Here is a 56,357-nt window from a genome sequence, read left to right on the forward strand (position 1 = left end):
CTGGCGGTGTGCTGCCTGCGCGTGTCGGACTTCTGGTCGGCGTTCCTCGCCGCATCGCGCCACGAGCGCCTGCTGCTGGCCCTGCACCTGGCGGTGGCGATCGTCGGTTGCGGCGCATGGCTCGCATGGGCGGCGCGCTCCGGCCTGAAGGTCGACCCGCAGGCCATCGCCTGGCTCGCGCTGGTCCTGGGCACCGGCAGTTACGCTTCGGCGTTGATCGCCTCCGCCTGGATCCGCCGCGCCGCGCCGCCGGTGCCCGCTGTCGTCGCCCTGGATCCCTCCGCCCCATGAAGCAGGACCTCGTCTCCATCATCACCCCAGCCTACAAGGCGGCCGCAACCATCGGGCAGACCATCGCCTCGGTGCAGGCGCAGACCCACGGCCACTGGGAGATGCTGGTCGCCGACGACTGCTCTCCCGACGACACCCGCGCGGTGGTCGCGGAATGGGCCGCGCGCGATGCGCGCGTGCGGCTCATCCCGATGGCGAAGAACGGCGGCCCCGCCGCCGCCCGCAACGGCGCCCTCGCGCAGGCACAGGGACGCTGGATCGCCTTCCTGGACAGCGACGACCTGTGGCTGCCGCCCAAGCTCGAACACTCGATCGCGCATGCGCAGGCGAACGGCGCCGCGCTGGTCTTCACCGGGTTTCGCCGCATCAGCTTCGACGGCACGCGCACCGGCGAATACATCGGCGTGCCGCGCACCCTCACCTACCGCCAGCTGCTGGGGAACACGGCCATCGCGACGTCGACCGTGCTGCTCGATCGCGCGCAGTGCGGCGAAGTGCGCATGAAGCCGGTCTTCTACGACGACTTCGCCTGCTGGCTGGAGATCCTCAAGCGCGGCTTCGTCGCCCACGGGCTGGACGAAGACCTGATGCGCTACCGCGTGATGCCCGCTTCGGTGTCGCGCAACAAGAAGCGCTCGGCCCAGGAGGTATGGAAGGCCTACCGGCAGGTGGAACACCTCGGGCCGATTGCTTCCGCCTGGCACTTCACCGGCTATGCCTTGCGCGCCCTGCGCAAGTACCGGCAGTTCTGATGGCAGCGCGCCCCGGCCTCGACGCGGCGCCCGTGGCGGTCACGGGCGCGGGCGGCTTCGTCGGCCGCGCGCTGGTGCGCCACCTGCACGCGCAGGGCCGCAGCGTGACGGCCGTCGCCCGGCACGCCTGGGAAGCACCCGCCGGGGTGCGCCAGGTCACGGTGGCGAGCTACGAGGATGCGGCGGCGCTGGACGTCGCGCTGCGCGGCGCCGGCTGCATCGTGCATCTCGCCGCCCTCGCCCATCGCGCCGGCAGCGCGGCGGAATTCGATGCGAGCGTGCGTGCGGCGCAGGGCGTGGTCGCCGCGGCCAAGCGCTGCGGCGCGCAGCGGCTGGTGTTCCTCAGCTCCATCGGCGTCAACGGCCACCGCACGGAAGGACGGGCGTTCACCGAGGAAGACCCGCCGCAACCCGTGGAAGCCTATGCCCACAGCAAGCTGCAGGCGGAACAGGCAGTGATCGCCGCTTGCGCGGCCAGCACGCTGGACTACGTGATCGTGCGCCCTCCCCTCGTCTACGGCGCCGACGCGCCCGGCAACTTCGGCCGCCTGGTGCGGCTGGTGCGGCGCGGCTGGCCGCTGCCGCTGGGGGCGATCCGCAACGAGCGCAGCTTCATCGCGCTGGACAACCTCGTCGACCTGCTGGCCCTGTGCAGCCACCACCCGGCCGCCGCGAACCAGCTGCTGCTGGCGGCCGATGCCGAGGACCTCTCGACCCCCGACCTGGTGCGCGGCATCGCCGCGGGCCTGGGCCGCCCCGCGCGCCTGGTGCCGGTGCCGCCGGCGCTGCTGCGCCTCGGCGCGAAGCTCCTGCGCCGCGAGCGGCTGGCCGACAGCCTGTGCGCCTCGCTGCGGGTGGATGCCTCCAAGGCCCGCCGCCTGCTCGGTTGGCAGCCGAGGGTGCGCGCCATGGAGGGCGTGCGGCGCGCGGTCCTCGCAACGCACTCGCCATGATCAAGCGCCTGTTCGACATCCTCGTTGCCACGCTCGCCCTCCTGCTGCTGGCGCTGCCGATCGCGCTCGTCGCGCTGGCGGTCAAGCTCACTTCGCCGGGGCCGGTGCTGTACTGGTCCGACCGCGTGGGGCGCGACAACCGCATCTTCCGCATGCCCAAGTTCCGCAGCATGCGCATCGACACGCCCGTGCTCCCCACCCACCTGCTGACCTCGCCCGAGCGCTGGCTCAGCCCCATCGGCAGCCTCCTGCGCCGCACGAGCCTGGACGAACTGCCGCAACTGTGGAGCGTGCTCAAGGGCGACATGAGCCTGGTCGGCCCCCGCCCCGCCCTGTTCAACCAGGACGACCTGATCGAGCTGCGCACGCGGCGCGGCGTGCACGTGCTGCGCCCGGGCATCACCGGCTGGGCCCAGGTCAACGGGCGCGACGAGCTGCCGATCCCGGTGAAGGTGGACTTCGACGCCTGGTACCTGGAGCACCGTTCGCTGGCGCTGGACCTGCGCATCCTGGGGCTGACCGTGCTGAAAGTCGTGGGACAGCACGGGGTGGCCCACTGACCTTCGCGGCCCGACCTGCCCGTCCGAACTAAAATAGAGGGTTTTCCCCTCCAGCAGCGCCTTCGCGCGCCCGCCGCATGTCCGACGACCGCACCACCCCCATCGACGAAAACCAGCTGATCGCAGAACGCCGCGAGAAACTCAAGGCCCTGCGCGACGCGCAGCGTCAGGGCGGCGGCCCCGCCTTCCCGAACGACTTCAAGCCCGGCGACCAGAGCGCGGCCCTGCATGCCGCCCACGGTGCCAAGCCCGCCGAACAGCTCGAAGCCGAGGGGGCGACCGCGCGGGTGGCCGGCCGCATGATGCTCAAGCGGGTGATGGGCAAGGCGAGCTTCGCCACGCTGCAGGACGGCGGCGGCCGCATCCAGGTCTACGTCACGCGCGACGCGGTCGGCGAGGAGGCCTACGGCGAGTTCAAGCGCTGGGACCTCGGCGACATCGTCGGCGCCGAGGGCAAGGTGTTCAAGACGCGCACCGGCGAACTCTCGCTGCACGCCACCTCCATCCGCCTGCTCACCAAGAGCCTGCGGCCGATGCCGGACAAGTTCCACGGCGTCGCGGACCAGGAGGTGAAATACCGCCAGCGCTACGTCGACCTGATGATGGACGAAGAGGCGCGCAAGCGCTTCGTGGCGCGCAGCCGCGCGATGTCTTCCATCCGCGACTTCATGGTCCAGGCCGGTTTCCTGGAGGTCGAGACGCCGATGCTGCACCCGATCCCCGGCGGCGCCAACGCCAAGCCCTTCATCACCCACCACAACGCGCTGGACCAGGAGATGTACCTGCGCATCGCGCCCGAGCTCTATCTGAAGCGCCTGTTGGTGGGCGGTTTCGAGCGCGTGTTCGAGATCAACCGCAACTTCCGCAACGAAGGCATCTCGGTGAGGCACAACCCCGAGTTCACCATGATGGAGTTCTACGCGGCGTACTGGAACTACCGCGACTTGATGGACTTTACCGAGGCGCTGATCCGCGACGCGGCCACCAGGGCGGTGAATACGCTGCAGCTCTCGTACAGCGGCAAGGAAGTGGACCTCGCCAAGCCGTTCGCGCGCCTTACGATCCCCGAGGCCATCGTGCAGCACACCGATGCCGGCGACAACGTGGGCAACCGCGACTGGCTGATCCAGCAGCTGCGCAAGCTCGGAATGACCGAGGAGAAGCAGCGCCTGTCCGGCCGTTCGCTCGCCTCGCTGCAGGTGCTGTACTTCGAGGAGAAGGTGGAGGAGAAGCTGTGGCAGCCGACCTTCATCATGGAGCACCCGACCGAGATCTCCCCGCTGGCCCGCGCCAACGACGAACGGCCCGAGGTCACCGAGCGCTTCGAGCTGTACATCACCGGCCGCGAGATGGCCAACGGCTTCTCGGAACTCAACGACGCCGAGGACCAGGCCGCGCGCTTCATGGCGCAGGTGAGCGCCAAGGACGCGGGCGACGACGAAGCCATGTTCTACGACCACGACTTCGTGCGCGCGCTGGAGTACGGCATGCCGCCGGCCGGCGGCTGCGGCATCGGCATCGACCGCCTGATGATGCTGCTGACCGACAGCCCCAGCATCCGCGACGTGATCCTGTTCCCGGCGCTGCGCCGCGAGGGCTGATGGCGCGGACGCGGCGGAGCGAGCCCGCCGTCGGCATCGATTTCGGCACCTCGAATTCCGCCGTCTCCTTCATCGGCCCGGACGGCCTCGCCCGGCTGGTGCCGCTGGAGGGCAGCACGACGGCCATGCCGACGGCGGTGTTCTTCAACCAAGAGGACCACGCGACCTACTTCGGGCGCGAGGCGATCGCGCTGTACCTCGCGGGTGTCGAGGGCCGCTTGATGCGCTCGCTCAAGAGCCTGCTGGGAAGCAGCCTGCTGGACGAGGAGACGGCGGTCGGCACCGGCACGCTGAGCTTCCGCGCGATCATCACGCGCTTCCTGCGCGAGCTGCGTGCCCGTGCGGCCGCGCACCTGGGCCACGAACTGAAGCGCGTGGTGCTGGGACGGCCGGTGCACTTCGTCGACGACGACGCGGTGCGCGACGCCAGGGCCCAGGAGGCGCTGGCGCAAGCCGCGGCCGAGGCGGGCTTCACGCAGGTGGCCTTCGAGCTGGAGCCGATCGCCGCGGCGCTGGACTACGAGCGGCGCATGGACCGCGATGGCGCGGTGCTGATCGTCGACATCGGCGGCGGCACGTCCGACTTCACGGTGGCGCGCCTGGGGCCGGGGCGCTTCGCGCGCGCGGACCGGCGCCAGGACATCCTGGCAACGACCGGCGTGCACATCGGCGGCACCGACTACGACCAGAAGCTGAACCTGCGGCGAGTGATGCCGCTGCTCGGTTTCGGCCATGTCGGGCCCACGGGCCGCGAAGTGCCAAGTCCCACCTTCATCGATCTCGCCAGCTGGCACCTGATCCACCGCGTGTACGCGCCCAAGGTGATCCGGCACGTGCGCGAGCTGCGGGTGAACTACACCGACACGCGCCTGCACGATCGCCTGATGACGGTGCTGGAACACCATCTGGGGCACTTGCTGGCCAGCGAAGTGGAGCAGGCGAAGATCCACAGTTCCACGTCCGGGGAACTCGCGACGATGGACCTGTCCACCGTAGAGGGCGGTCTGTCGGCGTCGTTCGGGCCGGCGGAGATGGCGCAGGATCTTTCTTCCCTGCTGGAGCAGGTCGTGGACTGCGCCGCGGAGTGCGTGCAGCGCGCGGGGCTGGCTTCGGGGCAGGTGGATGCGATCTACCTCACCGGCGGGTCGTCGGCGTTGCGGCCGTTCCAGGTGTTGCTGCAGGAGCGGTTTGCGGGAACGCCCGTGATGGAGGGGGATTTGTTCGGAGGGGTCGCGTCGGGGTTGGCGTACGCGCCGCGTTGAGCGGCACCGCCACGCGCGGGGCGCGGTACGATGGCCGGGCTGTGAGCTTGGCTGCAATGCGTGTCCCTCGATGGCTTCCATGGGTTCTCGCGCCTGGCGTGCTGGCGGGAGGCGGACTCTGGGCGCTCCTGGCCTTCAATGACGACGTGTACGAGGTACGCGCGGAGTTGATGCCGGCAGGCGATCAGCGAGCCTCCGGTGTCATGAAGTTCGAAGTCGTTGTTCCGAAAAATGCGACTGGGGGCGTGCAGGAGGACGAATTCCAGACGCGCGTGAGCTACCGGTTTACCCATCTGCAGCCGGGAGAGAAGTACTCGATCTCATTCTGGGAAACGTCAGCCTGCGATCGGGATGCTCCCCCCCCTCGCCCGCTTGGCAACAAGCCTTGGGCAGAGCGAGCCCCAATGGAGACGGCGTCCATGTATTTCCTGGAGCCGCTGCCGGCTTTCGTCGCCGACCCCGATGGGACTTTGCAGGCCTCCATTGTCGTAAGGGGCCGGCCCGGCCGCGTGGAGCTTGTTCCGGCAATCACCACGCTCTCGATCGGCGCGGCGCCAATTTCCTACTCGCGCGACAGCATGGTGGCTTGTGGCCGGGTAGAAATGATGAAGTTGCGCAGTGGGTGGCATCTCATCCGCGTCCACTTCTGACGCGCACGGTGCGGCCGCTCAAGGGGTACCGATGAGAACATCAGTGACGCGGGGACGTCCGAAGCCGTCGCAACCGGCCCCGTCAGGCAGGTAGAAACTCAGTTTCGCACCAGTCGCTTGCGCCGTGAGCAGGATGGCGAGCGCCTGCTTCGGGTTGTCCGTTGCCAGAATGCCGTAGAACTCCGCCGTCGGACAGTTGTTCGGGTTCTGCACGGGTTCGTTCGTGACGAAGGTCACCGCTCCGGTCGCAGCGCTCGATCGCACATTCTTCACCGTCATCGAGAAGACCCAGCCCGCTTGAACTTGCGCGGCGAGAGCCATCGCACATGCGAAGACGAGTGCATGCCGTGTGCTCCCCTGCGGGGATCCTGGCGTGAGTGGCATTCCTTCCTCCAAGAAAGAGTGGACATTGCGCGTGCGGTCCCTGCGGCTTGCGTCGGCATCGACGGCCCGAGGCGGACCCGCGCGCCATGATGCCTCATGCGCCGGCCTGCACCACCGCATCCCGGGAGCACTGGTGCAGATGTCACAAGACTCGCACCCATGCGGCATCTAAAGTCTGGCTCGGTCGAAGCGGTCGACGTGACGCAGGCGTCCCGCTGCGCGTACGCAGTCACCCAACTCGGAGTCTCTCATGACAAAGCGATTGCGCGCACTGCTTGTCGTGCTCGTGTGCCTGACGATCTCCAACGTGGGCGCCTGTCCGTGGAGCGGCACGTCCTTGCATGCCTGGAATGCCGACACGAACGGCGACGGGCAGTTGGATGTCGTGCTGCAGGGTCGCCCGAAGATCGTGGTTCTCGATTCCGAAGACATGCTCCTTCTTCCGCTCCCCAGCAGCTTCACCCCGCTGCTCCTCGAATCCTCCCCGATCGGCTACCTCCCGCGCCCCCTTTCCCAGGCCGAGGCGCTCGCTCTTAATCCCGTGGAAGGCCAGTACACCGCCAACGTGCTTGCGGCAACGGGGGCAATGTGCGGTTCCCTGTTGCTGCGGTCCCTCGGCGCCGGCCCCAGCCTGATCGTCGGCTACGCGGATTCCGGCGCGGTGAGCGCGGTCGAAGTCCTGACCGCGAACCAGGTCGGCTTCCCTATTGAGCAGTATTCCCTGATTCCCGGTGACCTCAACGGCGACGGCGTGGCCGAGATCCGCGTGACCCAGGGCGCCGTGGTTCGCGGCGTGATGGTCCGCGCACCGGACGGCCGCTACAACCTCGATCCGAGCGCCTCGGCGATCGCGGCGTGGAACAGCTTCGTTGAGGCGCTGCGCACCGGCAACGCGGAGCTTGCGATCGCGCACCTGAGCACCGGTGCTTCCCAGGCCCTGGGCGGCCGCATCATGTCAGCAGGCCCGATGCTTCCCGCCATCGTCTCCGACATCGTAAACACGCATCTCGACTCCGTCACGCCGGATGAGGCGGTCGTCAATACCATCGTGCAGATTTCCGCGGACAGCCACCGTTTGTATCGATCGCGGATCGTCCGCGAGGGCGGCGTGTGGTTCGTGGATTCCATCTGAGGCATCCATGCTCTCCAATATCCTCAACCTGTTCGATGCACCCAAGGTGTGCGCCTGGTGCATTTCCAGGCGCCTGCTCGCACTCGCGTTGGCGGCGCCAGCCGTGGCGTTCGGCTATGAGGAGAGCACGCACGCAATGCTCACGGAAAAGGCTGCGGCGCGCTCGAAGGTGGTCCAGCGTGCCGGCTTCTTCCTGGCGTCGGGTCTGCGCTCCCCCAGCGATCTGGTCTACTCCGGGATCGGCAGCGGTGCGCCACTCCAGGTCGACGCCGTCAAGCTCATGAGCTTCGGGGCGACCTGGGAAGACGGGTTCTACCCGGCCATCGCCCGCAATCACTTCTTCGATCCGCAATTCCAGAACGGGATTGGGCGTGGCTTGCAGGTTGCCTTCCTCCGAGAGGGCCTGGCATCTCCAGACTGGGCCCTTGAAGACACCGGAGTCTTCACCGACCCGGACTCGCCCAACGTTGGGCAGGTGCATGGGTTTTCGCTCCGCGATGCAGGCGAGGCGTTCTATGTCGCGCTCAAGAGCCCCCTTCCCGGCGACCGCCTCGCAGCCCAGAGCCGGATGTGGCAAACGCTGGGTCATGTGGTGCACCACGTCCAGGACATGGCGCAGCCACAGCACGTACGCAACGAGCCGCACCTCCACACGGACATACTTGGCGTGACCGTCGTCGTTCCACCCAAGTCACGTTCGTTCTACGAGCTGTACACCCAGTCGTTGAACGTCCAGCTTTCCAGCTTCCTCGAGACACACTCGTATACGCTGGCGCCAGGGACGATCCGCACCGCGCGCCAGTTCTTCCGCACGCCCTCAGCGCCCTTCTCTCGCCGCGGCATGGCGGAGTTCACCGCGGAAAACTTCGTCACGACGACGACCTCGCCCGCGCTCACGACAGGTGGCGTTCCGGTCCCGTCTTCCGAGTTTCCGCTGCCAGGAAGCGCCGACATGTACTTCCGCCAAATGCCAGTCCTGCTACTCAAGTTCTTTCCGGGGCTGCACCAGAATTACCTGTATGGCCGCATCGTCGACGGTGTCAACAATGCGTACCTCGGGGACGCTTTGCTGGGAATCGAGTCGCTGTGGTTCCGTCTCGGCGGCGGATACGTGGACGACGACCCTGCCGTCGCCAACGACAGGCACAAGTTCCTGCTGCCTCGGGCCGTGGCGTTCTCTGCGGGGCTCATCGACCATTTTTTCCGCGGCTCCATGACGCTGGTGTCCGCCAGCAGCGACGGCAAGCAATGGACGCTGACCAACGGGGGCGAAGATCTCGAGGGCATTCTCGAGTTCTATGGCGAGCAAGCCGACGGGCAGCGGTCGCTGCTTTCCCAGCAGGGATTTTTCCTTGGCAGTGGCGTGTCGGCGGCTTTGGCCGTGCCGATCGCACCGTCGTACGCCCGCTTGCTTGCCGTCTTCAAGGGTCGCATAGGGGCGGAGGGGAATTCACTCGGCAGAGGCTATTACAGCGTCGCCGGTGCGATCGCGGCGGTGCCTGCAGCCCCCGTCGCCAGTTGCCCAGGCGATGTGCTGCTGGACAACAGCATGGGGACCAACTCGAATCTGGACATGACGTTCCAGCTTGTCGGTTCCGGAACCGTGCAAACGGCGATGGAGAACTACTCGATACCGGATTCGCTCACGATCAGCATCGCGAACTCCGTTGTCGTCAACACGGGGATGTTCGCGGGAGAGCAACGCCCCAGCTTCGAGTACCGGTCAGGGCAGTCCGTGCGAGTGCAGGTGCAGGCTACTTCGAGCGACTTGTGGAACCTTCGGCTCAGCTGCCCGGGGCAGGGCCTGCAGGGCGACGCCGTGCCGAAGAAGCTCGTTTCCATTACGGTGACGAACCCTACGGGCGCCTTCCTTTGCAGCGGCGCATTCTGGGACATCTGGATCGACGGATCGATTCACCTGACGGGAAGCGGCAGCAGCGGCTGGTTCGTGCGACTGTCGGCGGGCGGAGAGCCGCACTCTGTGCGTTCGTCGGGGTCATGCCCTTCGATCGGCGCCCTAAACCAGACCGCCGGCCAACTGAACGTCAACGGGCAGCCCCTGTCAAACGGCCCGTTCCTCGTGCGATAACGGTCAGGCGGAAAGCAATACCTTCTCAACCCAACTATCGATCCGGAGGAATCATGAGGTTCTATGCTCGATGGATCCTGGCAGCGGCCTTGGTCAGCCCCGGTCTTGCATACGCTGCCTGTTCAAGCTCTTTAGGTGATGCCGGCTATTGCGACCAGGTCTTGGTGAAGAGGGTCTACATGGACGCGACGTCAAACGCCTACGTCGAAGTAGACGGCAACACATCCGCACTTGGCTGTAAGCTGGATGGCCCCTGGATCATGCTTCCCATGAACCTGCAGAATTCGAAGGCGGTTTATGCCACGCTTCTTGCGGCGCAGGTGGCCGCCAGGCCTGTCCAAGTTAGGATGGTGCCAAGTGCCGCGGCGTGTACCGTTGCGTACGTTCTGATGTACTGATCTTCGGGAGACGCCGCCGTGTGGATTCCCGCCTGCGCGGGAGTGACGGAGAACGGGAGTGCGGTCTACGTGCTTCCCGAACCTACCTTCAGGGCAGCAACTGCAGCGCCCGCATGTACCGCGGCTCCGTCATCAACGAATCCCACGACACCGACGGACCGCAAGGCAGCAGCGCCAGGCGGCGCTGCTCGCTCACCTCATTGAAGCGCCATTCGCCCCGCGACTGCGCCCCGGACAGGCCGTCGAGCATCTCGTCGATCGACTTGCCACCGTCGCTGTGCACCGACTCGTTGCACAGCAGCACCATGTCGCAGCCCGCGCTCAAGGCCGCGACCGCCGCTTCGGTGAAGGTGACCGGGTGGCCCTCGATCTTGCGCGCCCCCTCCATGCTCAGGTCGTCGCTGAAGATCGCGCCCTGGAAGTGCAGCTTCTCGCGCAGGATCTCGTTGAGCCATTTCGGCGAGAAGCCGGCCGGCAGCGAATCCACCTTCGGGTAGATCACGTGCGCCGGCATCACGCTGGTCAGCGTGGCGCCGAGCCACTCGTACGGGATCGCGTCCTCCTCCAGGATCGCCTTGAGGCCGCGCGTGTCCACCGGCACCTCGAGGTGCGAGTCGGCCTTGACGAAGCCATGCCCCGGGAAATGCTTGCCGCAGTTGGCCACGCCCGCCTGCAGCAGGCCCTGCATCAGGCTGCGGGCCAGCAGCGTGACGACGCGCGGGTCGCGATGGAAGGAGCGGTCCCCGATCACCGAGCTTTCGCCGTAATCCAGGTCCAGCACCGGTGTGAAGCTGAAGTCGACACCGCAGGCCCGCAGCTCGGCGCCGAGCACGTACCCCGCCGCGGTGGCGGCCGCCATGGCACGCATGGCGCCCGAGCCTTCGCGGCCCTTCGCGTCCTTGAACCACAGGTCGCCGAAGCGGCGCATGGGGGGCAGGTGGGTGAAGCCGTCGCTGCGGAACCGCTGCACGCGCCCACCCTCGTGGTCGACGCAGACCAGCAGGTCTTCGCGGATCGACTTGATCTCGGCGCACAGGTTCGTGAGCTGCTCGCGGCTTTCCCAGTTGCGGCCGAACAGGATCATGCCGCCCACCAGCGGATGCGCGAGGCGGCGGCGGTCGTCGTCGCCCAGGGCCAGGCCCGCGACGTCCAGGATCACCGGGGCATGTTCACTCATGGTTCTTCTCTTTCTGTTCGATCACCACGAAGCTCGCGGCGTAGTCGCTCTCGTCGGTCACGCTCACCTGCGCCTGCAGGCCGCGCGCGTCGCACCAGGCCTTGAGCGTGCCGTGCAGCACGATCACCGGCTTGCCGCTGGCCAGCTTGCCCACCTCGCAGGCCCGCCAGGTCATGGGCATGCGCATGCCCATGCCGATGGCCTTGCTGAAGGCTTCCTTGGCGGAAAAGCGGGTGGCGAGGTAGCGCACGCCACGTTCCGGCCAGCGCGCGCTGCGCGCCTTCCAGGTGGCGAATTCGCCGTCGCTCAGGATCCTGCGGGCGAAACGGTCGCCGTGCTTGTCGAGCGAGGCGCGGATGCGGCGCACGTCGCAGATGTCGGTGCCGATGCCGTAGATCACTGGTCGTGCATCCGGCTGCCCCGCGACAAGGCGGCGAGATAGGCGCGCACGGTGGCCGCATAGCCCAGCTCCAGCGCATCGGCGATCAGGGCATGGCCGATCGAGACTTCCAGCAGGTTCGGCAGCGACTGCACGAAGTCCGGCAGGTTGTCGCGATTGAGGTCGTGGCCGGCGTTGACGCCCAGGCCCGCGGCGTGCGCGGCCTGCGCCGCGGCGGCAAAGCGCCGCAGCTGCTCGACGTGCTGCGTCGTCCCCCAGGCGGCCGCGTACGGCTCGGTGTAGAGCTCGACCCGGTCGGCGCCCACCATCCTGGCCAGCGGAATGCTGCGCGGCTCGGCGTCCATGAACAGGCTCACGCGCACGCCCAGCGATTTCGCTTCGGCGATCAGCGGCTTCACGCGCTCGCCGTCCTTCTCCAGGTCCCAGCCGTGGTCGCTGGTGAACTGGCCCTCGGCGTCGGGCACGAAGGTGCACTGGTGCGGCCGCACCTCGCGCACGAAGTCCATCAGGTTGTGGAAGGGGTTGCCCTCGATGTTGAATTCGGCCTCGGGCCAGGCCTTCAGCAGCGCGGCCAGCTCGCGCACGTCCTCGCCGCGGATGTGGCGCGCGTCCGGCCGCGGATGCACCGTGATGCCGTGGGCGCCGGCCTGCAGGCACAGGGTGGCCGCGCGCGTGACGCTGGGGATGCCCAGGTGGCGCGTGTTGCGCACCAGGGCGACCTTGTTGAGGTTGACCGACAGCGCGGTCCGTTGGGAAGTCATAGGGCCTGCAGGTCCATCATCAGTTGCCGCGTGCGCAGCGTCGATACGCCGCAATGGTAGTGCAGCAGCGCACGCAGCTGCGGCTTGAGCTCGCCCATCGCCGCCGCGGCGCGCAGGGTGGCCTCGAAGGGCGCCGGATCGTCCAGGGCCTGCTGCAGCGCCAGCCAGTGCGCGCCGGGCAGGCTGGCCCGCGGATCCTCCTCGTCGGCCTCCAGCAGCCCGCCTTCCGCGTGCAGGGCGTAGCGCGCCTGCGGTTCCAGCGCGGCGAGCGTCGCCGTCTGCAGGTCGAGCGAGGGCAGCAGCCCGATCTCGCGCAGCAGCAGCAGCTCGAAGGCGCGCAGGGCGGGTTGCAGCAACTGCGGCTGCTCGCCGGCCAGCACGCGCACCGTCGCGCCGTACACGTCGAACAGCGGCGGATGCGGGTCGTCCCGGGCCAGCAGCCGCAACAGCAATTCGTTGAGGTAGTAGCCGGAGAGCAAGGCGTCGCCGGTGGGCATCACCTGCCCGCCCTGCCACTCCGCCGACTTGAGCGTGCGGATCTCGCCGTCGCCGCCGAAGGCGACGTGCAGCGGCTGCAGGGGCAGCAGGACGGGGCGGAAATTGGAGCTGGGCTTCTTGGCCCCCTTGGCGACGACGGCGATGCGGCCGTGCTCGCGCGTCAGCAGTTCCAGGATCAGGCTGGATTCGCTCCAGTCGTAGCGGTGGAGCACGTAGGCCGGCTCGTTGGCGTAGCGCTTCATCAGGTGGACCGGACGATGTATTCCGCCAGCACCCCGGGCACCCCCATCTTGGCCTGGAACAGTCGCTCGTCGGTGTCGCGCAGCCGGCGGCTGACCTCGCGCCCCATGTTCATCTGGATCAGGGTGAACTGCTCCAGGTCCCGCTCGTACAGCTTCAGCAGGCTCGTGCCGGGCAGTTCGATGGCCCGGCACGCTTGCACGGCGATCACGGAGGCGCTGCGGTGGTGCAGGTCCATGAGCGACATCTCCCCGAAGCAATCCCCCGGCAGCAGGTGCATCAGCACGTACTGGCTGCCCTGCCAGCGCTTGAGGACCGCGCCTCTCCCCTCCTCCAGGACGTACATGGACTGCGCATCGTCGCCCTCGCGGAAGAAGAATTCGCCGGCTGCGACCGAGACCTCCGTGCACAGCCCGAGCAGGAAGGTCAGCGTGTCCTCGGCGATTCCGCCGAAGAGGGGCATGGCCTGCAGGAGTTCGATCCGCGCGTTCATGCGGCCGCAGGGTGGGTCACACCGGCGTCACTCGTAGCCGAAACTGCGCACCCGCGCCTCGTCGTCCGCCCAACCCGAGCGCACCTTCACGAACAGCTGCAGGAACACCTTCGCGTCGAACAGCGTCTCCAGCTCCTGGCGCGCCTCGGTGCCGATGCGCTTCAACTTCTCCCCGCCTTCGCCGATCACCATGGCCTTGTGGCTGTCGCGCTCCACGACCACGGTGGCGGCGATGCGCACCATGCGCTTGAATTTCGGGCTGGGCTCTTCCTCGAACTTCTCGACGACCACCGTGGAGGTGTAGGGCAGCTCCTCGCCGGTCAGGCGGAACAGCTTTTCGCGGATCATCTCGCCGGCCATGAAGCGCTCGCTCTTGTCCGTGAGCTCGTCATCGGCGTAGAACCAGGGCTGCTCGGGCAGGTACTTGCCGCACACCTGCAGCAGCCGCTCGACGTCCTTGGCGTTCTTGGCCGACACCGGCATGAACTCGGTGAAGGGATGGCGCGCCTGCATGTCGCGCAGCCAGGGGGCGAGGTCGCCGCGGCGGTGCACCAGGTCCAGCTTGTTGGCGACCAGGATCGCCGGGATGCCGGGCTTGAGCAGGGCCAGCACCTTGGCGTCGCCAAGCGTGAAGTTGCCCGCCTCCACCACGAACAGCACCACGTCCACGTCGCCGACCACGCCCGTGACGGCGCGATTGAGCGAGCGGTTCAGCGCCGAGCTGTGCTTCGTCTGGAAGCCCGGCGTGTCGACGAAGACGAACTGCGTGTTCCCCTCGGTGCGCACGCCCGTGATGCGGTGGCGCGTGGTCTGCGCCTTGCGCGAGGTGATGCTGATCTTCTGCCCGACCAGCGCGTTGAGCAGCGTGGACTTGCCCACGTTCGGCTTGCCCACGATGGCGACCAGGCCGCAACGCTGCCCAGCGCCGGCCGCGGCGGCTTCGCCTGGGGGTTCTCCTTCCCCTTCCGGGGGAAGGTCGGGATGGGGGCTCTGCGTCATTTCAACCTTGATTTCAGCACGTTCAGCATCGCCTGGGCGGCTTCCTGCTCGCCGGCACGGCGCGACGCACCGATGCCGCGCTCCACAAGGCCGAGCTCCGAGACCTCGCACTCGACCTCGAAGGTCTGCCGGTGCGCCGCGCCCAGCGTGCCGACGACGCGGTACACGGGCAGTTTCATCTTGCGCCCCTGCAGCACCTCCTGCAGTTCCGTCTTCGGGTCCCTGGCGGCCGCCGACATCCCGGGGTTGATCTCCACCTCTGCGAACAGGCGGTGCACCAGCGCCTCGGCCGCGGGGTAGCCGGCATCGAGGTGCACGGCCCCGATCAGCGCCTCCAGCGCATCGGCGAGGATGGAAGGCCTCTTGTGGCCGCCGGAACGCGCCTCGCCCTCGCCCAGCCGGATCAGCCCGGGCAGGCCCAGGCCGACGGCCAGGCGGTGCAGCGTGTCCTGCTTGACCAGGTTGGCGCGCACGCGCGAGAGATCGCCCTCCGGCAGCTCCTGCAGCCGCTGGTACAGCAGCGCGGCCACGGCAAGGTTCAGGACCGAGTCGCCCAGGAATTCCAGCCGCTCGTTGTGCTCGGCCGAGAAACTGCGGTGGGTGAGCGCCCGGGCCAGCAGGCGCGGGTCCTGGAAGCGGTGCTGCAGCCGCTGCTGCAGGCCCGCGAGCGGGTCGGTCACGGCCTTCGCGCTAGCGCCCGGGATGGGAGGTTCCCGCGTACTTGAGGGTCAGCCAGGCCGGGCCGAACAGCTGGAATTCCTTCTCGTACGCGAAGGACACCACGACCTTGTCGCCGTCCTTGGTGATTTCCAGGTCCTTGCTGGTGATCGAGGTGATGTTGTCGACCTGCGCGGCGCGGTCGAAGGCGTTGCGCACGCCGGCGACCGTGGCCTCGTCCTTCGCGCGGTTGATCGCCTTGAGCGCCGCCTGGTATTCGAGGATGGACGGGAAGGCGCGCATGCCCACCGCCCCGACGACGCCGATCACCGCGAGGAAGAAGATCAGCGTGAACAACGAAACCCCGCGCTGCCGCGACTTGCCTGCCATGGAACCCCTCCGACTCATGCCCTATTCGAATGACCCGACGCGCGACAGGTTGGCGAAGTTCATCCAGATCAGGAACGCCTTGCCGACGATGTTCTTGTCCGGGACGAACCCCCAGTAGCGCGAGTCGAGCGAATTATCGCGATTGTCGCCCATCATGAAATAGTGCCCCTCGGGCACCTTGCACACCACGCCTTCCACGCTGTAGCGGCAGTTCTCCTTGTACTGGAAATCGTCCACGCCGGCGACGAACGCCGGGCGCTCGTCGTCGTTCAGCAGGCGGTGCTTCTTGTCGCCGAGGCGCTCCTCGAACTGCTTGAAGTAGCGCATCGCGTCGGGGTCGAAGAAGTCCGGCAGCTTGTTCGTCTCGACCGGCCGGCCGTTGATGGTCAGCCTCTTGTTCAGGTACGCCACCTCGTCGCCCGGCACGCCCACCACGCGCTTGATGTAGTCCAGCGTCGGCTTGGGCGGGTAGCGGAACACCATCACGTCGCCCCGCTTGGGCGGCGTGCCGGCGGTGAGCTTGGTGTTCACCACCGGCAGGCGCAGCCCGTAGGTGAACTTGTTGACCAGGATGAGGTCGCCCACCAGCAGCGTGGGGATCATCGAGCCGGACGGGATCTTGAACGGCTCGAACAGGAACGAGCGCAGCACGAACACGGCCAGGATCACCGGGAACAGGCCGGCCGTCCAGTCCAGCCACCAGGGCTGCGCCAGGATCCGGTGCTTCGCCTCGGAGACGTCGTCCTGCACCGGCGCCACGCCCTGCGTGGCCAGGCGCGCGTTGCGCTCGTCGGCATGCGACTCGAGTTCGGCGGCGGCGCGCCGCCGCCGCGGCAGGTACCAGAGGCGCTCCGCGACCCAGTAGATCCCGGTGACCACGGTCGCCAGGAACAGCAGGAGCGCGAAGTTGCCTTCGACCATTTCGAAGTACCAGGCGCCGGCATAGCCGACGAAGGCCGCGAGGATCGCGGCCGTCAGGAAAGGCATCATCGTTTCTTGAGTTTTATTCTTCGACCTGGAGGATGGCGAGGAACGCTTCCTGCGGCACCTCCACGGAGCCGATCTGCTTCATGCGTTTCTTGCCGGCCTTCTGCTTTTCGAGCAGCTTGCGCTTGCGGGTGATGTCCCCACCGTAGCATTTTGCCAGCACGTTCTTGCGCAGCGCCTTGACCGTCTCGCGGGCGATCACGTTGGCGCCGATCGCCGCCTGGATCGCCACGTCGAACATCTGGCGGCTGATGATCTCACGCATCTTGGCCACCACGGCGCGGCCGCGGTATTGCGACTGCGAGCGGTGGACGATGATCGACAGGGCGTCGACCTTGTCGCCGTTCAGCAGGATGTCGACTTTCACGACGTCCGAGGCGCGGTATTCCTTGAACACGTAGTCCATGGAGGCGTAGCCGCGGCTGACGGACTTGAGCTTGTCGAAGAAGTCCAGCACGATCTCGCCCAGCGGCAGCTCGTACGTCAGCATCACCTGGCGGCCGTGGTAGGCCATGTTGATCTGCACGCCGCGCTTCTGGTTGGCCAGCGTCATCACCGAGCCGACGTACTCCTGCGGCATGTACAGGTGCACGGTCACGATCGGCTCGCGGATCTCCTGGATCTTGCCCTGCTCCGGCATCTTGGCCGGGTTCTCGACCATGACCACCTCGCCGTCGTTCTTCACCACCTGGTAGACGACGCTGGGGGCCGTGGTGATCAGGTCCTGGTCGAACTCGCGCTCCAGGCGCTCCTGCACGATGTCCATGTGCAGCAGGCCCAGGAAGCCGCAGCGGAAGCCGAAGCCCAGGGCCTGGCTCACTTCCGGCTCGTAGTGCAGCGAGGAGTCGTTCAGCTTGAGCTTCTCGAGGCTGTCGCGCAGCGAGTCGTACTGGTTCGCCTCCACCGGGTACAGGCCCGCGAACACCTGCGGCTGGATCTCCTTGAAGCCGGGCAGCGGCTCGGCGGCGGGTGCCACGTTGGTGTTGCCCGCGCGGGTGCGCGTCACGGTGTCGCCCACCTTGGCGGCCTGCAGTTCCTTGATGCCGCAGATCAGGTAACCCACCTCGCCCGCCTCCAGCGCCTCGCGCGAGACGTTGCTGGGGGTGAACACGCCGAGCTGGTCGGCGTCGTACTGGGAGTCGGTCGCCATCAGCTTGATGCGGTCGCCCTTGGCGATCCGGCCGTCGACCACGCGCACGAGCATCACGACGCCGACGTAGGTGTCGAACCAGCTGTCGATGATCATGGCGCGGGTGGGCGCGTCGGGGTTGCCGCGCGGCGCCGGGATGCGCTCGACGATCGCCTCGAGGATGTCGTCGATGCCCATGCCCGTCTTGGCGGAGCACGGGATCGCACGGCTCGCGTCGATGCCGATCACGTCCTCGACTTCCTCCTTCGCGCGCTCGGGGTCCGCCTGCGGCAGGTCCATCTTGTTCAGGACCGGCACCACCTCCACACCGAGATCGAGCGCGGTGTAGCAGTTCGCCACGGTCTGCGCTTCCACGCCCTGGCTCGCATCCACCACCAGCAGCGCGCCCTCGCATGCGGACAGCGAGCGACTGACCTCGTACGAGAAGTCGACGTGGCCCGGCGTGTCGATCAGATTGAGGTTGTAGACCTGTCCGTCGCGCGCCTTGTACGAGAGCGCAGCGGTCTGCGCCTTGATGGTTATCCCACGCTCCTTTTCGAGATCCATCGAGTCGAGCACTTGCTCTTCCATCTCGCGATCGGAGAGGCCGCCGCAACGCTGAATGAGTCGGTCAGCGAGTGTCGATTTGCCGTGATCGATGTGCGCGATGATCGAGAAGTTTCTGATGTGGTTCATCAACGGGAACGTACAAGTGATTGATTCGCAAGGGCGCGCACAAGAAAAAAGGGCGCGTCATGAAGGTGACGCGCCCTGAACCAACAATCTATGGCAACTGCGATAGTTGGAACTTCATTGTAGGCAAAACGGGCCGGGCGTACAGCCGGCAGGTCACCCCGACTCGGCCGTTGCAGGCCTGCAACTGGAATGTTGTTCACAGCTTCTCCACAATTCCGGTGGGCATTCGCGAGGACAACATGTGGGCTAGATGTGGATCGGCGGTGAATGCCTGCCGGGCATCTCGCATGGTGGTGGACCGGCGGTCCGATATGACCGGTTGGGCGCTGTCGCCGTCGATTCTACCGAATCCGGTTCTTAGGCAGCAGGTCAAGTTAGCAAGCGCAAACTAGAAATCCGCGTTTTACGGCCGAGCAGAGGGGCTGCGAGCCCTGTCTTTTTTGGGCCACCCGGCCACGAAAAAGCCCCAAACCCGAGCGGGGGCTTGGGGCTTTGCTTGCCTGGCGAACCCGTGCGGGATCAGCCCCGCGGGGGGCGGATCACGAGGTAGCTGGCGAGCTCGCCGCGCCGCAGCAGCAGCGGGATCGGCTTGCTCTTGTCCAACTTCGCGACCGCGGCCTCGAAGTCCTTCACGCTGTTGATCTCGGTGTTGCCGATGGCCGTGATGATGTCGCCCTCGCGCACGCCGGCGCGCGCCGCCGCGCCTTCGGCGACGGATTCGACGCGCACGCCGCCCTTCACCTTGGACTCCTTCTTCTGCGCTGGCGTCAGCTCCGTGACCACGATGCCGATCTGCTGCTGCGCGGGCGAGACCTGCGGCTTCATCTCGGGCGCCGAGGGCTTGCTGCCGCCCGCACGCGCGGTGGCTTCCTGCTCGAACTCGGCCACCGTGATCTGCAGGTCGCGCGAGCCGCCGCGGCGGAAGACGGACATGTTCACCTTGCTGCCCGGCTTGGTGTTGCCCACCATGCGCGGCAGGTCGGAGGCGCGTTCGATCGCCGTGCCGTTGAACCTGGTGATGATGTCGCCGGCCTCGATGCCCGCCTTGTCCGCCGGCGAGCCGCTTTCCACGCTGCGCACCAGCGCGCCCTGCGGGCGGCCGAGGCCGATGGATTCGGCGACGTCGCGCGTGACCTGGTCGATCTGCACGCCGATGCGCCCGCGCTGCACGCGGCCCGACACGCGCAGCTGCTCGGCGACGCGGCTGGCCTCGTCGATCGGGATGGCGAAGGAGATGCCCATGAAGCCGCCCGAGCGCGAGTAGATCTGGCTGTTGATGCCGATCACCTCGCCGCGCATGTTGATCAGCGGGCCGCCGGAGTTGCCGGGGTTGATCGCCACGTCGGTCTGGATGAAGGGCAGGTAGTCGCCGGTGTCGCGGCCCTTGGCGCTGACGATGCCGGCGGTGACGGTGTTCTCCAGCCCGAAGGGGGAGCCGATCGCCATCACCCATTCGCCGACCTTGAGCTTGCTCACGTCGCCCACCCGCACGGCGGGCAGGCCCGTCGCCTCGATCTTCACCAGGGCGACGTCGGTGCGCTTGTCAGCGCCGATGGGCTTCGCCTTGAACTCGCGCTTGTCCGGCAGGGTGACGATCACTTCGTCGGCGCCTTCGACCACGTGCGCGTTGGTCATCACGTAGCCGTCCTGCGTGAGGATGAAGCCGGAGCCGACGCCGCGCGGCTGCTCCTCGTCGCCGCCGCCGCCGTTGCCGCCGCCGCGCGGCGGGGTGGGCCGCTGCCCGCGCGGGGCATTGGGCATGGGAACGCCGAAGAAGCGGCGGAAGAACTCCTGCATCTCCTCGTCCATCTCGCCGTTGCCGCCGGCCCCCGGACGGGCCCCGGAGCGCGCGCGCTCCAGCGTGCGGATGTTGACCACCGCGGGGCCGACCTGGTCGACCAGCTCGGTGAAATCGGGCAGGCCGGTGCGGGGCTGCGGCGCCGACTGCGCCAGCGCCGGCGACGCGGGAGTGAACGCAGCCACGCCGGCGAAGGCCAGGGCCATCGCCAGTCCGCAGCCGCGCAAGTTGTTCTTCCAATCCGTGCGGGACATAGGGGACCTCTCCAAAGGGCAGCCAGACAAGACCAATAGCTGAGAATACGCCGGCGCGAAAAGTTTCCGCGTCAGCCAAAGACGAAAGTGCTCTTTACGCACCGGTTACGCCGCCGAACGGTGGACGGGTGCCGGCCCCAGATGGGGGCCTATTTGCGCCGCTCAAGGCTGAGCGAGAAGGCCTTCAGCGTGGCCGGCGGGACCTCGCCGACCGCGGTGACCCACCATTCCTGCACCCGGCGGGTGAGCGTGTGGGTGGCGCCGCTGGCGAACACGCCTTCGCGCAGGTGGCGCTCGCGGTCGAAGTCCTCGACGAACAGCGAGACCGACGCCAGCCCGTCGGAGAAGATCCACTGCAGCACGCCTTCGGCGCGGCGCTTGTAGCAGTTCAGGGACTTGAAGCCCGCCACCTGCTGGCGCAGCGTCCAGCCTTCGGCCGCGGCAGTGGTCTTGACGGCGTCCGTCTTCTCGACGCGCCAGCCCTCGGGCACGATCATCATGTGGGACAGCCGGTCCATGCGCACGGGGGCATCGAGCTGCAGTTCGGAGAACGCGGCCTGCTCCAGCACGTGGCCCTGGTCGTCCAGCGTCTGCAGCTTGATGACCAGCCCGCTCTTCTTCTCGCTCCAGATCCGGTAGCCGAAGCGCAGGCCGTCCCTGGGCAGCACCTGCACGATGTCGGCGTCGAAGCCGGCCACGCGGTCGCTGCCGACGCGCCGCGCCGTATAGAACTCGGGGATTGCGCTGTCGTCCGCCTTTGCCAGCTCGGGGAACAGGCCCAGCGCCTCGCGCCGCTCGCTGCGCACCGTGCGGGATTCGGGCAGGAAGGTCAGGACTTCGTCGTCGCGGCGGAAGGTGGAACGCTTTTCGCCGGAAAGGCTGTCGATGCGCTCGACCTGGCGCTGGCCGTCGCAGGCGTGCCAGATGCGGGCGCTCGCCATCGCGCCATTGCTGGACGACACGACGAAGGTGCCCACGTAGCTGCGCTGGAGCGAGGCCTCCTGCATGCGGGAGAGCCATTCGGTGACGCTGCGCTCGTGGCGATCGGACGGGCGCGGATCGGGCAGCGCCGGCCCGGCCAGCGCCTGCGAGACGATCAGCGTGAAGGCGCCGGAAGCGAGTGCCAGCGCGCCACGCGCCAGGCGCCGGCGGACGAGGGCGGGTGCGTCGCGGGTCATCCTGCGGCGGTCAGCGGCCCTGGGCCTCGAACGTGGCGTTGCGCAGGAAGCCCGAGGGCGTCTGCAGCACCGAGGCGCCCGCGAGCTGGCGGTGCGCCTGCAGCAGCTGGTCGAGGCGCGGGTCGCGCATCATCGTGGTGGTGCTGGCCTCCACGATGGCCGGCGAGGCAGCCGCCGGCGCCGCCGCCAGCTGCGGCTGCACCCCTTGCGAGGCGCTGCCGCCCCACATGTTCCAGCCGACCGCCGCCACGGCGGCGACGGAGGCCACGCCGGCCGCCAGCTTCCAGATCCAGTCGTTGGCGGCGGGGCGGAGTTCCTGGCGCGCCAATGGCGCTGCGGGCAGCGCGGGCGCGGCGACCGGGGCTTCTTCCTGCAGCCGCTCGCGCAGGCGCGCGAGGAAGACCTCCGGCGCGGTGCCGCCGGCGCTGCGGCCGGTGCGCAGGACCTCGCCCACGACGTGGTAGGCGCACCAGGTTTGCCGCGCACGCGCATCGGCCGCGGCCGCCTGCACGCCCCGGGCGAACGCCTCGCCCTGCAGCTGCCCGTCCGCCAGTGCCGAAATCAGTTCCTGGTTGTCCATCTCGTTGTCCATCACTTCCGTTACCGAGCCTGTCACCAACGCTTGCCCGACTGGTTCTCCAGCATGGGCTTGACCTTCGCCGAAATCGCCTCCCGGGCCCTGAAGATGCGCGAGCGGACCGTTCCGATCGGGCAATTCATCACTTCCGCGATCTCCTCATAGCTCAGGCCCTCGATCTCGCGCAGCGTCACCGCCTGGCGCAGTTCGTCGGGCAAGGCCTCCATGGCCGAGTTGACCGTGGCGGCGATTTCCTTGGCCGCGAGGACCGTTTCCGGCGTTTCAGCGCTGGTTAGTTCGTTCTCGACGCCGGAAGTTTCTTCCTCATCATCGCCGCCTTTGAGCGAGCTCTCGGAAACCACCGGATCGCGCTTGAGGTCGACCAGGGCTTTTTTCGCGGTGTTGACCGCAATCCGGTACAGCCAGGTATAGAACTGCGCCTCGCCGCGGAACTGGGAGAGGGCGCGGTAGGCGCGAATGAAGGTTTCCTGCGCGATATCCTCGACCAGGTCGGTATCGCGCACCATGCGCCCGATCAAGCGTTCGATGCGGCGCTGGTACTTGATCACCAGCAGCTCGTAGGCCTTCTGGTCGCCGGCCACCGTGCGCTCCACCAGCATCAGGTCGGTGTCGCCGGATGAGGGTGCGGGGGCGGCGGGAGGCGTCTTGGTCATTGTTCGGCCGTCGGCGGCTCGCTCGCTGGCGGTGGCTCCTTCCCCCTGGGGGGGAAGGTCGGGACGGGGGCGCTGGCGCGCGAATATACCGCACGCCGCAGCGCCTCCCAGTGGGCGGGAGCGCGCGCGCTTTCCAGCCACAGCCAGCGCACGCGCCCGGTTTCCGGCTGCCAGCGCAGCAAGATCCGATTCTGCAGGTCGAAGGCGATTCCGGGGTGGCCGCAAGCCACGGTCGCGCCCTCCTCCCACGTCCAGCCGAGGCCGTCCCAGCGCAGCACGCCGGTGGGCGAGCGCCGCCAGGCCCCCAGCGCCAGCGATCCGCAGGCGGCCACCGCCCCCAGCGCCAGGGCCTGGCGCCAGCCGAAGGCATCGGATTGCACGCTCCAGGCCACGGCCACGCCCAGCCCGGCGATCCCGGCCAGGGCGTAAAGCCGGGCCGCGAACGGGCTGCGCCCCACCGGGTAGGTCACCGATGGGGCCGCATGCATGTCGGGCCGGGCGCTAGATGCGCTTGAAGACGAGCGATCCGTTGGTTCCGCCGAAGCCGAAGTTGTTCTTCAGCGCCACGTCGATCTTCATGTCACGCGCCGTGTTGGCGCAGTAGTCCAGGTCGCATTCCGGATCCTGGTTGAAGATGTTGATCGTGGGCGGGCTCTTCTGGTCGTGGATCGCCATCACCGTGAAGACCGACTCGATCCCGCCGGCGCCGCCCAGGAGGTGCCCCGTCATGGACTTCGTCGAGTTGACCACGACCTTCTTCGCGTGGTCGCCCAGCGTGTTCCTGATCGCGTTGGTCTCGTTCACGTCGCCCAGCGGCGTGGAGGTGCCGTGGGCGTTCAGGTAGTGGACCTGGTCCGGGTTCATGCCCGCGTTCTTCAGCGCCGCCGCCATGGCGCGGCGCGGGCCGTCCACGTTGGGCGCCGTCATGTGGTACGCGTCGGCGCTCATGCCGAAGCCGGCCACTTCCGCGTAGATCCTGGCGCCGCGCTTCTTCGCGTGCTCGTACTCTTCCAGCACCAGCACGCCGCCGCCCTCGCCCAGCACGAAGCCGTCGCGGTCCTTGTCCCAGGGGCGGGACGCGGTCTTCGGGTCGTCGTTGCGGGTCGACAGCGCGCGGGCGGCGGCGAAGCCGCCGATGCCCAGCGGCGAGACGGTCGACTCGGCACCGCCGGCCACCATCACGTCGGCGTCGCCCGCCTCGATCAGGCGCGCGGACAGGCCGATGGCGTGCAGGCCCGTCGTGCAGGCCGTCACCACGGCGATGTTGGCGCCCTGGAAGCCGTACTTGATCGACACGTGGCCCGAGATCATGTTGATGATCGAGGCCGGCACGAAGAACGGCGAGATGCGGCGCGGGCCGCGGTTCATGTATTCGGCGTGGGTGGCCTCGATCATCGGCAGCCCGCCGATGCCCGAGCCGATGTTCACGCCGATGCGGGTGGCGAGCTCGGGGTCGAGCTGGTCACCGGTTGGCAGGCCGGCGTCCTGCACCGCCTGCGCGGCAGCGGCCATGCCGAGGTGGATGAAGCGGTCCATGTGGCGCGCTTCCTTCTCGGGCATGTAGTCCGCCACGTTGAAGTTCTTCACTTCCCCGGCAAACCTCACCGACAGGGCGCTGGCATCGAAGGACGTGACCAGGTCGATGCCGCTCTTGCCCGCGAGCAGGTTGGCCCACGATTCGGCGACCGTATTCCCCACCGGGCACACGCAGCCCAGTCCCGTCACGACGACGCGGCGACGCATCTTCTATCAGGCCTTCTGGTGGGCGTTGGCGTAATCGATGGCGTTCTGCACCGTCGTGATCTTCTCGGCGTCTTCGTCCGGGATCTCGATGCCGAACTCGTCCTCGAGGGCCATCACGAGTTCCACCGTGTCCAGAGAGTCCGCGCCGAGGTCGGCGACGAAGGCCTTTTCATTGGTGACCTGGGACTCTTCGACGCCGAGTTGCTCGGCGATGATTTTCTTGACACGTGCTTCGATATCGCTCATGGGTTCCCTCTAAGGGTTTGGTTTGAATCCGCGATTTTAAGCCGGGCGGAGTTTCCGGCTGGGGTGGCTCAATGCCGCCGTGGCCCTGCAGGCCGCGTCAGGCCATGAACATGCCGCCGCTGACGTGGATCTCCTGGCCGGTCACGTAACCGGCCTGGGGCGAGGCGAGCCACGCCACCGCGTGCGCGATGTCGGCCGGCTTGCCCAGGTGGCCCAGCGGGATCTGGCCCAGCAGTGCCTTCTGTTGTTCCTCGGGCAGCGCCGCGGTCATGTCGGTCTCGATGAAGCCGGGGGCCACGCAATTGACGGTGATGCCGCGGCTGCCGAGTTCGCGTGCCAGCGCGCGGGTCATGCCCGCCACGCCGGCCTTCGCGGCGGCGTAGTTCGCCTGGCCCGGGTTGCCCGAGGCGCCGACCACGCTGGTGATGCTGACGATGCGGCCGTAGCGCTGCTTCATCATCGTACGCATCACGGCGCGGCTCATGCGGAAGACGGCCTTCAGGTTGGTGTCCAGCACCGCGTCCCAGTCGTCGTCCTTCATGCGCATGGCGAGCGTGTCGCGCGTGATGCCCGCGTTGTTCACCAGCACGTGCAGCCCGCCGTGCTCCTTGGCGATCGCATCGATCAGCGCTTCGGCCGCGGCGGCGTCGTTGACGTCCAGCTTCGCGCCCTTGCAGCCGGCGTGCTGCGCCAGCGCTGCCGTGATCTTCGCCGCGCCGTCGTCGGTGGTGGCGGTGCCGATCACCTTCATGCCGCGCGCCGCGAGTTCCTGCGCGATGGCCTGGCCGATGCCGCGCGAGGCGCCCGTGACCAGGGCCACCTGGCCCTGCATCGTCTTGTCGTGGCTCATTTGGAATCCTCCCCCAGGCTGGTCCGCTTCGCGTCCTTCTCCTCCCCCCTCCGCAAGCGGAGGGGGCCCGCGCCTTCGGGCGGCCGTGCGGCGCTCATTGGAGCAGCGCCTTGGCTTCGTTGAGGGAGGCGGGGTCGTACACCGCGCCGGCGGGGATCGTCGCATCGATGCGCTTGACCAGCCCGGCGAGCACCTTGCCCGGGCCGCATTCGAGGATGGCGGCGACGCCGCGCGACTGGATCGCGCGCACGCATTCCACCCAGCGCACCGGGCCGAAGGCCTGCTCGTACAGCGCCGCGCGGATGCGGTCGGGATCGGTCTCGGCCTTCACCTCGATGTTGTTGATCACCGGGATGCGCGGCGGCCGGAAATCCACCTGCGCCATGCGCTCGCGCAGCTTGTCGGCCGCCGGCTTCATCAGGCTGGAATGGAAAGGCGCGGACACGGGCAGCGGCAGCGCGCGCTTGGCGCCCATGGCCTTCAGCACCTCGCAGGCCTTGTCCACCGCGGCCTTGCTGCCGGCGATCACGGTCTGCGCGGGATCGTTGAAGTTCGCCGCTTCCACCACTTCGGCCGTGCCGGTGCCGAAGCTGCGGACCGCTTCGGCGCAGCCTTCGATCACCTTCTGCGCGTCCAGGCCCAGGATGGCGGCCATGCTGCCGGTGCCCACGGGCACGGCCTCCTGCATCGCCTGCGCGCGGAAGCGCACGAGGGGCGCCGCGTCCGCCAGCGAGAGCGTGCCGGCCGCGACCAGCGCCGCGTATTCGCCCAGCGAATGGCCCGCGACCACCGCCGGTTCCGCGCCGCCCTCGGACAGCCAGGCGCGGTAGGCGGCGACGCCGGCCACCAGCATCGCGGGCTGCGTGTTCGTCGTCAGCCCCAGCGCCTCTTTCGGGCCTTCGTGGATCAGGCGCGCGACGTCCTCCCCGAGCGCCTCGGAGGCTTCCTCGAGCGTCTGCACCACCGCGGGATGGTCGTCCCACGCATCGAGCATGCCGACGGCCTGCGAGCCCTGGCCGGGAAAGACGAAAGCGAACGGTTTCATGTTTGATTCTTTGTCGTTTCGGAAAAGACGGGAGCCGGCGCCCGCCCTTTTCAGAAGTCCAGCAGGACCGCGCCCCAGGTGAAACCGCCGCCGACGCCTTCGAGCATCAGCGTGTCGCCCTTCTTCACCTTGCCGGTGCGCACCGCCGTATCGAGCGCCAGCGGGATCGAGGCGGCCGAGGTGTTGCCGTGCTCGTCGACGGTCACGATCACCTTGTCCTGCGCCATCTTCAGCTTGCGCGCGGTGCCCATCATGATGCGGATGTTGGCCTGGTGGGGGATCAGCCAGTCGATGTCCGCTTCCGTCTTGCCCGCCTTGGCGAGCGCGGCGCGCGCGGATGCTTCCAGCACGCCCACGGCCAGCTTGAAGACGGCCTGGCCGTCCATGCGCAGCAGCGGGTTGCCGTGCACCTTGCCGCCGGACACGCCGCCGGGCACGCACAGGATCTCCACGTGCTTGCCGTCCGCATGCAGGTCGGTGGCGAGGATGCCGGGCGTGTCGGAGGCTTCCAGCACCACCGCGCCGGCGCCGTCGCCGAACAGCACGCAGGTCGTGCGGTCCTCGAAGTCGAGGATGCGCGAGAACACTTCGGCGCCGATCACCAGCGCGCACCTGGCGGTGCCGGTGCGGATCAGGGAATCGGCCACCGTCAGGCCATAGACGAAGCCGCTGCACACCGCCTGCACGTCGAAGGCGGGGCAGCCGGCGATCCCGAGCTTGTTCTGCAGGATCGTCGCGGTGGACGGGAACACCATGTCCGGCGTGGACGTGGCGACGATGATCAGGTCGATGTCCGAGGCCTTGCGGCCGGCCGCTTCCAGCGCCTGGCGCGCCGCGTGCACGCCCAGCTCGCTGCTGGGCACGTCGGGCTCGGCGAAGTGGCGCGCGCGGATGCCCGTGCGCTCCACGATCCAGTCGTCGGAGGTCTCGATGCCTCGGGCGGCCAGCTGCTGCGCCAGGTCCGCGTTCGTCACGCGCTTCGGGGGCAGGTAGCTGCCGGTCCCCGAGATCCGGGAGTATCGGGTCATTTCTAGTAGGTGGTGACCGGTTGCGGCAGCGCCTGTTCGTCGGCGCCGACCAGCAGCGGGCGGGCGTGGGCGATGCGGGCCTGCACCCGGTCCAGCAAGTTGTGCCGGGCCGCATCATAAGCTCGGATCAGGGCCTGCTCGAAAGCGAGCTCATCGGCCGAGCCATGGCTCTTGAACACCAGCCCGCGCAAACCCATCAGCGCCGCGCCGTTGTAGCGGCGGTGGTCCACGCGCTTCTTGAAGGCGGCCAGCACGGGATAGGCGGCCACCGCGGCCAGCTTGGTGAGGGGCGTGCGGGCGAATTCCTGCTTGAGGAAGCCGCCGATCATGGAGGCCAGGCCCTCGCTGGTCTTGAGCATCACGTTGCCGACGAAGCCGTCGCACACGACGATGTCGGTGGTGCCCTTGAAGATGTCGTTGCCCTCGACGTTGCCGAAGAAATTGAGGTCGCCCGCGCTGCCCGCCGCCCGCAGCAGTTCGCCGGCCTTCTTGATCATCTCGCTGCCCTTGATCACTTCCTCGCCGATGTTCAGCAGGCCCACCGACGGGTTCTCGTTCTCGGTGAGCGCCGACACCAGCGCGGAGCCCAGCACCGCGAACTGCAGCAGGTGCTGCTCGGTGCAGTCGACGTTGGCGCCGAGATCCAGCACCGTGGTCGCGCCACCCTTCGCATTGGGCAGGCCGGAGGCGATGGCCGGGCGGTCGATGCCTTCGACCGTCTTGAGCAGGTAGCGCGCGAGCGCCATCAGCGCGCCCGTGTTGCCGGCGGAGACCGCCGCCTGCGCCTGGCCTTCCTTGACCTGCTGGATGGCCACGCGCATCGACGAATCCTTCTTCTTGCGCAGGGCCACTTCGACGGCGTCGTCCATGGTCACGACTTCGGTGGCCGCCACGATGCGCGCGCGCGGGTGCTGCAGGGCCGCGAGCGCGGCCGGCGCGCCCACCAGCAGCAGCTGGGCGTCGGGGTGGGCCTCGAGGAAATGGCGGCACGCGACCAGCGTGACGCGGGGGCCGTGGTCGCCCCCCATGCAATCGACTGCCAGGGTGGTCGTCATGGCCTCAACTTTAGGGCCTTCACGGGGCCCATCGAAGGGAACGGGTACGCACAAGAAAAAAGCCCGGCCTGCCGCAGCAAACCGGGCCCGTTGCCGGATGCAGCAATCAGGCGTCGTTCTTGGTCTTGAGCACCTTGCGGCCGCGGTAGAAACCCGTGGGGCTGATGTGGTGGCGCAGGTGGGTTTCGCCCGTGGTGGGCTCCACGGCGATGCCCGGCACGGTGAGCGCGTTGTGCGAACGGTGCATGCCGCGCTTGGAGGGCGACTTCTTGTTTTGCTGGACGGCCATGGCGGGCTCCTGGAATTTCTGTGCCGCAGCCTGCGCAGGCGGGCGGCAGCGGGTTGTACGGTTGGACGAAGCGCGCGCGGCGTACCGGCAAAAGCCGTTGCCTTCTGGCGCGAAGCCCGCAATTATAGCCCAAGATGGCGCCTCCGCTACTTGCCGGGCTTGAGGCGGCCGAGGAGGGCGAACGGGTTCTCCTTTTCCGCGGCGGCCGCCTCGAAATCCGCGTCGGCCGCGGACATCTTCACGGGTTCCGGGCAGACGTCGTGGCGCGGGGCGACCGGCAACTCCATCAGCAGCTCGTCCTCCACCAGTTCCACCAGGTCGAAACTGCGGCTCAGCGCCAGCAGGTCCTCTTCCGCCTCGTCGTCCTGGGCCGCCGCCGTGGCCTCGTCGGAGACGAAACGGAAGGAGCGATCCACCCGCAGCTGCACGTCCACCGGGGTGAGGCAACGCTGGCAGACCAGGGGCATGCTCGTTTCGGCCTCGAGGTGGACCCAGACCTGCGGCGCGAGGTGGTGCGGGTTCAGCAGTTCGCCGCGGGCGCGCCAGCGCACGTTGCGGGCCAGGTCGGCATCCTGCGTCTCCGCGACCAGCCGGTGGAAGCTGCGCAGGTGCTCGCTGGCGTCGATCTCGCCTGCCTCCTCGGCGAAGCGGCGTACGTCCAGGCGATGCGGGTCGAAGTCCTTGGCCATGAATCAGTGTAAGAGAATCGGCGCCATGTCCCTGTCTGCCGCCACCCCGTCCAGCCGTGCGCTCGTTCTCGGATCGACGTCGGTCTATCGCCGCGAACTCCTGGCACGGCTGCGGCTGCCGTTCAGCGTGGAACCGCCGCACGTCGACGAGTCACCGCTGGTCGGAGAAACGCCGGAGCGCCTGGCCCGGCGGCTCGCGGCGGCGAAGGCCGCTGCCGTGGCACGGCGGCATCCGGCCGCCATCGTGATCGGGTCCGACCAGGTCGCCGAGCTGGACGGCGAGCCGCTCGGCAAGCCCGGCAACCACGCCAACGCCACGGCGCAATTGAGGCGGATGAGCGGGCGCACGGTCATCTTCCACACCGCGCTCACCGTGCTGTGCGAGGAAAGCGGCTTTGCCCAGCACGAGCTCGCGCCGGTGAAGGTACGCTTCCGCGCGCTGGAGGACGCCGAGATCGACGCCTACCTGCGCGCCGAGCAACCTTACGACTGCGCGGGCAGCGCGCGCAGCGAAGGCGCGGGCATCGCGCTGCTCGATGCGATCGAAAGCGACGACCCGACCGCGCTGGTGGGCCTGCCGCTGATCCGCACCTGCCGCATGCTGCGCGCCGCGGGCCTGCGCGTGTTCTGATGCCCGGCCGCCTCTACCTCGTGCCGGCGCCGCTGGACTTCGGCTGCGACGAGACAGTGCCGATCGCCGACGTGCTGCCGGCCGCCACGCTGGCCGTCGCGGCGCGGCTGGTGCACTGGATCTGCGAGAACGCCAAGAGTGCGCGCGCCACCCTCAAGCGGGTCGGCGAAGTGCAGCCCCTGGCGCTGCCGCTGCAGCAGCAACGCATCACGGAGCTGCCGCGCGAGGTGCACAAGAAGGGCGACCACCAGCCCTCGTCCTTCGATGCGCGCCCGCTGCTGCAGGCGGCCGTGGAGGGCGAAGACATGGGCCTGCTCAGCGAAGCGGGGATGCCGGCCGTGGCGGACCCCGGATCTTCGGTGGTGCGCGCCGCGCATGAACTCGGGCTCGAGGTGGTGCCGCTCGTCGGGCCGGTGTCGCTGCTGCTGACGCTGGCGGCCAGCGGCCTCAACGGCCAGAACTTCGCCTTCGTGGGCTACCTGCCGCAGGAGGCCGCCGCGCGCGCGCAGCGCCTGCGCGAGCTCGAAGCGCTGGTCCTGCGCACGGGCCAGACGCAGATGTTCATCGAGACGCCGTACCGCAACGAGGCGGTGTGGCAGGCGCTGCTGCAGGGCCTGAAGCCGCAGACGCGGGTGGCTGTGGGGATGGGGTTGACCTTGCCGGGGGCGAACTGCCGCTGCGCCAGCGTGGCGACGTGGAAGCATCGCGGCGCACCGGTGAAGAACGACACGCCGGCGGTGTTCGCGATCGGGGCGTGAGCCCACCGCCGTCATTCCCGCGACCGGGCCGCCACGGCGGCGTAGTCCTGCGAATGCAGGCCAGGCGGGAATCCAGGGCGTTCGATGGACGCCGCAGCGCCCCCACCCCAGCCCTCCCCCGGAGGGGGAGGGAGGCAGAAGGTCAGCGCAGCGCCGGCATCACCCGCATTGCCTTCACCGCGCCTTCGCCGATCGCCGCGCCGAAGCGCTTGGCGAGTTTCTCCGCCACGTTCTCGTGGCGCGTGTAGTCGACGAGGTCCTCTGCCTTGATCACCTCGCGGGCGACGAAATCGAGGTTGCCCAGCTGGTCCGCCAGGCCCAGGTCGATGGCCTGCTGGCCGGTCCAGAACAGGCCGCTGAACAGCTCCGGCGTTTCCTTCAGGCGCTTGCCGCGCCCCGTGCGCACGACGTCGATGAACTGGCGGTGCACCACGTTGAGCATCTGCTGGGCGTGCTCGCGGTGCCGCTCGGTCTGCGGGCTGAAGGGATCCAGGAAGCCCTTGTTCTCGCCGGCGGTCAGCAGCCGCCGCTCGACGCCCAGCTTCTCCATCGTGCCCACGAAGCCGAAGCCCTCCATCAGCACGCCGATGCTGCCCACCATGCTCGCCTTGTCGACGAAGATGCGGTCCGCCGACACGGCGATGTAATAGGCCGCCGAAGCGCACGACTCCTCGACCACGGCGTACAGCGGCTTCTTGTACCGGGCCTTGAGCCGCCGCAGTTCGTCGTTGATGATGCCGGCCTGCACCGGGCTGCCGCCGGGCGAGTTGATCAGGAGCACCACGCCCTGCGCGCCGGCGTCCTCGAAGGCGGCCTTGGCGGCGGCGACGATGAACTCCGCGCTCGCCTCGCTCTTGGGCCCGATCTCCCCGTCGATCTCGATCACCGCCGTGTGCGGCGTCGCCTTGTCGGCGCCGGGCGTGCCCCGGGACGTGAGCGCCCAGATGATGAAGATGAAGAAGGCGAGCCACGCCAGCCGCACGAAGGTGCGCCAGCGCCGCTGCGCGCGCTGCTCCTCGATGGTGGCGAACAGCAGCTTCTCCAGCGTGTTGCGCTCCCAGCCCGGGGCGCCCTCCGGGCCGGCGACCGGGGAGGCGGGCGCGCCGGCCCAGGGCGCATTCGACGGCGGCAGGTCGGATTCGTTGTTCATGTCAGAAGGTGACCGGTTGCAGGTTGAAGGCAGTATGCCAGTGCACCACGCCCTCGACTTCGCTCAGCGCGATGGGAACGAGGGGCCCCCGGCACGGCCCGCCGGCGCACGCGCCGGTGTCGGGCTGGTAGACGGCGCCATGCGTGCCGCACAGCAGCCAGCGGCCGGTGTCGTCGAAGAAGCGGTCCGGCTGCCAGTCCAGCTCCATCGCCACGTGCGAGCAGCGATTGAGGTACGCGTGCACCTGGCCCTTCCAGCGGATGGCGAAGGCGCGGCAGGTCTGCCCGCCGTACACCACGTCGAAGGGCACGGCGAGCCCGCCGTCGACCAGGTCGGCGGAGTTGCACAGGGGGATGCGCGCTTCGTCCACGGCCTCAGGCATGCCGCAGCAGCCACTCGTGCAGTTCGCCCACCGAATGCACCACCGCGCGCGGGCCCAGCGCCTCGAAGCCGTCGGTGGCGTGCGCGCCGTAGCTCACGCCCAGGCTCGCGCAGCCGGCGTTCAGCGCCATCTGCAGGTCGTGCGTGGTGTCGCCGATCATCAGCGTGCGTTCCGGCGCGGTGCCGAACTCGCGCATCAGCTCCACCAGCATGAGCGGGTCCGGCTTGCCGGCCGTCTCGTCGGCGGTGCGGGAGCCGTGGAACATGCCCGCGAGCTGCGCGGACTTCAGCGCTTCGTCCAGGCCGCGGCGCGACTTGCCGGTGGCCACGGCCAGCCGGTGCTGGCGCTGGCGCAGGTCGGCGAGCATGGGCAGCACGCCGTCGAACAGGCTGATGTCGTCCTGGTGCTGCAGGTAGTGCCTGCGGTAGCTGGCCCCGAGCTCCGCGTAGCGCTCCCGCGGCACGTCGGGCGCGGCGTGCGCCAGGGCCTCCATCAGCCCCATGCCGATCACGTAGGCGGCGTCGCTGTCGCTCGGCACGGCGCCGCCCACGTCCACCACCGCCTGCTGGATGCAGCGCACGATGATCTTCGTGGAGTCGAACAGCGTGCCGTCCCAGTCAAAGGCGATCAGGTCGTACTGGCGGGCTCGGGATGCGGGCATGGTCGGTGAATTTCTGCAGTTCCGCCGGCAACGGCGAGAGCAACGCGATGCGTTCGCCGGTGGCGGGGTGATCGAACTGTAACCGCCACGCATGCAGGAACATGCGCTTCAGGCCCTGGCGCGCCAGTGCCTTGTTCAGGTCGAAGTCGCCGTACTTGTCGTCGCCCAGGATCGCGTGGCCGGCGGAGGCGAGGTGGACGCGGATCTGGTGGGTGCGGCCGGTCTTGATGGTGACTTCGAGGAGGGTGGCTTCGGGAAGGGCGCCCCCACCCCTGCCCTCCCCCGGAGGGGGAGGGAGTGAAATCCGCTGGGCCACCTTGACCAGGGTAATGGAACGCATGCCATCGGGATCGTCCTTCGTGACCACCTTGACCCGGCGCTCGCCATCGGCCTGCAGGTACTTGTGCAGCGGCTGGTCGATCACCTTGCGGTTCGCCGGCCAGGCGCCGGCCACCAGGGCCAGGTAGGTCTTGCCGGTTTCGCGCTCGCGGAACTGGTCCTGCAGCTTCGTGAGCGCCGAACGCTTCTTCGCCACCAGCAGGATGCCGGAGGTCTCGCGGTCCAGCCGGTGCACCAGTTCGAGGAATTTCGCCGCCGGCCGGGCCTGCCTCAACTGCTCGATCACGCCGAAGCTCACGCCGCTGCCGCCATGCACCGCCACGCCGGCAGGCTTGTCGATGGCGATCAGGTGGTCGTCCTCGAAGAGGACGGGAAATTCGCGTGCCGGCGCCGGCTTCTCCGCTTTCGCCGCGACGGCCTCGGAGATGCGCACCGGCGGCAGCCGCACCACGTCGCCCAGGGCCACCCGCGCATCGGCGGAAGCGCGCCCCTTGTTCACCCGCACTTCGCCGGAGCGGATGATCCGGTAGACGTGCGTCTTCGGCACGCCCTTGAGGACGCGGATGAGGAAATTATCCAGACGTTGGCCGGCCGACTCTTCCCCGACTGTCAGAAATTGGACCTCGGCGCTTGCAGGGGACGAGCCGCCCCCTATAATCGGTTTCACCAGGGTTACGCTGTAAGTGGTTGATTTGGCTGGCAGTTTAGTCCACGCCCCGACCCACGCAGCCCTGGCAGGTCGATGCCACCGGCGCCGGCGCACGCGGAACAAGGGCCTCTTGCCCCCCAGCGCGCACCCGACACCGGTACGGTCCGGCTCTTCGAAACACTGAACGGAATACAAAGTCCGCCAGCACGGCGCTGGCGGACGGATCAAAGCGAGACAACGCGGTGCTCATGGTGCTCCTCCTGGCTTTCTGGCGCTGGCTGCTGCCGGCGCCCGCCATGCAGGTTCCCTGGCCCCTCGTCGGCACCATCCCCACCGCAATCCTTGCGGTGCACCGCCGTCCCCGGCTCGCCCCCATCCCTGTGCCCTTGCGTCGGTTGCTGAGCTAGAGAGCTCCGGCAGTCCTGTCGCGTCCGGCCCATTCCCTCCGTTTCGAAGCGTCCGTCCGGCATCGTTGGGGTCCCTCGCAAGGGCCCCGCATGTTTGACAAGAAAAAGGTGACGCTAATGAAGCGGATGCTGATCAATGCCACCCAGGCCGAAGAGCGCCGGCTGGCCATCGTCGACGGGCAGAAGCTCCTCGACTACGAAATCGAGATCGAAGGGCGCGAACAGCGCAAGGGCAACATCTACAAGGCGGTCGTGACGCGCGTGGAGCCGTCGCTCGAAGCCTGTTTCGTGGACTACGGCGAGGATCGCCACGGTTTCCTGCCGTTCAAGGAAATTTCCAAGCAGTACTTCGCGGCGGGCGTGTCGCCCTCGCAGGCCCGCATCAACGAGGCCATCAAGGAAGGCCAGGAGCTGCTGGTCCAGGTCGAGAAGGAAGAGCGGGGCAACAAGGGCGCGGCCCTGACCACCTTCATCTCGCTGGCGGGCCGCTACGTGGTCCTGATGCCCAACAACCCGCGCGGCGGCGGCGTCTCGCGCCGCATCGAGGGCGACGACCGGGCCGAGCTCAAGGAGGCGATGGACCAGCTGGAGTATCCCAACGGGATGTCCATCATCGCCCGCACGGCCGGCATCGGCCGCAGCGCGCCCGAGCTGCAATGGGACCTGAACTACCTGCTGAAGCTGTGGGGCGCGATCGAAGGCGCGGCCAAGGGCACCAAGGGCGCCTTCCTGATCTACCAGGAGTCCAGCCTGGTGATCCGCGCGATCCGCGACTACTTCAACAGCGATATCGGCGACATCCTGATCGATACCGACGATATCTTCGACCAGGCGCACCAGTTCATGTCGCACGTCATGCCCGAGCATGCCGCGCGCGTGAAGCGCTACCGCGACGATGCGCCGCTGTTCAGCCGCTTCCAGATCGAGCACCAGATCGAGTCGGCCTACGCCCGCGAGGTCAAGCTGCCCTCCGGCGGCGTGGTCGTGATCGACCACACCGAAGCGCTGGTCTCCATCGACGTGAACTCGGCCCGCGCCATCAAGGGCGGCGACATCGAGGAAACCGCCACCCGCACCAACCTGGAGGCCGCCGACGAAGTGGCCCGCCAGATGCGCCTGCGCGACCTCGGCGGCCTGATCGTGATCGACTTCATCGACATGGAGGAGTCGAAGAACCGCCGCGAGGTGGAGAACCGCCTGCGCGACGCGCTGCGGCAGGACCGCGCCCGCGTGCAGTTCGGCTCGATCAGCAAGTTCGGCCTGATGGAGATGAGCCGCCAGCGCCTGCGCCCGGCCCTCTCGGAAGGCGCGTCCATCCCCTGCCCGCGTTGCGGCGGCCACGGCCACATCCGCGACACGGAAAGCTCCGCGCTGCAGATCCTGCGGATCATCCAGGAAGAGTCCATGAAGGACAGCACCGCCGCCGTGCAGGTGCAGGTGCCGGTGGAAGTCGCTTCCTTCCTGCTGAACGAGAAGCGCACCGAGATCGCCAAGATCGAGCTGAAGCAGAAGATCAGCGTGCTGATGATCCCGAACAAGACGCTGGAGACGCCGAACTACCGGCTCGAGCGCCTCAAGCACGACGATCCGCGCCTGGACAACCTCAAGGCCAGCTACCACATGGCCGACGACTTCGACGAGGCGACGCAGGTCACGCGCCGTTCGCACGAGCGCACCAACAAGCAGGAGCCGGTGATCAAGGGCGTGCTGCCCGACGCCCCGGCGCCGATGCCGGTGGCCAAGCCGGTCGTGCCGGAGCCCGTGGCCAAGGCCGCGCCGGCGCCCGCACCCGTCGCTGCACCGGTGCGGCCGCAGGCGCCCGCGGAGAAGGGTTTCTTCTCCTGGTTCAAGAGCGTGCTGGGGCTGGCCCCGGCCGCGGAACCGGCGCCGGCGCGCCCGGCTGCCGCTGCCGCACCCGAGGCGAAGAAGGAAGAAAAGCGTGGCGAAGGCCGCGGCGAGCGCCGCGATGGACGCCGCGGTGACGGCCGCGGCGAGCGCGGCGAGCGCGGTGGCCGCGATCGCCGCCGCGAAGGCGAGCCGCGCCGCGACCGTGCGGTGGCGGAAGGTGCCGAGCCCGGCGCGCAGCGCCCCGAGGGCCAGCAGCGCGGCGAGGGCCAGCAGGGCCGCGAACAGCGCGATGGCCGCCGCGAGCGCGGTGGCCGGGGCGAAGGCCGCGAGCCGCGCGAAGGTCGTGAACAACGCGAGGGCCGCGAGCCGCGCGAATCCCGCGAGCAACGCGAGGCCCGCGAGGGCCGGGAGCCCCGCGAAGCACGCGAGCCGCGTGAAGGGCGGGAGCCCCGTGAAGCGCGCGAGCCCCGCGAAGGCCGTGAGCCCCGCGAAGGCCGCGAGCCGCGTGAAAACCGCGAACCGCGGGAAGCGCGCGAGCAGCGCGAGGGGCGTGAGCCGCGCGAGAACCGCGAGGCGCGCGAACAGCGCGAACCTCGCGAGCCGCGCGAGGCGCGCGAAACCCGTGAGCCGAACGAGGCCCGCGAACCGCGTGAGGCCCGCGAGCCGCGTGAGGGCCGTGAAGGCCGCGAACCGCGCGACGACCGCGAACCGCGCGAAAGCCGCGAACGCTTCGAGGCGCGCCAGCGCCGCGAATCCGAGCGCCAGGCGCGCGAGGCCCGTGATGTGCTGGAAGGGCGCGAACAGCCCGAGGAAGGCCAGCTGCCGCTGGAAGGCGTTGCCGAAGGCGTCGCCCCCGAACAGCGCGACGACCGTGAGCAGCGCGAGGACCGCGCGCCGCGCGGCGAACGCGGCGATGGCCGCCGGCGCGACCGAGGGGAGCGGCGCGAGCGCGGTCCGCGCGAAGCCGCTGCCGGCGAGAACACGCCCGCCGATGCCCTGGCCGGTGCCGCGGGTTCCGTCGGAGCCGTCACCGAATCGGGCGAGCCGCAGCAGCCGCCGCAGGCGGACCCGGTGCTCGAGTCGCACACGCACTTCGACGAGCGCCGCGCCCCCGAGGGCGAGAACGGCGAGCGCCGCGAGCGCCGTTCGCGCGACCGCTACGGCCGCGACCGCCAGCGCGGGGAGCGCGAGGAGCGTCCCGTCGACGAAGCCATGGTGGCCGGCGGCGCCGAAGTCTCTCCGGCCGAAGCGGAAGTGTTCGCCGGGCATGCCCCCATGCCCGAGGAGCACCATGCGAGCCGGCCGGCGCAGCAGCCCGCCCAGCCCGCCGTCGCCGCGGCGCCGCAGGCTCCGCACGCCAGGCCCGTGCCGCACGTGCAGCCCTTCCAGCTGCCGGTGGACGACCTGATGAACGTCGCCCAGGGCTCGGGCCTGCAGTGGGTGATGTCGGACGCGGAGAAGATCGCAGCCGCCCAGGCCGCGATGGCCGCCGAACCCAAGCCGGTGCACGTGCCGCGCGAGCGGCCGCCGGTGGCGGAGTCGGACGAAGGCCCGCTGGTGCTGGTGGAAACGAAGCGCGACCTGCGCAACCTGCAGCTGCCGTTCTGAGGGCGGCTGGCTACGAACAAGGGCGCCTCAGGGCGCCCTTTGTTCTTCCTGTCGCTGGGGTGGATGCCGGGATGAAAACCAGACAGCCGGACGCAGAGGACGCGAAGGGTACGCAGAGGACGCAAAAGAAGCCGAAAGGAAAAAGGAAACAGGAAGGGCCTTCCTTCCTTCTTTCTCTTTTCTGCGTCCTCTGCGTACCCTTTGCGCCCTCTGCGTCCGGCTGTTCGGTTTTCCGATCGCCCCGCCCTACGCGTCCCCCGCCGCCTTCTTCCACGCCAGCGCCGCCGCCGACGCGTCTTCCCGCTGCTCCGCCAGGGCCGCCAGGGCCCGCCAGGCATTGCGATGCAGTGCCCCGTCCTGCAGGCCCAGTGCCGCCTGCGTCAGGAGCTGCTGCGCCTTGCCCCACAGCTGCCGCTTCATGCACGCCATGCCCGCCAGGTATTGCAGCGTCGCGTCGCGCGGATGCGTCTTCTGCGCCGCCTCGATGCGCGCCAGCCAGCCGGCGTCGATCGAATCCAGGCCCTCCTCCAGCGCGCCCACCAGCTTCACGCGCAGGTTGTCGCCCAGTTCGCCCTGCGCTTCCCACACCGGCAGCAGCCAGTCGCGCGCCAGCCGAGCATCCCCGCGCAGCGCCATCAGCCGCTGCGCCGCATGGATGGCGACCTCGGGCATCAGCTGCTCACCGGGCTCCAGGCCGCTCCAGGCGCGCTGCAGCTGCGCGACGTCGTAGGCGCCATTGAGCAGGTCGATCGCCAGCCCGCGCAGGATGCTGCGCGCGGCCACTTCCGAGAAGGCATGGTGCTTGGCCAGCAGGCGCGCCGTCTCCAGCGCCTCCAGCGGCTGGCCGGCCTGGCGCGAAGCACGCAGGCGCGTGCGCAGCGCCAGCGTGCGGCGCGCGGCGCCCTGCGGCAGGCCCTGCAGCAGCTTCATGGCGCCCTCGGGCTCGCGGTCCTCCAGCGCCCAGCGCGCCGCCCGCAGGATGGCGCCGTCGCGCGTCTCCTGCGCGTCGCGGGCGGATGCCTGTTCCAGCGCGCGCTGCAGGTGCTCCTCGCGCGCGGCGCGGTCCTGCAGGGCCTGCGCGGATTCGGCGGCCAGCACGTGCGCGATCGCGCGCAGCTGCGCCGCGTTGGCCGGCCTGTGGCCGGAGGCGGTGAGCGAAGTCTCCTGCTCCAGCACGGCCTCCGCCGACTTGCGCGCGCGGATGTAGCGGCCCGCCAGCAGGTGGGAGATCGCATCGAGCAGCGACGCGTGCATCGCGCGCTCCTTCTGCTGCGTGCGCCAGCGCAGCGCCTGGCGCGGCAGGTCGAACAGGGCCGACAGCGCGCGGATCGCGGTGTACACGACGAAGAAGGCAGCGACCAGCAGCAGCAGGACGAGGTTGAGCGACAGGTCGATGCGGTACGGCGGCCAGAACAGCGTGACCGAACCCTGGTTGTTGCCGGCGAACAGCGCCACCGCCACCGCGATGCCGAACAGCACCAGGAGCCAGAGGGCGGCGCGCATCTACTTCCCCGCGGCGGCCGTGGAGAGCGCGGCCATCGTCTGGTCGATGCGCGGCAGCTCCGCCGAACGCACCTGGGCCTGCACCTGCTGCAGCTGCGTGGCGACGGCCTGCGTGCGGCGCGAAGCCGGATCGAAGTACTTGTGCAGGGCCGCCGTGGCCGCGGCCACGTCGTTGCGCGCCGCATCGTTCTGCCGCGCGAGCAGCGACAGGCGCACGTTGAGCAGCTTGAGCTTGAGGTTCTCGCGCAGGAAGAAGGCCTGCTCGGGCGCGAGCAGCATCGCCTCGGGCTGGTCGATGCGGCTCACCCGCACCAGCGCGCGTGCGTCCTCCACCACGGCGTCGCGCCAGCGTTCCCACCACATCCCCCCGGCGGTCGATGTACCCCGGCGCGGCGATTCAGTCAGGGCCCGCGCCGGCACCGCATTGGCGACCGGCAGCTCGTCGACCTGCCGCACGATGTCGTCGACCCGCGCCAGCAGGCCGGGCACGTCCGTCACCGTCGCCGAGCGGATGCGCTCGATGTCGCGCGCGATCGAGGCGCGCAGGCGCGCGAGCCGCGGCTGCGCGGCGCGCGCGAGGCGCTGGTCGGCCGTGCGCAAGGCGGCGAGCAGCGGCTCGGCGCTGCCGGTCAGCTGCGTCTGCTGCTGCGCGAGGCGCAAGGCCGATTCGACGTCGACGACCAGGTTCTCGTCGCGCGAACGCGAGAGGCTCTGCATCAGCTCCTCGAGCTGCGTGCGCTGCAGGGCCACCTCGGACAGGCGCGACTCCATCACCACCTGGCGGGCGGCGATGTCGCGCGCGATGTCCTGCGCCTGGCGCGCGAGCGCCCGCGCCTCGATCGCGTTGGCGCCGGTGTCGGCGCTCTGGCGCGCGAGCTGCTCCTGGATGGCGGACAGGCGCTGCCACAGCATCACGCTGGACAACAGGGCGGCCGCCGCGATCAGCGTCAGCGCGAACAGCGTCGCGCGGGCCAGGCCCGTGGAGCGCGACTCCGCGGGCGCGAGGTGCGTCACCGGGACCGGCGCCGGCAGCACCGGGGGCAGCTCGGGCGGGGGCGCGGGAGGCAGCGAACTCATCCGAGTGATTCTATCGACGCGAGCACGTCCTCGAAGGCGGGACGGGACTCGCTGACGCTGCCGAAACCGAGGGCGCGCACGGCCCGTGCGATGCGCGGGTGGGTCGCGATCGCGCGTGCGCCGGCCCAGGACTGGCCGGGCAGCAGCGCGGCCAGGTTGCCGGCCGCCTCCGAACTGCTGAACAGCCAGATGGAGCCGTCGCTGGCCGCGCGGCGCGCGCACGCGTGCTCCTCTTCGGTCCAGGCCGGCAGCTCGCGGATGTACGCGACGACGGTATCGACCGCGACACCGCGCGCGGCGAGCTGCTGCGCCAGCCAGTCGCGGCCCTGGCTGCGGCCTTCGCTGTCGCCGCCGCGCACCAGCAGCAGGCGGTCGCCGGCGTGCAACTGATCGCCCACCTGGCGCCAGAGGCTTTCGGAATCGAACTGTTCGGCGTCTTCGGCCGGCGTGTCGATGCGCTCGGCGGGGACGCCGGCGGCGCGCAGCGCATCGCGGGTGGCCAGCCCCGGGGCCCAGGCCCGCGGGCCCTCGAACTCCGGCGCCACGACCAGGAAACCCTGCACCGCGTTCGCGCTCACGAACATCACGGCGCGATAGCGCGCAAGATCCTCGGCGGCCGCGCGCAGCGGCTCCAGGTCCCTGGGGGGCGCGATCGCGATCAGGGGCAGCACCAGCGGTGCGTGGCCGCGCGCGCGCAGCCGCCCGGCCCAGCGCTCGGCCTCCTGCCGCGGCCGGGTCAGCACGACCGGCATGCAGGCCCTCAGTGGGCGCCGCCCGCGCGCAGCTTGGCGGCGACTTCCTCGCCCAGCTTCGCGGCTTCGGCGAGGTCGGCCACCACTTCCGCCGCGCGCGCGGTCACCAGCGCGCCGGCCTTCTCCGGGTCGCCCCAGGCGGCGCGCAGCTGCAGGTACTCGCCTTCCAGCGTCGCGTGGGCGGCCAGCGGCATCGAGCAGCTTCCGCCCATCGCGCGGCTCACCGCGCGTTCGGCGGCCACGCACAGCCAGGTGGTCTGGTGCGCGAGCTCCGACAGTGCGGCGGCCACGTCGGGGCGCTCCGAGCGCGTCTCGATGCCCAGCGCGCCCTGCCCCGCGGCCGGCAGCATGTCGTCGGTGTCGAAGACGGCGCGGATGCGCGCGCCCAGCCCCAGGCGCTTGAGGCCCGCGGCGGCCAGCACGATCGCGTCGTACTGCCCGTCATCGAGCTTGCGCAGGCGCGTATCGAGGTTGCCGCGCAGCGGCTCGATCTTCAGGTCGGGCCGCAGCGCGCGCAGCAGCACCACCCGGCGCAGGCTGGACGTGCCGACCACCGCGCCCTGCGGCAGCTCGGCGAGCTGGCCGAACTTGTTGGAGACGAAGGCGTCGCGCGGATCCTCGCGCTCCATCACGCAGGCGAGCGCGAAGCCCTCCGGCAGGTCCATGGGCACGTCCTTGAGCGAGTGCACGGCGAGGTCGGCGCGGCCTTCCTCGAGCGCGACTTCCAGCTCCTTGACGAACAGGCCCTTGCCGCCCACCTTGGACAGGGAGCGGTCGAGGATCTGGTCGCCCCTGGTCGTCATGCCCAGCAACGCGACCTGGTGCCCGCGCTGCTCCAGCAAGGCCTTCACGTGTTCGGCCTGCCAGAGGGCGAGCCGGCTTTCGCGCGTGGCGATGGTGAACTGGCTCACTTCGTAACCTGCTTGTAATCCATGGGGGAATGTCGATGCTAGCATCCCCTGCGTTCCCAAAAACGAGAGCAGCCATGCCCCCCACCGAGCAGCCGCCCGTCCGGCGCGCCAAGGAAAACGAACGCCCGCTGGTGGAGGACATCCGGCTGCTGGGCCGCATCCTCGGCGACGTCATCCGCGAGCAGGAAGGCGTCGAGACCTTCGAGCTGGTCGAGCGCATCCGCAAGCTCTCCGTCTCGTTCCGGCGCCACGACGACCAGGCGGCGGACCGCGAGCTGAAATCGCTGCTGAAGTCCCTCTCGGGGCAGGAAGCGGTGCGCGTCATCCGCGCCTTCACCTACTTCAGCCACCTCGCGAACCTGGCGGAGGACCGCCACCACATCCGGCGGCGGCAGGTGCACGAGCGCGCCGGCGACACGCAGGAGGGCAGCATCGAGGTGGCGCTGGCCCGGCTGCGCTGGGCCGGCATCCAGCCGCGCGCCGTGTCGCAGGCGCTGGCGCACAGCTACCTCTCCCCCGTGCTCACGGCGCACCCGACCGAAGTGCAGCGCAAGAGCATCCTCGACGCCGAGCGCGACCTCGCCCGGCTGCTCACGGAGCGCGACGAGATTCGTGCCCGCGCCCTGCCGCGCGACGCGCTGGCGCCGAAGGAGCTGGCGGCCAACGAGGGGCAGATGCGCGCGCGCGTGCTCCAGTTGTGGCAGACCCGCCTGCTGCGCTTCACCAAGCTCACGGTGGCCGACGAGGTGGAGACGTCGTTGAGCTACTACGAGGCGACCTTCCTGCGCGAGATCCCGAAGCTGTATGGCCAGCTCGAACAGGAACTGGGCCACCAGCACCCCGTCGCCAGCTTCCTGCGCATGGGGCAATGGATCGGCGGCGACCGTGACGGCAACCCCAACGTCACGGCCGAAACGCTGGACTACGCGCTGCGCCGCCAGTGCGAAGTGGCGCTGCGCTATTACCTGACGGAGCTGTTCTGGCTCGGGAGCGAATTCTCGATGTCGGCCCTGCTGGTGCAGGTCACGCCCGAGATGCAGGCGCTGGCGGACAGCTCGCCGGACCGCGGCGAGCACCGGATGGACGAGCCGTATCGGCGGGCGGTCAACTGGATGTACGCGCGCCTGGCCGCGACGCTGAAGGCCGCCACCGGGGGCGACGCGGCCCGGCACGTCCTGCCGCCGCAGAGCCCCTATGCGCGCGCCGAGGACTTCCTCGCCGACCTGCGCACGCTGCGCGACTCGCTGCTGGCGCACCATGCTTCGGCGCTGGTGCAGCAGCGCCTGAGGCCGCTGATCCGCGCGGTGGAGGTGTTCGGCTTCCACCTCGCCACCGTGGACCTGCGGCAGAACTCGGAACAGCACGAGGAGGTGGTCGCGGAGCTGCTCGCCACCGCCCGCATCGAGGCGAACTACCGCAAGCTGGACGAAGAGGGCAAGCGCGCGGTGCTGCTGCGGCTGCTGGCGGACGCGCGGCCCCTGCGCGTGCTCGGGCACGCCTACAGCGAGCATGCGCGCCGCGAGCTGGCGATCTTCGAGACCGCCCTGCGCCTGCGCGCCCTGTTCGGGCCGCAGGCGATCCGGCACTACATCATCAGCCACACGGAAGCCGTCAGCGACCTGCTGGAGGTGATGCTGCTGCAAAAGGAGGTGGGCCTGCTGCGCGGCACGCTGGACGACGGCGCGGTCTCGGACCTGATCGTCGTCCCGCTGTTCGAGACCATCGAGGACCTGCGCAATGCCGCGCCCATCATGCGCGCCTTCTACGGCCTGCCGGGCGTGGCGAAGATGGTGCAGCGCTCGGGCGCCGAGCAGGACATCATGCTGGGCTACAGCGACAGCAACAAGGACGGCGGCATCTTCACCAGCAACTGGGAGCTGTACCGCGCCGAGATCGCGCTGGTCGAACTGTTCGACGAACTCGCCAATTCCCACAACATCCAGCTGCGGCTGTTCCACGGCCGCGGCGGCACCGTGGGCCGCGGCGGCGGACCGAGCTACCAGGCCATCCTGGCGCAGCCGCCCGGCACCGTGCGGGGGCAGATCCGCCTGACCGAACAGGGCGAGGTGATCGCGTCCAAGTACGCGAACCCCGAGATCGGCCGCCGCAACCTCGAGACGCTGGTGGCGGCCACGCTCGAGGCCACGCTGCTGCAGCCGACCAAACCGGCTTCCCGGGCCTTCCTGCAGGCCGCCGAAGCCCTCTCGCAGGCCAGCATGAAGGCCTATCGCGGCCTGGTGTACGAGACCCCGGGCTTCGTCGACTACTTCTTCAGCGCCACGCCGATCCGCGAGATCGCGGAACTGAACATCGGCTCGCGCCCCGCGTCGCGCAAGGCCTCGCAGCGCATCGAGGACCTGCGCGCCATTCCCTGGAGCTTCAGCTGGGGCCAGGCGCGCCTGACGCTCAATGGCTGGTTCGGCTTCGGCACGGCGGTGGCGAACTTCATCGCCGCCGGCGAGCGCAAGGAGCAGGTCGCGCTGCTGCAGCGCATGTACCGCCAGTGGCCCTTCTTCAAGGCGCTGCTGTCCAACATGGACATGGTGCTGGCCAAGAGCGACCTCGCGCTCGGTTCGCGCTATGCGGAGCTGGTGCCGGATGCGCGGCTGCGGCGGCGCATCTTCGGCGCGATCGAGTCGGAGTGGCAGCGCACGGTCGATGCGATCGCCCTCATCACCGGGGACAGGCAGCGGCTCGCCAGCAACCCCGCGCTGGCGCGCTCGATCCGGCACCGCTTCCCCTACATCGATCCCCTGCACCACCTGCAGGTGGAACTGGTGCGGCGCTGGCGCCAGGGCAGCGCCGACGAGCGCGAACGGCGAGGGATCCACATCGCGATCAACGGGATCGCGGCGGGCTTGCGCAATACCGGCTGAAGCTTCTTTCTTTCTCCCTCCCCCTCCGGGGAGGGCTGGGGTGGGGGCGCTGCGCAGCGCCGCGGCCTCCGAGCGCCCCCACCCTGCCCTCCCCCGGAGCGGGAGGGAAAAGACCCATCACGTCCCCAGCAGCTCCCCGATCGGCTTCAGGTGGTCGATGCGGTCGCACACCGCCTTCACGCCCATGAGGATGGGAAGCCCGAGCAGCAGTCCCCAGATCCCCCACATCCACCCCCAGGCCAGCACGCCGACGAACACCGCCACCGGGTTCATGCTGCTGGTCCTGCTGGTGGCCCACGGCACGATCAGGTAGCCCTTGATGGTGTCGATCGCTACCGAGCTGCCGGCCACCATCAGCGCCATGCGGACCTCGCCGAACTGCAGGAAGGCCACCAGCGCCGCCGCGGCGGTGACCGCGAGGTTGCCCACGTAGGGCACCAGGTTCAGCACGCCCGCCGCGATGCCCCACACCGTGGCGTGCTTGAGGCCCAGCGCCGCGAACGCGATCCCGGTGACCAGGCCCACCCCCACGCTCGTCGCCAGCTGCACGATGAGGTAGCGCTGGACCTGCGCGTTGATTTCGTCGAGCGCCTGCACGGTGAGCCGCTTTTCCGCCAGGCCCGGGCCCACGATCTTCACCAGCTTGCGGCGGAAGGTGTCGCCCGAAATCAGCAGGAAGTAGGTGAGGAACATGACCACGACGGTCTGCCCGAGCAGGGTGGCGATGCCGAGCGTGCCGCTCCACAGGTATTCGCGCAGGTCGAACTTCGGCTTCTCCACGACCACGCGCGCAACGCCGCGGGTGGGAGGGGCGGCATTGCGGCCGCCGGCCTCGTCCGCCGCCTTCTGCAGTTCCGCCGCGGCCTTCTGCACCGTCTCCAGCGCCGTATCCGTCTTCTTCGGATTGCGGTTCAGGGCATCGCGCAGCTTGCGCGCGGCGTCCGGCAGCGAGGTGATCAGGTCGTTGGCATCGTCGGACAGGGAATACACCGCCGCCCCGGTGCTCCCCAGGATGCCGAGGATCAGCACCGCCGCGCTCAGCGCGCGCGGAACGTGCACGCGCCGGTGCAGCCAGTCCACCACCGGCGACAGCGCGTAGGTGAACACGAGGCCCAGCATGAGGGGAATGAAGAAGCCGCTGGCCAGCCGCAGCACGGCCAGCACCGCGAGCACCATGAGCACGCCCAGCGCGGCGCTGCGCGCATTGGCCACGGGCAGGTGCAGCAGCACGTGCGGCGGTGCCTTGGGGTCCACCGGGGTGCGGGGGATGTCTTCGATCTCGGCGGGATCGGTGGGGCGCAGGGGCCCGGATGGTTCGGAACTCAAAGCAGGATGGTCTCCACGAGCCCCGTTCTCCCCTAGCTGGCCAACGCCTCCCGCACGGCGCTCAGCTGCCGCCGCGACACCGACAGGGATTCGTCCACCCCGTTCAGCCGCACGGCCCAGCCTTCGCCTTCTTCCGCGTCGTAATGTTTTTCGAGCGCCCGGACGGCGCGCCGCGACACCAGCGCATTGCGGTGCACCCGCAGGAATTGCGTGCCGTGGCGCTCCTCGAGGTCGCTGAGCGATCCATCCAGAATATAGCTGCGCGAGGCGGTCCGCACGGTGATGTATTTGAGTTCCGCCTTGAAATAAAGCACTTCGGCCACCGGCACCCGCTCGGTGCGGCCGCGGTCCTGGATCACCAGCACTTCCTGTTCCGGCTCCGGGGCGCCGCGGCCCTGGCGCGCCTTTTCCACCCGCGCCAGCGCGGTTTCGAGCCGTTCCAGCCGCACGGGCTTGGTCAGGTAGTCCGCCGCTTCCAGCTCGAAGGCGCTGACCGCATGCTCCGCGTAGGCGGTGACGAAGACGACGGCGGGGGCATCGGGCAGCGTGCGCAGCACCTGCGCGAGGGCGAGCCCGTCGGCGCCGGGCATGTGGATGTCGAGCAACACGCCGTCGAATGCCTGGCGCCGCAGGTGCTCCATCGCCTGCGCTGCGTTGGCCGCTTCCGCGGTGGCTTCGGCTGCCGGGTTCTTGCACTCCGCCAGCAGCGTGCGCAGGCGCGACCGCGCCAGCGGCTCGTCATCGACCAGCAGCATCTTCAAGGCCATTGCCCACCTCCGTCACTCTCGCCGGCGCGCGCTGCGCCCCGGCTCGTTGCTCGCCCTCTGCGCGGCCCGGCGGGCGTTCATGCCGGGACCTCCATCCGCACCTGGTACAGCCCGTCGATGAGGGCCGTCTGGAATTGCGCCTGCACGTCGTGCAGCAGCCGCAGGCGGTCGCGCACGTTCTCCTGCGCCACGCCATGCCCGCGCCGCCCCTGTCCGGCGGGCACGGTATTGGTTACCTTGATCACCACCACGCTGCCCCGCCGCTGGGTGGTCACCTTCACGTCCGCTCCGCTCGGACTCGGCTCCACGCCGTGCTTGACCGCATTCTCCACCAACGGCTGCAAAAACAATGCAGGCACGCGCGCGCTGCCGGCGCGCGGGTCGATGGACCACTCCACCCGCAGGCGATCGCCGAAGCGCACCTGCTCGATCGCGAGGTAGTGGCGCGCCACCTGCACCTCCTCGGTGAGCGTCGCGGACTCCTCCTTGCTGACGAGGGCGTGGCGGAACAGCTCGCTCAGGTCTTCCAGCAGCGTTTCCGCCTTCGCCGGGTCCTCGCGGACCAGGGCAATCGCGCTGTTGAGGCTGTTGAAGAGGAAGTGCGGGCGGATGCGGGCCTGCAGTTCGGCCAGGCGCGCGGTGGTCTCCGCGGGCATGCGGCCCTTGGCGCGCAGCACCAGCGCCGCGACCATCACGCTCGACAGCAGCGCGCCCGCGAAGGCGGAGCCGACCCACGACACCTGCCCCGGCCCGGTCACCAGCGCCAGGATCCCGCAGCCATAGAGTCCGCACACCGTCCCGAGGGCGACACCGAAGCCCTGCTGCGCCATGGCCGGCAGCCGCGCGAGCAGCCATTTGCAGCTGCAGGTGACCACCAGCCAGCCGAGCGCCCCGGGCAGGGCCGCGGCGCTGAGCACCGCGGTGCGCTGGACCCATTGCACCAGCGATTCGGCGCCGAACATGGCGCCGACGGCCATCACGGCCTCGACGAAGACCACGGCCCGCAGCACCACGCCCACGTGGCACGCGTCGAAGATCGCCCGGTGCCGCGGTGGCGCCACCTTCGGCTGCTGTTCCCGGGCCAGTTCCTGGAACGCGGATAATAGTTGCGAGTCGTCCATCACCTGTGGGGCCGCGCGCGTGCGCGGCACGAAGGCCTCCTTCGGCCGCCATTATTGGTGAAGCACACCCCCTTTGCCCATCCGCCAGCGCCTACGTGCATCTCCTATGAGCCAACTCGATCACAAGTCCGAGGCATGGTCCGCCCTCTTCAGCGAGCCCATGAGCGACCTCGTCAAACGCTACACCGCCAGCGTGTTCTTCGACAAGAGGCTGTGGCAGGCGGACATCACGGGCTCCCTCGCGCACGCCGCGATGCTGGCGAAACAGGGTGTCATTTCCGCAACGGACCTTGCCGACATCCGCCGCGGCATGGAGCAGATCCGCGCCGAAATCGCCTCCGGAGCCTTCGAGTGGAAGCTCGATCTGGAGGACGTGCACCTGAACATCGAGGCGCGCCTGACGCAGCTGGTGGGCGACGCGGGCAAGCGCCTGCACACCGGCCGCAGCCGCAACGACCAGGTCGCCACCGACGTGCGCCTGTGGCTGCGCGGCGAGATCGACCTGATCGCGGACCTGCTGGTGGACCTGCAGCAGGCGCTGGTCGCCATCGCGGAGAAGAACGTCGAGGTGGTGCTGCCCGGGTTCACGCACCTGCAGGTGGCGCAGCCCGTGAGCTTCGGCCACCACATGCTCGCCTACGTGGAGATGTTCGCGCGCGACCATGAACGCATGCTGGACGTGCGCCGGCGCGTCAACCGCCTGCCGCTCGGCGCCGCCGCCCTGGCCGGCACCACCTACCCGCTCGATCGCGAAGCCGTGGCGCGCGAGCTGGACATGGAAGGCGTGTGCCAGAACTCGCTGGACGCGGTGAGCGACCGCGACTTCGCCATCGAATTCGCCGCCGCCGCTTCGCTGGTGATGGTGCACGTGAGCCGATTCTCCGAGGAACTGATCCTCTGGATGTCGCAGAACTTCGGCTTCATCCGGATCGCCGACCGCTTCACCACCGGCTCGTCGATCATGCCGCAGAAGAAGAACCCGGACGTGCCGGAGCTCGCCCGCGGCAAGACCGGCCGCGTGGTCGGCCACCTCATGGGCCTGATCACGCTGATGAAAGGCCAGCCGCTGGCCTACAACAAGGACAACCAGGAAGACAAGGAGCCGCTGTTCGACACCGTCGACACGCTCAAGGACACGCTGCGTATCTTCGCCGAGATGATCGAGGGCATCACGGTGCAGCCGCAGGCCATGGAGCAGGCGGCGCTCAAGGGCTACGCCACCGCCACCGACCTGGCGGACTACCTCGTGAAGAAGGGGCTGCCCTTCCGCGACGCCCACGAAACCGTGGCGCACGCGGTGAAGGCGGCGGTGTCGCACCAGTGCGACCTGTCGGAGCTGCCGCTGACCGTGCTGCAGCAGTTCCATCCCTCCATCGACAAGGACGTGTACGACGCGCTGTCGCTGCGCGGCTCGCTGAATGCGCGCAACACGCTGGGCGGCACCGCGCCGGCGCAGGTGCGCGCGCAGATCGAGCGGCACCGCCAGCGCCTGGCCTGAGCGCCGCGCTCAGTTCGCCAGCATCCAGTTGAAGGTGACCTCGCCGGTGGCGCCGGGCGCCACCGGGCCGGTGAAGGTCCACTGGATCGCGCCCGTCGTGGCGCCGGCCGCGGGGCTGGTGCTCACGCTGCACGCCAGGCCCGCGGGCATCGTCCCGCACGCGGCGCTCTGGAACACCCCGTAGGCCGGCAGGAAGTCGTTGACCTGCACGCTGGTGATCGGGCTGGCGGTGTCGTTGCGAAAGGTCAGGCGGTATTGCAGGCTCTGCCCCGGCACGGCCTGGCCGGCGGTGTCCCAGCCGGAGCCGGTGGTCAGGTTGCGCACCGCCTTCGTGAGCGTCAGGCCGCTGCCGGTGGTGGTGCCCACGGTCGTCAGGTCGAGATTCACCGCCGGGGCGGCGGTGTAGCCCACGCCCTGCGTCACCACGAAGGTGGCCGAGAGCTGGTGCTGGTTCACCATGTTGATGCTGGCCGACTGCGGCACGAGGTCGCGCACGATCACGCAGACGGAGCCGCCGGCCAGCACCTGCACCGAAGACTGCAGCAAGGCATCGGAGCCGTCGATCACCCCGTTGCAGTCGTTGTCGCGGTACAGAAGGCCCTGCCATTGCGGCAGCGACGAGGGCGGCTGGGACGACAGCGCGAAGCTCACCGTGCCGTTCGCGTCCGCGTTGAAGCGGTGCGCATAGGTCGCCACGCCGCCCGGGGGCATGGTCTTCGCCTGGCCCTGCACGAGGGTGGAGATGGGCAGCATCGAGGCCACCACGCCCGAATAGTCGTTGCCGCTGCCGGGGGTGAAGACGAGCGTGCCGGCCGCGAGCGACACGGTGCCGTTGGTGTTGCCGGCCCCGAAGCGCGCCAGCTCGTAGCCGGTCACGGCCGGCACGACCAGCGTGACCTGCGTGCCCGCCAGGCTGGAAGGCAGCGCCAGCTCGAACTGGCCGTCGCCGCCGGTGACGGCGGTCGCCACCGTGGTGCCGGCCGCATTGCGCAGGGTGACCGTCAGGCCGGCCAGCGCCGGTTCGCTGCCGCCCTGCGAGCCGTCGAGCGCGTTGACGTTCCCCGCCCCCGAGTCGGCGAAGATCTTGCCCGTCAGGCGGTTGTTGACCGCCGTGTACTGGCCGAAGTTGGCCGTCACCGACACCCCCGAGGACAGCGTGATCGTGCGGCTGCCGCCCCCCGACGGTTCGGTCTGCACCGCGCCGGACGGCACGCTGGGCGAGGTGTCGCCCGTGTTGTTGTTGGTGGACTGCAGCACGGTATAGGTGCCCGCGCGCAACCCGGTGAACGCATAGGCGCCGTTGCCGTCGGGCGTGGCCACCAGCACCGTGCCGTTCTGCACCAGCTTCACGTACATGCCCGCGGCGGCGGGTTCGCCGCCGTCCAGGGCACCGTTCTGGTTGCTGTCGCGGTACACCTTGCCGCTGATGGCCATGAAGGGACTGAACGTGATCGCCTGCACATCCACGTTGGAGAAGTTCGTGCCGTTCACCGGCGTGACCGGCTGGCCCGGCACGCGCACCAGGCCCGCGGATTGTCCCGAGACGGGCGAGGAACTGTCGGCGGCGCGCAGCACCACCGACCACGCCCCCACCGGGTCGGACGGGCTGAAGGTGTACGTCGCCTGGGCGGCGACCGAGCCGTTGTTGGTCCAGAGCGCGTCGCCGGAGGTCGCGTCGCCGTGCGTGCCGTCGTTGTAGAGGAGGATGCCGGCCTTCACCAGGTTGCCATCGGGCCGGTACAGGTCGGCGACCACGGCGCCGGTCTTGCCCACGCCGTCGAGCCGCGCGCGGATCGTGAGCACGTCGCCCGGATACTGCACGGGGGTGGCCGCGGAGGGCAGTTCCAGCGCGGCGCCGAAGCCCTGCGGCGTGCCGACGGTGCCGTTGATCACCGACCATTCGACGTCGTCGATGTGCCACCACGAGCGGTACTGCGTGATGTGGCTGGTGGTGAACGACAGGGTGATGCTCCTGCCTGCGTAGGGCGTGAGGTCGACGGTCGCCTCCCACCACGGCTCGGAGCCCGCCGCGACCGTCATGCCGGCGCGGTGGGTGCCCCGCGTGTCGGTGTCGAAGCCGTTGTACTGCCCGTAGCCCGAGTTGCTCCGGCCGGCCTGCGTCGTCCCCTTGTTCGGCGAGAACGGCAGGGTCGTGTAGTTGTTCGCCAGCGGACCGATGAAGTTGTTCGTGGTGATGCCGGTGCCGGTGATCGCGGCTTCCAGGTAGTCGAAGCTGCCCGTGTTGCCGTTGTCGTTGGAATCCCAGCCCTGCACGCGGAAGCGGACCTTCAGCACGCCGGGGTTGGTCGCCGGCACGACGATGGTCCGCTGCAGCTGCATGATGTCTTGGCCGTTCTGCGACTCGTTGGCCGAACGCGCGCCGATCAGGAAGGAGTAGAGGCCGGAGCGCGGCGCGCCGTCGACCGTGCGCGGCGAGGCGCCATTGCCCACCGTCGTGCCGTCGGCGGTCACGGAGGGCGCTTCCGTCGGCCGCACCTGCGTGTCGATCGCGCCCGCGTTGCGGGTGACCGTCCAGCCCGTGGGCGCCACGAGGTTGTTCTGTATCGCCCCCGGGTTCTCGAAGTTGCCGTCGATCGCGGCGGCCGTGTTGGCGGCCTTGGTGCCGTTCTGGGTGATGTCGAAGTACAGCCAGTACGTCGTGGCGGTGGAGTTGGTCAGGAAGCGGATCTCGCCCCTGCCGTTGCCGGCGGCATCCGTCGCGCCGTTGTACATCGCGTCGGTGAATTCCTGCGTGGGCACCAGCGTGCCGTCGGCGGCCACCACCCGCGGCGAGTTCACGTCGAAGGTCCCGCTGATCCCCAGGCTGGCGAGCAGCGCGTTGAAATCGACGTTGAACACCGCCGTCGCATTCGCCGCCGGCGTGCCGGGCAGCGTCAGCGGCACGCGGTAGTGCCAGCTGGAGGACGCCGCGGCCGAAGCGCCCCACCACGCGGGCGTGGCCTGCAGCGCGGCGCGGGCGGGCTGCAGGGCGATGCCGCACAGGGCCGCGGCGAAGGCGAGCAGCAGCAGGAACGAACGCAGGACGGTGGTGATCCGCATCTCAGTTCACCATCCCGTCCAGCGCCGTCTCGTCGAAGAGGTAGCGCACCCGGAAATAGAGGCCGCGGGAGAAGTCGTCGCGCGCCAGCACCGGGTCGCGCGCTTCCATGAAGTTGTAGCCCACCACCAGCCACAGATTGTCCGCGAAACGGTAGCCGGCCTCGACGCCGAAGCCCAGGCTGCGCGTGCCCGCGCCGGCCAGCACCAGCGTCTGGGCGGCGACGTTCCACTGGCGGTCCACCTGCCAGGACGCGCGCAGGCCCGCCACCGCGGCGTGCGAGCGCGTCGCCATGCCCATCGTGTTCTCGCGCGAGCTGCGGGCGGCCAGGCGGGTCGAGAAGCGCAGCTTGTCGCCGGCGTCCTGGCCGTACTGCACCGACACCACGCCCGACTCGCGCGTGCCGCCTTCGGCGACGGGTTCGCGCACCGACTCCGCCACGAACAGCGCGTCGCGGCCCACCGAGCGCCAGGCGGAGCCGAGCTGCATGCGCGAGGTGATCTGCAGCCGCGGCGCGGTGGTGCGCTCGGAGCGGAAGAAGGCCTGGCGCGCCAGCAGCGTCCAGGCGTCGCTCAGCTTGTAGGCCAGGCCGGAGCCGACCAGCAGGGTGTCTTCGGTGTCGCCGCGGCTGACTTCGACGCGCGCGTGGGCGCGCCAGCGCTCGGCCAGGTTCAACTGCACGCTGGTGGTCACCGCCAGCGAATCGCCGCCGGTGGGCAGCGTGGCGCCGGCCGGCGCGTTGCGCAGCGCCTGCACCCGCTCCAGTCCGGCGGCCAGGCGCACGCCCTGCAACGGCTCCCAGCTGTCCTTGACGCCGAAGGCGGCGGCGGGCAGCGACAGGCCCTGGCCCGCGGTGTCGCGCAGTTCGCCGTAGAAGCGCCCGCCGGTGCGGTACGCCGTCTCGAAGCCGAGCGCCGTCTTCTGGTGGCTGGTCGCGGCGCTGGAGAGCACCGGCAGCGTGTTCACCAGTTCATGGCGCGCATACAGCTTGGTGCCCGAGCCGAGCTGGTACGACACGCCGCCGGCGAGCAGGTGCTGCGAAGAGTCCTCCAGGGCCTGTTCGGCCTCGACGAAGGCGGTGAGCTCCGGCAGCGACTGCGGCTGCAGCGAAGCCTTGGCGCGCACCGTGGTCACGTCGGTCTGCTGCGCGGCCGCGGCCGTCGCGACGGCGCCGGTGTCCTTCAGGCTGCGCAGGCCGGCTTCCACCGTCAGGCCCGGCAGGGGCGTCGCTTCGACGCCGGCATAGGCGACCTCCTGGTGGGCCTGCGTGCGGCGGTCGCGGCCTTCGGCCAGCTTGCCGACGATCTTCAGGTTGTCCGCGATCCTGAGGCTGGCGCTGGCGGTCGCATCGAGGCGGCCGGGGCTCACGCCGGAGGAGGTGTTGTCGAAGCCGCTGCCGGTGCTGGTGACGACCGCATTGAGTTCCACCGGGCCCACCGCCCCCTTGGCCTCCACGCGCGCCGCGGTGCCGCTGGCGGGCGTGGCGCCGCCACGCTCGGAGCGCGCGAGTTCGGTCGTGACCTGCAGGTTGGGGCCCACCTGCGACTGCACGATGGCGCCCTGCAGGGTGTAGGGCGCCGCGGGATTGCCCTCGCGCACCATGCGCACGGCGGCGGTGGTGCGCTCCGCCACGCGCGCCGTCACCTGCGCGCCGGCGGTGGTGAAGGCGGCCTGGTTCGTGTCCACCTCGAAGCTCACGCGCAGGAACACCGGGTTGCCCTCGGCGTCGAAGGCGAACAGCGGCGAGCGCAACAGGATGCGGCCGCTCAGCTCCTCGATCTCGTAGTCCTGCAGGCGCGTGAGCGTGGTGCGGCGCAGTTCCACCTGCAGGTTGAGGCGGTCGCGCACGACGATCTCCACCCGCTCGCTGTTCGGCACGAGGTCGGTGACGCCGATCGTGTACGGGCCGGATGTGCCGTTGGCGGCGATCTCGGCCACCTGCTGCCTGGTGCGGTCGCGCGTGACGAAGGCATCGACGGCGACCGGGCCCGCTTCGACGTGCGTCGCGGCGCCGGTCACCGGGCGGTTGTAGGCGGACAACGTCGGCTTCACGCCGGAAGCGGCGGCGAACTCGGTATTGAAGTCCCCCACCAGCAACCACGAGTGGCCCTTCTCGACGCGCACGTACAGGCGCGAGGTGGACTGCGCATCGAAGGCGCGCGTCGAATCGTCGCCGTAGATCGGGTAGAACTCGTCGGGCGAGATGTCGCGGAACAGGCGGTCGCGGGTCTGCTTGTCCGAGTCGTAGGCCAGCGTCAGCAGGTAGTCGCCCTTGACCTTGCCCTTGAGGTACACGGCGGCGCGCGCACCCACCTGGCCCTGGCCGAAGTCGCGCGACACGCCCTGCAGTTCGCGGCTGAACGCGTCGAGCGAGGTGGTGGGCGCCACCCGCATCGCCTGCCCGGAGCGCAGGCGCACGATGCCTTCGGCGACGCCGGCGGCGATGAAGGGACGCGCGCGCGGCACGAAGTCGAGCGTCTGCCGGTGCACCACGCCGCCGCTGGCGGCCGTGACGTTCACGCGCATGGCCTGCGCGGGCTGCGTGATCGCAACCTCGGCCTGCCCGCCTTCGACGAACACGCGCACCGCGCCGTCGGCTTCGAGGGTGCCCGGGACCAGCCACTGGCCGAGGTCGGTGGACAGCGTGACCGGCAGGCGCGCCGTCACCGGGATGCCGGCCGCGTCGAGCAGGCGGATGCGCACCAGGGCCTGGCCCGCTTCGCCGGAATAGAAGCCTTCGGCCACGGGCGACAGGCTGATCTGCGCCAGTTCGCCCGGCGCGGTCACGTGCACCACGGCCGTGCCGCGCGCGTTGCCGAACTGGTCCTTCTGCGCGAGCCGGATCTCGTTGGCGCCCGGCTTGAGCTGCACGGCGACGAACTCCAGGCCCATCATGGCCTTCTCGGCATAGAGCGAGCGCTGGCCGATGCGGGTGGGAGGCACGGCCTCGCCGTTGACGGTGAGCTCGAGCCGGCTCTCCGCGGGTGCCTTGACCTGGATGGCGGTGACGCTGGTGGGCAGCACCTGGCCATCGGCCAGGTTGAGGAACGCCGCCTTGTTGTCCGCGCTGGCGAGCAGGGCTGCTTCCAGGGCGGAGGGTTGGCCCGTTT

At 69.4% G+C, this 56,357-nt stretch carries 53 protein-coding genes (2 of these 53 cut by a window edge); 16 read left to right on the forward strand and 37 right to left on the reverse strand.

The window, feature by feature from the left end; all coding sequences use genetic code 11:
- The 7 genes from WG923_RS11565 to WG923_RS11595 all read left to right on the forward strand — a co-directional run.
- On the forward strand, positions 1–291 hold the 3' end of the coding sequence (locus WG923_RS11565) for a lipopolysaccharide biosynthesis protein (RefSeq protein WP_340351115.1). Its footprint begins 1,032 nt before the window's first position; the window shows 291 of its 1,323 coding nt (coding positions 1,033–1,323); its start codon lies off the left edge, out of view; the stop codon is at positions 289–291.
- On the forward strand, positions 288–1,043 hold the full coding sequence (locus WG923_RS11570; protein ID WP_340351116.1) for a glycosyltransferase family 2 protein: 756 nt from the start codon (positions 288–290) through the stop codon (positions 1,041–1,043). The genes WG923_RS11565 and WG923_RS11570 overlap by 4 nt, the downstream gene beginning before the upstream one ends.
- Positions 1,043–1,996 carry an NAD-dependent epimerase/dehydratase family protein gene (locus WG923_RS11575; protein WP_340351117.1) on the forward strand — a complete coding sequence of 318 codons (954 nt, stop codon included), beginning with the start codon at positions 1,043–1,045 and terminating at the stop codon, positions 1,994–1,996. The genes WG923_RS11570 and WG923_RS11575 overlap by 1 nt, the downstream gene beginning before the upstream one ends.
- Complete coding sequence (locus WG923_RS11580) at positions 1,996–2,556, forward strand: sugar transferase (RefSeq protein ID WP_340351329.1); 561 nt, start codon at positions 1,996–1,998, stop codon at positions 2,554–2,556. Before WG923_RS11575 ends, WG923_RS11580 begins: the two co-directional genes overlap by 1 nt.
- 77 nt (positions 2,557–2,633) lie before the next feature.
- Entirely contained in the window at positions 2,634–4,157 is a 1,524-nt protein-coding gene (gene lysS / locus WG923_RS11585) for a lysine--tRNA ligase (RefSeq protein ID WP_340351118.1), read from the forward strand.
- Positions 4,157–5,419, forward strand: coding sequence for an Hsp70 family protein (locus tag WG923_RS11590; protein ID WP_340351119.1), 1,263 nt, complete (start codon positions 4,157–4,159; stop codon positions 5,417–5,419). The genes lysS and WG923_RS11590 overlap by 1 nt, the downstream gene beginning before the upstream one ends.
- A 203-nt stretch (positions 5,420–5,622) precedes the next feature.
- Entirely contained in the window at positions 5,623–6,069 is a 447-nt protein-coding gene (locus WG923_RS11595; protein ID WP_340351120.1) for a hypothetical protein, read from the forward strand.
- A gap of 18 nt (positions 6,070–6,087) precedes the next feature.
- Here WG923_RS11595 and WG923_RS11600 read toward each other — a convergent pair whose 3' ends face one another.
- A complete protein-coding gene (locus WG923_RS11600; RefSeq protein WP_340351121.1) occupies positions 6,088–6,390 on the reverse strand; it encodes a hypothetical protein in 303 nt (100 codons plus the stop codon).
- Positions 6,391–6,703: 313 nt separating this feature from the next.
- Here WG923_RS11600 and WG923_RS11605 point away from each other — a divergent pair, with 313 nt between their 5' ends.
- The 3 genes from WG923_RS11605 to WG923_RS11615 are packed head-to-tail and all read left to right on the forward strand — an operon-like array spanning position 6,704 to position 10,072.
- Positions 6,704–7,585, forward strand: coding sequence for a hypothetical protein (locus tag WG923_RS11605; RefSeq protein WP_340351122.1), 882 nt, complete (start codon positions 6,704–6,706; stop codon positions 7,583–7,585).
- 7 nt (positions 7,586–7,592) lie between these two features.
- On the forward strand, positions 7,593–9,674 hold the full coding sequence (locus WG923_RS11610; RefSeq protein WP_340351123.1) for a hypothetical protein: 2,082 nt from the start codon (positions 7,593–7,595) through the stop codon (positions 9,672–9,674).
- A gap of 53 nt (positions 9,675–9,727) precedes the next feature.
- A complete protein-coding gene (locus tag WG923_RS11615; RefSeq protein WP_340351124.1) occupies positions 9,728–10,072 on the forward strand; it encodes a hypothetical protein in 345 nt (114 codons plus the stop codon).
- 88 nt (positions 10,073–10,160) lie between these two features.
- Here the strand turns inward: WG923_RS11615 and nagZ are convergent, their stop codons facing one another.
- The 10 genes from nagZ to lepA are packed head-to-tail and all read right to left on the reverse strand — an operon-like array spanning position 10,161 to position 18,499.
- Positions 10,161–11,249, reverse strand: coding sequence for a beta-N-acetylhexosaminidase (gene nagZ, locus WG923_RS11620; RefSeq protein ID WP_340351125.1), 1,089 nt, complete (start codon positions 11,247–11,249; stop codon positions 10,161–10,163).
- Positions 11,242–11,649: a holo-ACP synthase gene (acpS, locus tag WG923_RS11625; protein WP_340351126.1), complete on the reverse strand. Its 408-nt coding sequence runs from the start codon at positions 11,647–11,649 to the stop codon at positions 11,242–11,244. Before acpS ends, nagZ begins: the two co-directional genes overlap by 8 nt.
- Entirely contained in the window at positions 11,646–12,410 is a 765-nt protein-coding gene (locus tag WG923_RS11630) for a pyridoxine 5'-phosphate synthase (RefSeq protein WP_340351127.1), read from the reverse strand. The genes acpS and WG923_RS11630 overlap by 4 nt, the downstream gene beginning before the upstream one ends.
- Positions 12,407–13,150 carry a DNA repair protein RecO gene (recO, locus tag WG923_RS11635; RefSeq protein WP_340351128.1) on the reverse strand — a complete coding sequence of 248 codons (744 nt, stop codon included), beginning with the start codon at positions 13,148–13,150 and terminating at the stop codon, positions 12,407–12,409. Before recO ends, WG923_RS11630 begins: the two co-directional genes overlap by 4 nt.
- A complete protein-coding gene (locus WG923_RS11640; protein WP_340351129.1) occupies positions 13,150–13,641 on the reverse strand; it encodes a Crp/Fnr family transcriptional regulator in 492 nt (163 codons plus the stop codon). Before WG923_RS11640 ends, recO begins: the two co-directional genes overlap by 1 nt.
- A 27-nt stretch (positions 13,642–13,668) precedes the next feature.
- Positions 13,669–14,640, reverse strand: a complete 972-nt coding sequence (gene era, locus WG923_RS11645; RefSeq protein ID WP_340351130.1) for a GTPase Era — start codon at positions 14,638–14,640, stop codon at positions 13,669–13,671.
- Positions 14,637–15,320, reverse strand: a complete 684-nt coding sequence (gene rnc, locus WG923_RS11650) for a ribonuclease III (RefSeq protein WP_340351131.1) — start codon at positions 15,318–15,320, stop codon at positions 14,637–14,639. Before rnc ends, era begins: the two co-directional genes overlap by 4 nt.
- Positions 15,321–15,330: 10 nt before the next feature.
- Positions 15,331–15,687: a DUF4845 domain-containing protein gene (locus tag WG923_RS11655; protein WP_340351132.1), complete on the reverse strand. Its 357-nt coding sequence runs from the start codon at positions 15,685–15,687 to the stop codon at positions 15,331–15,333.
- 21 nt (positions 15,688–15,708) lie between these two features.
- On the reverse strand, positions 15,709–16,674 hold the full coding sequence (gene lepB / locus WG923_RS11660; RefSeq protein WP_340351330.1) for a signal peptidase I: 966 nt from the start codon (positions 16,672–16,674) through the stop codon (positions 15,709–15,711).
- 16 nt (positions 16,675–16,690) lie between these two features.
- Positions 16,691–18,499, reverse strand: coding sequence for a translation elongation factor 4 (gene lepA, locus WG923_RS11665; RefSeq protein ID WP_340351133.1), 1,809 nt, complete (start codon positions 18,497–18,499; stop codon positions 16,691–16,693).
- Positions 18,500–18,519: 20 nt separating this feature from the next.
- Here lepA and WG923_RS11670 point away from each other — a divergent pair, with 20 nt between their 5' ends.
- Positions 18,520–18,891 carry a hypothetical protein gene (locus WG923_RS11670; RefSeq protein ID WP_340351134.1) on the forward strand — a complete coding sequence of 124 codons (372 nt, stop codon included), beginning with the start codon at positions 18,520–18,522 and terminating at the stop codon, positions 18,889–18,891.
- Positions 18,892–19,018: 127 nt separating this feature from the next.
- Here WG923_RS11670 and WG923_RS11675 read toward each other — a convergent pair whose 3' ends face one another.
- The 13 genes from WG923_RS11675 to WG923_RS11735 form a co-directional block, all read right to left on the reverse strand.
- Positions 19,019–20,551, reverse strand: coding sequence for a DegQ family serine endoprotease (locus WG923_RS11675; protein ID WP_340351135.1), 1,533 nt, complete (start codon positions 20,549–20,551; stop codon positions 19,019–19,021).
- A gap of 149 nt (positions 20,552–20,700) precedes the next feature.
- On the reverse strand, positions 20,701–21,729 hold the full coding sequence (locus WG923_RS11680) for a MucB/RseB C-terminal domain-containing protein (RefSeq protein ID WP_340351136.1): 1,029 nt from the start codon (positions 21,727–21,729) through the stop codon (positions 20,701–20,703).
- A gap of 10 nt (positions 21,730–21,739) precedes the next feature.
- Positions 21,740–22,345 (reverse strand): sigma-E factor negative regulatory protein, encoded by a 606-nt coding sequence (locus WG923_RS11685; RefSeq protein ID WP_340351137.1) that lies wholly within the window; start codon positions 22,343–22,345, stop codon positions 21,740–21,742.
- Positions 22,342–22,980 carry an RNA polymerase sigma factor RpoE gene (gene rpoE / locus WG923_RS11690; protein WP_340351138.1) on the reverse strand — a complete coding sequence of 213 codons (639 nt, stop codon included), beginning with the start codon at positions 22,978–22,980 and terminating at the stop codon, positions 22,342–22,344. Before rpoE ends, WG923_RS11685 begins: the two co-directional genes overlap by 4 nt.
- Positions 22,977–23,468 (reverse strand): hypothetical protein, encoded by a 492-nt coding sequence (locus tag WG923_RS11695; RefSeq protein ID WP_340351139.1) that lies wholly within the window; start codon positions 23,466–23,468, stop codon positions 22,977–22,979. Before WG923_RS11695 ends, rpoE begins: the two co-directional genes overlap by 4 nt.
- 13 nt (positions 23,469–23,481) lie before the next feature.
- Complete coding sequence (gene fabF, locus WG923_RS11700; protein ID WP_340351140.1) at positions 23,482–24,723, reverse strand: beta-ketoacyl-ACP synthase II; 1,242 nt, start codon at positions 24,721–24,723, stop codon at positions 23,482–23,484.
- A 6-nt stretch (positions 24,724–24,729) separates the two neighbouring features.
- Entirely contained in the window at positions 24,730–24,969 is a 240-nt protein-coding gene (acpP, locus tag WG923_RS11705; RefSeq protein WP_013902185.1) for an acyl carrier protein, read from the reverse strand.
- Positions 24,970–25,066: 97 nt separating this feature from the next.
- Positions 25,067–25,819 (reverse strand): 3-oxoacyl-ACP reductase FabG, encoded by a 753-nt coding sequence (fabG, locus tag WG923_RS11710; protein WP_340351141.1) that lies wholly within the window; start codon positions 25,817–25,819, stop codon positions 25,067–25,069.
- Positions 25,820–25,913: 94 nt separating this feature from the next.
- Positions 25,914–26,864, reverse strand: a complete 951-nt coding sequence (gene fabD / locus WG923_RS11715) for an ACP S-malonyltransferase (RefSeq protein WP_340351142.1) — start codon at positions 26,862–26,864, stop codon at positions 25,914–25,916.
- 50 nt (positions 26,865–26,914) lie between these two features.
- Positions 26,915–27,892 carry a beta-ketoacyl-ACP synthase III gene (locus WG923_RS11720; protein ID WP_340351143.1) on the reverse strand — a complete coding sequence of 326 codons (978 nt, stop codon included), beginning with the start codon at positions 27,890–27,892 and terminating at the stop codon, positions 26,915–26,917.
- Between the two features lie 2 nt (positions 27,893–27,894).
- Positions 27,895–28,947 carry a phosphate acyltransferase PlsX gene (plsX, locus tag WG923_RS11725; protein ID WP_340351144.1) on the reverse strand — a complete coding sequence of 351 codons (1,053 nt, stop codon included), beginning with the start codon at positions 28,945–28,947 and terminating at the stop codon, positions 27,895–27,897.
- 106 nt (positions 28,948–29,053) lie between these two features.
- Entirely contained in the window at positions 29,054–29,236 is a 183-nt protein-coding gene (gene rpmF, locus WG923_RS11730) for a 50S ribosomal protein L32 (RefSeq protein WP_027101192.1), read from the reverse strand.
- Between the two features lie 146 nt (positions 29,237–29,382).
- A complete protein-coding gene (locus WG923_RS11735; protein ID WP_340351145.1) occupies positions 29,383–29,925 on the reverse strand; it encodes a YceD family protein in 543 nt (180 codons plus the stop codon).
- A 25-nt stretch (positions 29,926–29,950) separates the two neighbouring features.
- On the opposite strand from WG923_RS11735, the gene WG923_RS11740 reads away from it, so the two are divergent.
- Together WG923_RS11740 and WG923_RS11745 are read left to right on the forward strand one after the other, a co-directional pair.
- Positions 29,951–30,556, forward strand: a complete 606-nt coding sequence (locus WG923_RS11740) for a Maf family nucleotide pyrophosphatase (RefSeq protein WP_340351146.1) — start codon at positions 29,951–29,953, stop codon at positions 30,554–30,556.
- Positions 30,556–31,314, forward strand: coding sequence for an SAM-dependent methyltransferase (locus WG923_RS11745; RefSeq protein ID WP_340351147.1), 759 nt, complete (start codon positions 30,556–30,558; stop codon positions 31,312–31,314). The genes WG923_RS11740 and WG923_RS11745 overlap by 1 nt, the downstream gene beginning before the upstream one ends.
- Positions 31,315–31,456: 142 nt before the next feature.
- Here the strand turns inward: WG923_RS11745 and WG923_RS11750 are convergent, their stop codons facing one another.
- The 4 genes from WG923_RS11750 to WG923_RS11765 are packed head-to-tail and all read right to left on the reverse strand — an operon-like array spanning position 31,457 to position 34,513.
- Positions 31,457–32,464 carry a S49 family peptidase gene (locus WG923_RS11750; protein ID WP_340351148.1) on the reverse strand — a complete coding sequence of 336 codons (1,008 nt, stop codon included), beginning with the start codon at positions 32,462–32,464 and terminating at the stop codon, positions 31,457–31,459.
- A 1-nt stretch (position 32,465) separates the two neighbouring features.
- Positions 32,466–32,846, reverse strand: coding sequence for a Rieske (2Fe-2S) protein (locus WG923_RS11755; RefSeq protein ID WP_340351149.1), 381 nt, complete (start codon positions 32,844–32,846; stop codon positions 32,466–32,468).
- Positions 32,839–33,507: an HAD family hydrolase gene (locus tag WG923_RS11760; protein WP_340351150.1), complete on the reverse strand. Its 669-nt coding sequence runs from the start codon at positions 33,505–33,507 to the stop codon at positions 32,839–32,841. The genes WG923_RS11755 and WG923_RS11760 overlap by 8 nt, the downstream gene beginning before the upstream one ends.
- Positions 33,464–34,513, reverse strand: a complete 1,050-nt coding sequence (locus WG923_RS11765; RefSeq protein WP_445322920.1) for an RluA family pseudouridine synthase — start codon at positions 34,511–34,513, stop codon at positions 33,464–33,466. Before WG923_RS11765 ends, WG923_RS11760 begins: the two co-directional genes overlap by 44 nt.
- Before the next feature lie 506 nt (positions 34,514–35,019).
- On the opposite strand from WG923_RS11765, the gene WG923_RS11770 reads away from it, so the two are divergent.
- Entirely contained in the window at positions 35,020–38,358 is a 3,339-nt protein-coding gene (locus tag WG923_RS11770) for an Rne/Rng family ribonuclease (protein ID WP_340351151.1), read from the forward strand.
- A 246-nt stretch (positions 38,359–38,604) separates the two neighbouring features.
- Here WG923_RS11770 and WG923_RS11775 read toward each other — a convergent pair whose 3' ends face one another.
- The 4 genes from WG923_RS11775 to hemC are packed head-to-tail and all read right to left on the reverse strand — an operon-like array spanning position 38,605 to position 42,646.
- Positions 38,605–39,861 (reverse strand): heme biosynthesis protein HemY, encoded by a 1,257-nt coding sequence (locus tag WG923_RS11775; RefSeq protein WP_340351152.1) that lies wholly within the window; start codon positions 39,859–39,861, stop codon positions 38,605–38,607.
- Positions 39,862–40,938 (reverse strand): uroporphyrinogen-III C-methyltransferase, encoded by a 1,077-nt coding sequence (locus WG923_RS11780; RefSeq protein WP_340351153.1) that lies wholly within the window; start codon positions 40,936–40,938, stop codon positions 39,862–39,864.
- Complete coding sequence (locus tag WG923_RS11785; protein ID WP_340351154.1) at positions 40,935–41,690, reverse strand: uroporphyrinogen-III synthase; 756 nt, start codon at positions 41,688–41,690, stop codon at positions 40,935–40,937. Before WG923_RS11785 ends, WG923_RS11780 begins: the two co-directional genes overlap by 4 nt.
- Positions 41,691–41,698: 8 nt before the next feature.
- Positions 41,699–42,646, reverse strand: coding sequence for a hydroxymethylbilane synthase (gene hemC / locus WG923_RS11790; RefSeq protein WP_340351155.1), 948 nt, complete (start codon positions 42,644–42,646; stop codon positions 41,699–41,701).
- A 29-nt stretch (positions 42,647–42,675) separates the two neighbouring features.
- On the opposite strand from hemC, the gene ppc reads away from it, so the two are divergent.
- Positions 42,676–45,477: a phosphoenolpyruvate carboxylase gene (ppc, locus tag WG923_RS11795; RefSeq protein WP_340351156.1), complete on the forward strand. Its 2,802-nt coding sequence runs from the start codon at positions 42,676–42,678 to the stop codon at positions 45,475–45,477.
- A 117-nt stretch (positions 45,478–45,594) separates the two neighbouring features.
- On the opposite strand, the gene WG923_RS11800 is transcribed toward ppc, so the two are convergent.
- The 3 genes from WG923_RS11800 to WG923_RS11810 all read right to left on the reverse strand — a co-directional run bounded on the left by WG923_RS11800 (position 45,595) and on the right by WG923_RS11810 (position 48,691).
- The gene (locus WG923_RS11800; protein WP_340351157.1) at positions 45,595–46,803 is read right to left on the reverse strand and encodes an AI-2E family transporter; all 1,209 of its coding nucleotides are present in this window, start codon (positions 46,801–46,803) and stop codon (positions 45,595–45,597) included.
- Between the two features lie 32 nt (positions 46,804–46,835).
- Complete coding sequence (locus WG923_RS11805; protein WP_340351158.1) at positions 46,836–47,570, reverse strand: LytR/AlgR family response regulator transcription factor; 735 nt, start codon at positions 47,568–47,570, stop codon at positions 46,836–46,838.
- Positions 47,571–47,647: 77 nt separating this feature from the next.
- Positions 47,648–48,691, reverse strand: coding sequence for a sensor histidine kinase (locus tag WG923_RS11810; RefSeq protein ID WP_445322923.1), 1,044 nt, complete (start codon positions 48,689–48,691; stop codon positions 47,648–47,650).
- Between the two features lie 106 nt (positions 48,692–48,797).
- Here WG923_RS11810 and argH point away from each other — a divergent pair, with 106 nt between their 5' ends.
- The gene (gene argH, locus WG923_RS11815) at positions 48,798–50,189 is read left to right on the forward strand and encodes an argininosuccinate lyase (protein ID WP_340351160.1); all 1,392 of its coding nucleotides are present in this window, start codon (positions 48,798–48,800) and stop codon (positions 50,187–50,189) included.
- A 9-nt stretch (positions 50,190–50,198) separates the two neighbouring features.
- On the opposite strand, the gene WG923_RS11820 is transcribed toward argH, so the two are convergent.
- Complete coding sequence (locus WG923_RS11820) at positions 50,199–53,249, reverse strand: SdrD B-like domain-containing protein (protein ID WP_340351161.1); 3,051 nt, start codon at positions 53,247–53,249, stop codon at positions 50,199–50,201.
- Between the two features lies 1 nt (position 53,250).
- Positions 53,251–56,357, reverse strand: partial view of a hypothetical protein gene (locus WG923_RS11825; protein WP_340351162.1) — the 3' portion only. The gene runs 2,374 nt beyond the window's last position; only the last 3,107 of its 5,481 coding nucleotides appear in the window; the start codon falls outside the window, past its right edge; the stop codon is at positions 53,251–53,253.

The sequence above is a fragment of the Ramlibacter sp. AN1133 genome, from assembly GCF_037890035.1.
Taxonomy (GTDB): Bacteria; Pseudomonadota; Gammaproteobacteria; order Burkholderiales; family Burkholderiaceae_C; genus Ramlibacter.

Bases quoted from the DNA above. Each gene is read 5' to 3' on its own strand.
- WG923_RS11570 (WP_340351116.1), top strand. From the start codon at position 288: ATGAAGCAGGACCTCGTCTCCATCATCACCCCAGCCTACAAGGCGGCC.
- WG923_RS11575 (WP_340351117.1), top strand. From the start codon at position 1,043: ATGGCAGCGCGCCCCGGCCTCGACGCGGCGCCCGTGGCGGTCACGGGC.
- lysS (WP_340351118.1), top strand. From the start codon at position 2,634: ATGTCCGACGACCGCACCACCCCCATCGACGAAAACCAGCTGATCGCA.
- WG923_RS11590 (WP_340351119.1), top strand. From the start codon at position 4,157: ATGGCGCGGACGCGGCGGAGCGAGCCCGCCGTCGGCATCGATTTCGGC.
- WG923_RS11595 (WP_340351120.1), top strand. From the start codon at position 5,623: ATGAAGTTCGAAGTCGTTGTTCCGAAAAATGCGACTGGGGGCGTGCAG.
- WG923_RS11600 (WP_340351121.1), bottom strand. From the start codon at position 6,390: ATGGCTCTCGCCGCGCAAGTTCAAGCGGGCTGGGTCTTCTCGATGACG.
- WG923_RS11605 (WP_340351122.1), top strand. From the start codon at position 6,704: ATGACAAAGCGATTGCGCGCACTGCTTGTCGTGCTCGTGTGCCTGACG.
- WG923_RS11610 (WP_340351123.1), top strand. From the start codon at position 7,593: ATGCTCTCCAATATCCTCAACCTGTTCGATGCACCCAAGGTGTGCGCC.
- WG923_RS11615 (WP_340351124.1), top strand. From the start codon at position 9,728: ATGAGGTTCTATGCTCGATGGATCCTGGCAGCGGCCTTGGTCAGCCCC.
- nagZ (WP_340351125.1), bottom strand. From the start codon at position 11,249: ATGAGTGAACATGCCCCGGTGATCCTGGACGTCGCGGGCCTGGCCCTG.
- WG923_RS11630 (WP_340351127.1), bottom strand. From the start codon at position 12,410: ATGACTTCCCAACGGACCGCGCTGTCGGTCAACCTCAACAAGGTCGCC.
- recO (WP_340351128.1), bottom strand. From the start codon at position 13,150: ATGAAGCGCTACGCCAACGAGCCGGCCTACGTGCTCCACCGCTACGAC.
- WG923_RS11640 (WP_340351129.1), bottom strand. From the start codon at position 13,641: ATGAACGCGCGGATCGAACTCCTGCAGGCCATGCCCCTCTTCGGCGGA.
- era (WP_340351130.1), bottom strand. From the start codon at position 14,640: ATGACGCAGAGCCCCCATCCCGACCTTCCCCCGGAAGGGGAAGGAGAA.
- WG923_RS11655 (WP_340351132.1), bottom strand. From the start codon at position 15,687: ATGGCAGGCAAGTCGCGGCAGCGCGGGGTTTCGTTGTTCACGCTGATC.
- lepB (WP_340351330.1), bottom strand. From the start codon at position 16,674: ATGCCTTTCCTGACGGCCGCGATCCTCGCGGCCTTCGTCGGCTATGCC.
- lepA (WP_340351133.1), bottom strand. From the start codon at position 18,499: ATGAACCACATCAGAAACTTCTCGATCATCGCGCACATCGATCACGGC.
- WG923_RS11675 (WP_340351135.1), bottom strand. From the start codon at position 20,551: ATGTCCCGCACGGATTGGAAGAACAACTTGCGCGGCTGCGGACTGGCG.
- WG923_RS11680 (WP_340351136.1), bottom strand. From the start codon at position 21,729: ATGACCCGCGACGCACCCGCCCTCGTCCGCCGGCGCCTGGCGCGTGGC.
- rpoE (WP_340351138.1), bottom strand. From the start codon at position 22,980: ATGACCAAGACGCCTCCCGCCGCCCCCGCACCCTCATCCGGCGACACC.
- WG923_RS11695 (WP_340351139.1), bottom strand. From the start codon at position 23,468: ATGCATGCGGCCCCATCGGTGACCTACCCGGTGGGGCGCAGCCCGTTC.
- fabF (WP_340351140.1), bottom strand. From the start codon at position 24,723: ATGCGTCGCCGCGTCGTCGTGACGGGACTGGGCTGCGTGTGCCCGGTG.
- acpP (WP_013902185.1), bottom strand. From the start codon at position 24,969: ATGAGCGATATCGAAGCACGTGTCAAGAAAATCATCGCCGAGCAACTC.
- fabG (WP_340351141.1), bottom strand. From the start codon at position 25,819: ATGAGCCACGACAAGACGATGCAGGGCCAGGTGGCCCTGGTCACGGGC.
- fabD (WP_340351142.1), bottom strand. From the start codon at position 26,864: ATGAAACCGTTCGCTTTCGTCTTTCCCGGCCAGGGCTCGCAGGCCGTC.
- WG923_RS11720 (WP_340351143.1), bottom strand. From the start codon at position 27,892: ATGACCCGATACTCCCGGATCTCGGGGACCGGCAGCTACCTGCCCCCG.
- plsX (WP_340351144.1), bottom strand. From the start codon at position 28,947: ATGACGACCACCCTGGCAGTCGATTGCATGGGGGGCGACCACGGCCCC.
- rpmF (WP_027101192.1), bottom strand. From the start codon at position 29,236: ATGGCCGTCCAGCAAAACAAGAAGTCGCCCTCCAAGCGCGGCATGCAC.
- WG923_RS11735 (WP_340351145.1), bottom strand. From the start codon at position 29,925: ATGGCCAAGGACTTCGACCCGCATCGCCTGGACGTACGCCGCTTCGCC.
- WG923_RS11740 (WP_340351146.1), top strand. From the start codon at position 29,951: ATGTCCCTGTCTGCCGCCACCCCGTCCAGCCGTGCGCTCGTTCTCGGA.
- WG923_RS11745 (WP_340351147.1), top strand. From the start codon at position 30,556: ATGCCCGGCCGCCTCTACCTCGTGCCGGCGCCGCTGGACTTCGGCTGC.
- WG923_RS11750 (WP_340351148.1), bottom strand. From the start codon at position 32,464: ATGAACAACGAATCCGACCTGCCGCCGTCGAATGCGCCCTGGGCCGGC.
- WG923_RS11755 (WP_340351149.1), bottom strand. From the start codon at position 32,846: ATGCCTGAGGCCGTGGACGAAGCGCGCATCCCCCTGTGCAACTCCGCC.
- WG923_RS11760 (WP_340351150.1), bottom strand. From the start codon at position 33,507: ATGCCCGCATCCCGAGCCCGCCAGTACGACCTGATCGCCTTTGACTGG.
- WG923_RS11770 (WP_340351151.1), top strand. From the start codon at position 35,020: ATGAAGCGGATGCTGATCAATGCCACCCAGGCCGAAGAGCGCCGGCTG.
- WG923_RS11775 (WP_340351152.1), bottom strand. From the start codon at position 39,861: ATGCGCGCCGCCCTCTGGCTCCTGGTGCTGTTCGGCATCGCGGTGGCG.
- WG923_RS11780 (WP_340351153.1), bottom strand. From the start codon at position 40,938: ATGAGTTCGCTGCCTCCCGCGCCCCCGCCCGAGCTGCCCCCGGTGCTG.
- WG923_RS11785 (WP_340351154.1), bottom strand. From the start codon at position 41,690: ATGCCGGTCGTGCTGACCCGGCCGCGGCAGGAGGCCGAGCGCTGGGCC.
- hemC (WP_340351155.1), bottom strand. From the start codon at position 42,646: ATGCTAGCATCGACATTCCCCCATGGATTACAAGCAGGTTACGAAGTG.
- ppc (WP_340351156.1), top strand. From the start codon at position 42,676: ATGCCCCCCACCGAGCAGCCGCCCGTCCGGCGCGCCAAGGAAAACGAA.
- WG923_RS11805 (WP_340351158.1), bottom strand. From the start codon at position 47,570: ATGGCCTTGAAGATGCTGCTGGTCGATGACGAGCCGCTGGCGCGGTCG.
- WG923_RS11810 (WP_445322923.1), bottom strand. From the start codon at position 48,691: ATGGACGACTCGCAACTATTATCCGCGTTCCAGGAACTGGCCCGGGAA.
- argH (WP_340351160.1), top strand. From the start codon at position 48,798: ATGAGCCAACTCGATCACAAGTCCGAGGCATGGTCCGCCCTCTTCAGC.
- WG923_RS11820 (WP_340351161.1), bottom strand. From the start codon at position 53,249: ATGCGGATCACCACCGTCCTGCGTTCGTTCCTGCTGCTGCTCGCCTTC.